A 57,671-nucleotide genomic window follows, 5' to 3' on the forward strand; every position below is an offset into this window, starting at 1 on the left:
GGTCCAGGTCCTCTTTTGAAGCTTGTTTTTACTTCAAAACCACCGTTTTCCCTTTTGTTGTAACTGTAACCTGTTTTATCAGATACTGCGCCACCCTTCTTAGAGCTGCCGCAAGAACTCAAGGCTCCAACACCAAATAATGAGACTAATGCGTATAGGTATATTCTATTCATATATTGCGAATTGCACTTTCGTCGTTAAAAATACACAAAAAAAGGAATGAGAAATAAAAATCTTTTTATTTGGTCATTTTTTGACGAAATTTATTTTAATTAAATATTAGCTTGTTGAAATGGAACTTTCTAGTTTTAAGGTACTAAACGAATAAATTTTCATAATATTGTTAATATCTTTTTTATTAGTTGTGGTGGGGATTTTTTTTCCTTTTATGTGGAATGTTTTGCTGTGTACTCCTTGTTTTTTGCTGGTTTTTGATCATTTTTAGCCTTTATTGCTAAGGCTTTATTTACTGAGAGATATATGGACTACCAGAGATAGAGCATTGGCAATAATATTGCGTGTTGTTTAACGTTATGCAGTCATATTACAAATTACTGCAAGTATACTTTTTGAAATTAACGAACTCTATACTAAATTGCGCAGATTAACTATTTTATGATGAAATTAAACTACCTAGGAAGAGCCTTCTTGCTTTTGTTTTTGTTTTTAGGAAAAAATGCTCTCGCTCAGACTACTTCCGGAAGTAGCACCACGCAAACAAATGGAGTATATCCAGACGTTCCGTTCTTATTAATTACCCCCGATGCTAGGGCTGGTGCAATGGGAGAGGCTGGTGTTGCTGTAATGCCTGATGGAAATGCAATGAGCATCAATCCCGCAAAATTAGCTTTTTTAGAGAAGCCATATGGCGTTAGCTTGTCTTATAGCCCTTGGCTTAAAAACTTGGTTCCAGACATTAACTTAGCTTATTTAAGTGGCTTTTATCAGTTAGATGATAGAACTGTGTTGGGAGCTTCATTAAGATATTTCTCACTTGGAGATATTTCTTTAACGGATGAAGCTGGAGGTGCACTAGGTACTTTCAATCCTAATGAACTCGCATTCGATGCTACCTATTCTCGTAAATTTGGTGAAAATTTTTCTTTAGGTACTACAGCCCGTTTCATCCGCTCAAATCTTACATCTGCCCAAATTGGTGGTAGTCAACAGAAAGCAGGAATGGCGGTTGCAGTAGATGTATCAGCATTTTTCAAGAAGCCAACAGTGTTGTTCGGTAAGGATGCAATTTTATCGGCAGGCTTAAATTTATCCAACATTGGAACTAAAATGAGTTACGCTGAAACTCAGAATAAGAGATTTTTGCCTGCAAATATGAAACTTGGTGGCGCTTCTACCTTCATCATCGATGATTATAACCAATTTACCTTTGCACTTGATTTTAACAAATTGATGGTTCCAACAGATCCAATCAGAGATTTAAATACAGGTGAAATTATTTCTGGTAAAGATCCTTATCGTTCTGTACCTTCTGGAATTATCGGTTCTTTTGCAGATGCACCAGGTGGATTTAAAGAGGAGCTGAAAGAGATTGGGATTTCAACGGGTATGGAGTATACATACAACCAACAGTTTGCAGTTAGAGCTGGTTATTTCTACGAAAATCCTCAAAAAGGAGACCGAAGATACTTTACTCTTGGTGGTGGATTAAAATACAACGTATTTAACCTTGATTTTTCGTACTTGATTGCTAATGCGCAAAACAGTCCGTTAGCAAATACATTGAGATTTACGTTAGCTTGGAGTATTGATAGTGTAGCGAAATAAAAGGTTTTATATGCGTATTAAGGTAGGGTTCGGGTTTGATGTTCATCAGTTAAAAGACAATCATCCTTTTGTGGTTGGTGGTGTAAATCTGGAACATCACAAAGGGGCATTTGGTCATTCAGATGCAGATGTATTGTTACATGCAATTTGCGATGCTTTATTGGGTGCTGCAAATTTAAGAGATATCGGTTTCCATTTCAAAAATACCGATCCACAATGGAAAGGAATTAGCAGTTTGGTTTTGCTAAAAGAAACGGTTAAGCTGCTAAAAGAAAAAAAATTCGAGATAGGGAATATTGATGCAATGCTTTGCTTAGAAGCTCCGAAAATCAATCCCCATATTCCGCAAATGCAAGAAAATATCGCAGCTGCAATAGGCATTTCAGTGGATGATATTTCTATTAAAGCAACAACAAACGAAACAATGGGCTTTATAGGAAGAGAGGAAGGTGTGGTGGCTTATGCAGTTTGTTTGATTGAGAAGATATAAAGGTTACAAGTTGTGAGTTGCAGGTTATGCGACTCACAACTTGCAACCCATAACTCGCAACAACTCATTCTTCCAAGTAGCCAAATTTTCCAGTGTTATAATCTTCAATTGCTTGCTGCAATTCTTCAGGCTTATTCATTAAAAAGGGGCCATATTGAGCAATCGGCTCATTAATAGGTTCTCCAGATAAAAATAAAACCACTGAATCTTCTTTGGCCTCAATTGCTATTTCTGAACCATCATTAGTAAAATGTACCATCTGATTGGTTGCCGCCTGCTCTGTATCATTTACTGAGATGGAACCTTCTATTACCACCAAGGCTGTGTTATAATTCGCTGGGCTTGTTAAAATAACCTTTGTGCCAGTTTTTAATTTGAGGGTATATAGCTCAATCGGAGTAAAGGTAGATGCGCTGCCTTTAGTGCCTAGATATTCTCCGGCAATTACTTCTATTAAGCCACCATTGTTGGGCAGTTTATGCTTGGCAATATTGTTGTTTGCTAACGCTTGATACTTAGGTGTGCTCATTTTATACTTTGCCGGCAAGTTTACCCACAGTTGCACCATTTGAAATGTTCCACCTTTTTTACTAAAGTTTTCTTCGTGGTATTCTTTGTGAAGGATACCGCTTGCTGCAGTCATCCATTGTACATCGCCCGGATAAATTACACCACTGTTGCCTGCGCTATCATGATGGGCTACAGCGCCTTGATAAGCAATGGTTACGGTTTCAAACCCACGATGTGGGTGTACACCAACGCCTCTCAACTTATTAGTTGGTGAAAACTCGATTTTTGCATTGTAATCGAGTAGGTAAAACGGATCCATTTTAATCTTGTATCCGCTTGGGAAGAAATTGTGTACCCTAAACCCATCGCCGACCATATGTGGGGCAGCAGGGTTTAGAATAGCAGCAATTTTTTTAAATGTAGGCATAGCAGCCTCCTTTCTAGTTAAGCTTGTTTAACGAATTGTAGCTCGCCCAAGATTTTTACATCTTCGCTCACCATTACACCGCCAGTTTCTAAGGCTGCATTCCAAGTTAAGCCAAATTCTGTACGATTGATTTTACCACTTAAAGTAAAACCTGCTTTGTTATTTCCCCAAGGATCGGTTGCGATACCACCAAATTCTGCGTTTAATTTCACCGCTTTAGTCACATCTTTAATAGTCAAATCACCATTAACGATATAGTCACTTCCATCTTTTTCTACGCTGGTAGATTTGAAAGTGATGGCTGGATATTGCTCCGCATCAAAAAAGTCAGCACTTTTTAAGTGACCATCTCTATCGCCGTTGCCTGTGTCGATAGAACTGATATCGCCAGAGAAAGAAATGTTTGCGTTAGTAAAATCGTCACCTTCAGATACTAATTCTGCTTGGAAAGACTTGATACTTCCCGTTACCGTAGTAATCATTAAGTGTTTTACTTTGAACTGTAGTTCGCTGTGGGTTGGGTCTAAAGCCCATTTAGTTGTTGCCATAATATTTTAAGTTTTGTGTTTCTAAATTTGATAACACAAAGTTATGGCGAGCTGTTTAACTAAACGTTGATGTATGTTAAGTAATCAAATTGTTTCCTTGGCTCACTCGTTCATTAGTTTGGTGACCAATAGATTAACGAAATAAGCAATTCGAACAGTTGACCTATCTACTTAAAATGTTTTTTAGCTAAGTCTTTACGTACCCTGCTTAAAGATTCGGGGGTAATGCCCAGATAGGATGCGATCATCCATTGTGGTACGCGTAGAGTTAAGTTGGGATATAGTTTGATGAAATCTAGATATCGTTCTTCGGCAGTGGCACTTAATAACATGTTGATACGTTTCTGCATAAACCTAATAGAGTTATGCAGCATCATGATATTAAGCTCTAAGATATGTGGTAATAATTTCTGTATATCTACAAAGAAATGGCTGGGAACAATTAAAACTTCGGTGTTTTCAATGGCATCAATAAAGAAGATAGAGGGTTCGTTGAAAACCGAACTATTACGATCTGAAATCATCCAGTTTTCTGGCGCAAATTGAAGAATATGTTCTTTGCCTTTTTCATCTATAGAAAAATAACGTAAAAGGCCTTCGTTAATGAAATAGTTTTCTGAACGTAGATCTCCAGGGTTGAGTAAAACAGTACCTTTTTTAAAGGTTTTGCTTTTTAAGCAACTTGTAGCTTCTTTGGCTTGCTCATCAGTAATGGAAAGGCGCTCTTTTAAATACGATTGGAATTTCTCTAACATCGATTAAGATTTGGTGTCAGGGATTTTGCTGAAATCTGCGCTGCATTTACCACAGCCTGTAGCGCATGAACCTTTTTTCGGAGCGATACTACGATAGATAATTCGCCCTACATAAAATAATGCGGCGGCAAAAATCGTAATCATTAATATGAACTGAATATCCATGTTACAAAGATAGGTTAATTGTAATATAGCTAAATTGTTTAATTGTTGAGGGATTGTAAAAGAAATGTGGATTAAACATTAAGGAGTTAAGAAATAAAGTCTTAATGCACTTAATTTCTTGATGTTTAAAAGGAGAAATTAAATAGCGAAATGCATTTTGTAAAACTGATGCTGAAACGAGTTCAGCATGACGATAAATTAAGATTTAATGCTGCATCAATCCAACCGTGCCGCCGACCCAATCAAAATCTGCATTATAGCGTACACCAATCATTTTACCACGACTTAAACGGGCTAAGTTGATGCAAAGTTGCGGTTCCTCGCCATCTGGCCAAAGATACATCAAACGTATTTCTGCTTTTACACCACCATCAGGTGCTTGTATAATAGGCTCGTAAGTTACTTTGCGCTGCAAAATCCAATTCTCGGGGTCTGTTATGTCAGTGATGTCACTTTGCTTTACATCGATAATAACACCCATTCCTGCGAAAGAAAATAAAGGCTTAAGCACATAATTTTCTAAGTCTGATGGAATAGCATCAACTTCACTCAAAAATCTGGTTTCAGTCACAAATTTACCGCTTAAAAAAGGCATAGTATATTTGCTGATTCGATAAAACCAATTTGGATGTGTAATCCATTCTATGTCCAATTCCTCACGAGGGTCAAAACTGTTTTCAAAAATGGAAGTGTTGTTGGCTATTTCGTCAAAAATCAAGCGGTTGTAAATTCTCTTGATTTGGATTTTTTCATCGTCTTGCCTATAAAAAAGCTTTTTACCTTCTTTTTTAATCTCTTCTAAAGGTAGGATTTTGATGCCAATTTTGCTGGCTGTGACAAAGAAATCGATAGCTGTTTTTTGGTTAAGTGCATCTATATCCATCAACACTACTTCATGAGGTTGATAATTGCCAACAATCACTTTTTTTAGTAGTTGGAAATAGCTTTCTTCTGTCAATCCGCCAAAGAAGGGCGTGAGCTTTGTATCCAGTTCATATGCTGATTTATACTGGTTAGCCAAGTGGGATTGAAATCCATAAAGCGATGGAAAACCTTGCATTTCGATTAGCATTGGAGAGATTTCGCCACTTTCATCTTTGCAAAGTCCAAAATCGAAAGTTAAGAAATGCGGTTGCTCATTCTCGTTAGGTACCAACCATTCTTTCGGAATTGCATTTTTTGTTAATTCTTTAAAGTTATCCTGCTTGATCAATGCAATAATTTCATCTCCAGCAGCAATTAACTTTTGTTTTAAAGCTTCTGGAATTAAAATAGGTGATTCAGCTACCCGAAAAGTAATTTCTGGATAGCCTTCTTCCAATTGCTTTAAAAAAGCTTGGTATTTTTCTTGGCTAAAATTGGTATTGAATCTTGTTCTAAGTTCTTTTATCATGGCTGAATTTCATTCATAGTTCGTCATTGCGAGGCACGAAGCAATCCTAAAGCGATAATTTACTCAACGATATTTATAGGATTGCTTCGTGCCTCGCAATGACGATTTTGTAAAATAACTAAACTTCTTGCAACGCATTAATCGCCTCATCCAAGAAATTAGGCAAAATCACACTTTGCGTTAACATAATTCTATCAGGGTTTTCTAAGCTGTCAATCATATCTTCGTATTTTTCTTTACCATGATTTTTAATAATTAATTCCTTTTTCTCTTCTAGCGAAAGATACATTTTCATGCCAATTGGGTCGGCCTCTGGATGAAACTGCGTACCAATCATGTAGGGCGAAAAGCGAATGGCCATCATACATCTTTCTAAATCTACATGCGGGCGTTCTTTCTCAATAGCCAATAGCTGTGCTCCCATTTTTTCAAAAACACCATCATTGGGTTGTATTACTTGCCAATCTCGGCTATCTACAGAATAGAATGGATTGTAAAGCCCATTGAAGATGCGTTCGTGTTGCCCAGCTTCGGTTAATGTAATTGGAAAAATGCCAAAAGCGTTAGATTTGCGCTGGGTAACTTCGCCCAATCCGTATTTCCTACATCCCAACTGGAAGGAATGGCAAATGAGGAAAACATACTTTTTTTCTTCGTTGATCAGGTTAAAATCATCAACTCTGTCTAGCAAATCGAAAAAATCTGCCTCCCATTTTTGTCCTTCTCCATCATACGGATTACCTGGGCCGCCACTAGAAATGTAAATGTTGTAACTTAAATCTGGAACTTCTCCCTTTTGCCTAATGTCAAAAATATCTACCGTTAGATTAAGCTGGTTGTAAATTTTGTATTGGTGTAAAATTTCTTGTATACCCCTCATTCCCTGATTAGGGAACCCGTTATTCATATCTATAACGGCTACCTTTATGTTAATATCGTTCATTTTTTTATTTAGCACCGATTAATGTTTGCGTAGTGATGTAATCTACTACAGATTCGTAGCTTTTAGTTTGTTCAAAGACCGCTAACTGTCTATCGGCTCCTGTACCGTTGGCTAAAATAGTGTGTACATATTCGATTTCCTTTCTACTGCCCAACTCATCCACTACATCATCTACGAAGTCTAACAATTCAAGCACCAAATTTCTACAATTTACTTCCATTTCCTTACCAAAGTCTATCAAATTTCCGTCAATTCCGTAGCGGGCAGCTCTCCATTTGTTCTCGTTAATAAGCGCTCTACTGTAAGAAATGAAGTTTAGATTCTGTAAACGCAACTTGTACAATTTGGCACATAAAGCTTGAAATAATGCTGTAAAGGCCATCGTTTCATCAATCAGCATCGGACAATCACATACTCTAAATTCAATGGTTTCGAAGAATGGATGTACCCTGATATCCCACCAGATTTTTTTCGCATTATCGATGCTGTTCGTCTTAATCAACAGTTTTACATAGTTATCGTAGTCTTCGATACTATTGAAAATGTCTGGAATACCTGTACGTGGAAACTTATCAAAAACCTTGGTACGGAAAGATTTGTAGCCCGTATTTCTGCCTTCCCAAAATGGAGAGTTGGTAGAAAGCGCAAAAACGTGAGGTAAAAAATAGCGCACTTGGTTCGCAATATGTATCGCCAATTCCCTAGATTGAAAACCTACGTGAACATGTAGGCCAAAAATTAGGTTAGACCTAGCTGCTTCCTGTAATTCGTTCACAATTTCATTGTATCGAGGATGCTCGGTAATCAATTGCTTTTCCCAATGCGAGAAAGGGTGAGTGCCAGCAGCACCAATGCGCAGACCTTGCTCGCCTGCTAACTCAGCTACGGTTCTGCGCAATTGAGAGATTTCCTCTCTGGCTTGGTCGGTATTTCGGCAAATTCCAGTGCCCACTTCAACCACAGCTTGGTGCATCTCTGCCTTTACTTGATCTTTGTGGATTTTCTGTGCAGCTTCTACTATTTTTTGGTCATGAGAGGTTAATTCCCTTGTTACAGGGTCAACAATCATATATTCCTCTTCAATCCCTAAGGTAAATTCGTTCATAGATAGTTCTTATTGAAGGTTATTTGGTTGATTTTTTAGTGCTTGTTTTCGCTGCTGCTTTCGCTTTTACTACAGGCTTTTCTTTAGTATTGGCAGGTTTTGCAACTGATTTAGCTGTTTTAGAAACAAGTGGTGTTCCAGCTGCGCCAGATTTTACATAGCTACCCCAAGTAAGGTTATCTTTGCCGAATTCTTGTGCTAAAGCTTTCTCAATAGCATAATTGGCCGCAGTTTCTACTACCCATTCAAAGTTTTCTTCGCCAACACTTTCTAAGGCGGCATCTGGAGCTGGATTACAGAAGTCGATAGCGATAGGCACGCCGTTGCGTACTGCAAATTCAACCGTGTTAAAGTCGTATCCTAGGTATTGGTTCAGTTTTAATGTGTATTCTTCTATGGTTTTTAAAAGCTCAGCACTAGGTTTTGGTCCATCAACTACATAACGTAAGTGATGCGGATTACGTGGTTCGTATTGCATGATGCGCACATGTTTTCCGCCAATGCAGTAACATCTAAAGTATTCATCAAAGATGATTTCCTCCTGCAACATCATTACTGTTTGTTTGGTTTCGCTATGTTTTTCGAAAAATTCTTCCTTGCTACTCAGCTTGTAAACTTCTTTCCAGCCTCCACCATCAAAAGGTTTCATGTAGGCAGGGAAGCCTGTGTATTCGAAGATGGCATCCCAATCAAATGGCATTACCAAGTTGCTAAAAGATTTATCGGTAGTATCATCCGGATGTTCCCTTGAAGGAATTAAAGCTGTTTTTGGTACTGGCACACCAATGTTTTCTGCCAATGCATTGTTAAAGAATTTTTCATCGGCACTCCACCAAAAAGGGTTGTTGATTACGGCCGTACCGCCCATTGCAGCATTTTTTAAATAGGCACGATAAAAAGGTACATCTTGTGAAATACGGTCGATAATTACCGCATATTCTGGTTGCTCTGCTTGAAAAACCTTATCGATTTTTACAAATTCTGCAGTAATACCTTTTACTGCTTTTTGGTTTACTCTATCTATAAATGCTTGAGGAAATGAACGCTCTTGGCCAAATAAAATTCCTATTTTCTTCATTGGGGTTATATGTTTGTAAGTATTTGAAATATGGGTTAACCGTTTAATTGTGTATTTGGTTAATTGTTAACTGATTCCTAACCACTGGTTCCTGACCACTTTTAAAGTTGGTAAACATATTCAGGAAACATGTCTCTCCAAATTGGCCAGTCGTGGTCTGCATTCGGTCTAATATCTAGCCAATGGTCAATTCCTTTTTGTTGCAAAATGCCCGAGAGCCTTTCGTTGTCTGGTTTGCATATGTCTCTGTCTGATGTTCCTAAAACAATTTTTAGTTGCCAAAGTTCTGGGTTAATGTTATTAGGGAGATAATCTACGGGATTGTTAAAGTAAACATCATCGTTGTAAAATCCATCCAACTGACCAGTAATATCAAAGGCGCCACTCATACTAAATACATGGCTAACGGCCCAAGGATGGCGAAAAGCGAAGTTAGCAGCATGATAGCCGCCAAAGCTACAGCCAGCAGTAATCACTTTGTCTCTGCCAGTGTCACTTTTAGCTAAAGGCAATAATTCTTCCAGTAAAAACTTATCATACCAAATATGGTTTTTTACTCGTTCCGCGGGGTGGATATTCTTATTGTACCAGCTTAAAGCATCGATGCTGTCAGGGCAATAAATCTTGATTTTACCTTCGTTAATGAAATTCTGTACTGATTCAATCAGCTTAAAATCTTTGTTCTCGTAATAACGACCCATGCTTGTGGGAAAGAGAATGATTGGATAACCACTGTGACCAAAAACCAGCGTCTCTATGTCTTTATTTAGGCTCGGACTGTACCATTTTTTTAGTTCTTCTCTCATGGGCATAATAATTAGATGCTTTAAGGTAAGTAAATCATTTTCAAGGACAAAAATATCGCGGAAATATTTTAACAAGTAATTAGACCTATAAGTTGTCTATTTTTTTAGATAGTAATACCTTTGCAAACAAATAAAAAATGTCGAAAGACGTTTCTTCATATATACCTTATATTAATTCGTTATCAAAACTACCTATCATATCAAATCGAAATCGCTTCAACGCATTGTTGAGGTGGATGTATATGCTCCAGAGAATTTACTGGGCAACGAAACCGTAAATTTACTTCTGGTAAACGACGGACAAGATTTATCGCAAATGGAACTAGAGGATCATATCTCTACACTTTATAGTAAATGGAAAATCGAACCCGTAGTTGTTGTAGGAATTAAGGCGGGAGAGGAGCGACTATTAGAATATGGAGTTGCCAATCGCCCTGATTTTAAAAACAGAGGTAGCAAAGCGGATTTGTATACGCATTTTGTGCTGGCAGAGCTATTGCCGTTTATCGAGAAGCAGGTAGGTGTGGTTATTAACGGTAAAAAAGCTTTTGCAGGTTTCTCTTTGGGAGGATTAACAGCTTTCGATATTGCTTGGAACCATGGCGATGTTTTTGATATTGCTGGTGTTTTTTCTGGCTCTTTTTGGTGGCGAAAAAAGGATTTGAGTGATGGTTACACAGAAGATGACCGTATTCTTCATGAAATGATTGCAGAAAGTTCATCCAAACAAGACCTTAAATTTTGGTTGATGACCGGAACTGATGATGAGAAGGCAGACCGTAATCAGAACTTTATTATCGATTCTATTGACGATACCATCGATGTAATCAAAGAATTGATGAAAAAAGGATATAAACGTCCAGAAGATATCTTCTATTATGAAATGGTTGGAGGAAAGCACGACGTACCTACTTGGGGCAAGGCATTTCCGAAGTTTTTGGAATGGGCTTTTGCTAAGTAAACTTAAACTTTACCCATCACATACATATTCTCCATCGTAGGAGAAGCTACTCCGCCACGTTTCTCTAAGGTGATGGCAAAGGCTTGTGCCGATGTAACGGCAGTCATTTTTTGTACGCTTGCTGCCGCATTTTGGTCAAATACGCCCAAACTTACTGGTTTGCCATCTACAATAGCCCATAATTGATATTGTTGGTCTTGTGGTGCAACCGGAAGGTTTTCTAAAGCCAAATAAACATCGTTAGAATTTTGCTCAAAATACACTACGGCCTTCATATCAGGATGTTTTTCTACCCCTAATAATGGAATAGTTTTAACGTTAGGCCTATTCACTAAGTCCCATTTGCTTTTCAAATCTTGATAAGCAAGTTCGTTATTTTTTTGAGCAGTTGTTAAAGTAGCTAACTGTTCTTTGATGCTGTTCTGCGTATTGTTGAAGTAAAGGTTTAGAGAAATACTGGCCACTAATAAAATAGTTGCAGCAATAGCAAACCATTTTAAAGGAGCTTTGTTGTTCTCAATACTTTGTGATGGATAAAGAGGAGTGGTAACTGGTTCTACTACACTTTCTTCAATCTCATTGTTTTCTTGGTTTTCTTCGGAAATTTTAGCCCATATTGCCGACTTAAGCGCTGGCGGTGGGGCAATAGCTTGCTGAGACGCAAAATCCTCTAGGGTATTTTGTGCGTCTAAGATAGCCTGCTTAACCTCTGGGTTGTTGCTTTGGATGCAATCCAATATGCGTGTTTCCTCCTCAGAAGCTAAGCCCATTACGTAGGCTTCTATAATGCCAGACGATATGTATTCTTTAATATCCAATTTTTACCTGTGGTCTTTTAACAATTTTTTTAGCTCAATTAATGCGTTTCTGGTTCTCGTTTTAATTGTGCCTATGGGTATATCAAGCCTTTCGGCAATTTCTTGTTGGGTATATCCTTTATAATAGGCAAGGTCAATTAATTCTCTCCATTCTTCTTTTAATTGTGATAAAACTTCTTTCACTCCAATATGGTCAACATTAGCTGCTGTTGCATATTGTTCGCTATCATTTACGAAGTCTGGGATACTTTGGTTTTTTTGTTCGTTCTGAAAACCTTTGGACCTGATGTAATCTATAGCTGTATTTCTTGCTAAATTAATCATCCAAGTGTATAAACGACCTTTTTCTGAATCAAATTGTGCGATGTTCTTCCAAATTTTTACAAAAACATCTTGAATAATTTCATCAGCATATTCTTTTTCACTTACAACTCTGGTGATTATACCGTAGATAGCTGCCGAATAATTATCATATAGATAATTGAAACCTTTCTCGTTCTGTTGCAATAACAGCGAGATGATTTCTTGTTCGGACAGTTTTAGTTGATTATTCAAAAAATTAAAATGCTTTAAACAAAAATAGAAAAATAACTGAAAGCTAAGCACTTTTTTAAAATTGTTTTTGATTAAGTATTTGCAAATGCTTGTAGAGACTACCTCTAGAATGACAAATATGGAGTTGATAGTTCTTTTTTGTTTGGTTTGGAGATTTTTAGCTTCTATTAAATGAAAATGCTTTTATGTTAATCTTACTCTTTTAAACTAACCATTGCGGCTACTTCCTAAAAAAACTTTAGAGATTAAAAACCGAATGCCAATCCGCTTCCGTAAGTGTAGGTATAGAAAGAACAAATAACCATAAAAATTAAACATCATGAAAAAGTTAACAAAAATTGTAGCCTTAGGTGCATTATCATTAAGCTTAGCATTTGTAAATGTGGCCGTGGCGCAAAAAGCTACTAAAGAAAAAACAGTAATGGTAGGCGGAGCAGCAATGTATCCAAGCAAAAACATTGTAGAAAATGCGGTAAACTCTAAAGACCATACTACATTGGTGGCTGCGGTAAAAGCTGCAGGTTTAGTAGAAACATTATCTTCTAAAGGACCATTCACTGTATTTGCGCCAACTAATGCAGCATTTAATAAATTGCCAAAAGGAACCGTAGAAACTTTAGTTAAACCAGAAAACAAAGCAACATTAACCAAGATTTTAACTTACCATGTATTGGCAGGTAATTATAGTGCAAAAGATGTTTGGGCAGCTGTTAAAAAAGGAAATGGTAAAGCAACCATGAAAACTGTTGAAGGTGGCAACCTTACTTTTTGGACTAAAGGAAAAGATTTATACGTAAGAGATACTAAAGGTAATGATGCTAAGGTAACCATTGCTGATGTAAACCAATCTAACGGTGTAATCCATGTGATTGATGCTGTTCTAATGCCATAGTTTTTCGTTTTGATTATATGCAAGGAAGCCTCGCTAGTCGAGGCTTTTTTATTTTTGAGCTAATGCTAATATTTATTTTAAAAAAAATTAACTCAGATATAATAAAGCCAATGTAAATGAGTTTATATTACTGAGAGCGTTAATTTAGATGGCGGGGACAAGGCGGTATGCTAAGTCCCCGTTTCTTTTTATATGATACTCTGTTTCTTGATAAAAAGATTGAAATTAAGTGGTTTTCTTCGGTTTCAGTTTGAGCAAACAAAGTGATTCCGTAAATCAGCTAACCTAATTAGTTCAAGATTTTTTCAAAAAGTAAATTCTTAATCTTGTCAGAATTGATTTGAAATGCTGTGATTTTTTGTTGCTTATCTCTTATAAAGTGAATACCTCCCAAATTTCTGGCGCTACTTAGAAACAAATCTAACTGAATAGGACTTAGACTGATGTTCGGTTGATTTTTATTGCTTGTAAATAAGCCTTTTTCATTTTTATCTAAAATATAACTTACGTTTAAAGCTTTGCAATAATAAGTGCCTACAAATTCATCTAAATCAGTTGGCGAGTATGTTTTAGGGGTATAGCGTTCGTACGTAAATTCATCGCTTTCGCCAGAAGTATAAATCATTTTCAAATTGTTGCCTTCTTTATGGAATTTAACCTTCATCACGTCGTCCCCGTCAATTACTACTTGAAAAACATTTTCTGCAATTGGAACTAATAGATTTTCATAGGTGTTGCCCAATACATGATAGCGTAAAGTATCATTTTTCACCAACATGCTAAGCCCAGTCATTCTTTCGTTATCCCAGTAATATCCGGAGTAGCTGTCTAGTTTTTGCGCAGATGTTTTAAAGGTTTTTATCTTACTAAAGTCGATAGTTGGTGGCTCTGGAAATATATCTCCAAGCACTTCAATGGCCATGTTCATCGCAAGCCCACCGTTGTACCTGTTGTTGCTTCCGAGTACAAACGAGGTTACTTTTTGATTTGGGAATATGAAAATATTACTGGCATAACCGCCTTCTAATCCATAGGTCCAAATTTTAGGAACACCTCTTTCTGCATGAAGGTATTGTTGTCCGTACAGTAATCTTCCTGCAGTTGGATTAAAAGTGGTTTTTCCATCATCTAAAGTTACCGGAGAAGTTAGTTTTTCTATCAGCTTCTTGCTCCCTACCTTTGGGTTTTCGAAGTTGAGATACCAACGGTTTAAATCGGAAGCCGAAGTGTAAAGATTGGTGGTGCCAACAATAGAATAATTGATGGGGTTATTTTTAGGACCATTATTGGTGACTTGATATGAAACGGCAACATTAGGTATGATCAATTCATTATCATCATGAAACAAAGTATTGTTCATTCCCAAAGGCGTAAAAATATGTTCCTGAGTAAATGCTGCTAGCGTTTGCCCTGTTACCTGTTTCACTATTTCTGCTAATAAAATAAGTCCCGATGAAGTCTGTGAGAATTTGGTTCCTGGGGTGTAATCAAGTTTCTTTTGTTGGAAAATTAAATTCAAAGCATCTTTTTGTGTAAAAACATCTTTATCTCTCCAACCTGCAATTTCTTTTAGAGCTAAAAAATCGTGTAATCCACTAGATTGGCTTAGCAAGTGCTTAATGGTGATTTTATGCCCGAAATCAGGTAATTGAGGAATATATTGGTGTACATCATCGGTTAGAGATAACTTGCCCTTTTCTTCCAAAAATAAAATAGCGAAAGCGGTAAATTGCTTAGACATAGTTCCAATTTGGAATTTAGTGTCTGCGTTTACTAGGTTTTTATGTGTTAAATCTGCACTTCCAAAACCTTTTTGATAAATGATTTGATTACCTTTTATAAGACCTGCTGCTACACCTAGTTTGGTGGGAGCGTTATCCCATTCGGCGAAAACCTTGTCTAGATTTTTAACGGTTTCTTGTTCCACTCCAATTTTTTTGTTTTCAATGAGCTTGATGATTTCTATACTCATTTTTGAAGCCGAACTTGGGTCTTGTCCAGTCACAAATCTGCCATCTACTACATAAAAACCATCTCCCAGTTTGTTGGAATGTACAAATTTGCCATTATTGTTAGTGATGGCTTGGTCTATGGCAAATGGAAATGCTTTATAGTATTCTTCATTTTTGTCTTCAAATTTATCTGCAAAGCCCGTTATTCTTTTGCCGCCATAAAGTGATTTTCCCGTCTCATCTCTTAAATAAGCTAAGCCTGCTGTGCCGTGACAAATAGCGGCAACTACTCCGTTGTTTGCGAAAATCTGTCTTGCAAGATTCTGAATATTGGTATTTTCTGCTACTCCAAACATCGCCGCACCGCCACCACCATAAAAAATTGTGGCATAGTCATCAGCAATAATCTCAGTTGGTTTCCTCGTGTGCTTTAATCTGTCCATAAACAAACCATCATACAAGTACTTTTTCTGAATGCTGTCAGAAGAGTTGATATATCCAATGGGAATTGCGCCGCCCTTTGGGCTTACGAAGTCGACAGTGTATCCCGCTTTTGTAAATACATCGTAAGGAACAACAATTTCTTGAAAGTGGTTTGACGCACTTATTTTTGTGTTTCCGTAAAAGCTCTGGCTTGAGGTGACGAATAGGATTTTTTTCTGTGCGTAGCTACTTGCCGAGTGTAAGCCAAAAAGAACTAGAAAAATTAATAATTTATTCATTTTGTTAGAAATTATAAGTTTTGATTGGAAAGAATTCACGGTTAATGTTTTTTAAGATTTCTTTTAACTTAAATGATGAAGCAAAAGTCTGAGATATTAATCTTTTAAAGTCTCTGATTTATAAAGTAGAAGTTTGATATTATAATTTCGAACTCAATTCAATCATAGATTTTCTTGATGAATAGATTGAAAGAAGTGATTTTCTTCTCGCTTACCTTAACTGTAACTTCGTTTCATGATTAAAGGATTATTTGAAACGCACATCTTTGTAGAAGATTTAGAAAGGTCTGTCGATTTTTATAAAAATGTATTGGGATTAACCGAATGTGGGTATAACGATGAACGTAAAGTGGCCTTCTTTTGGGTAGGCGAACCTAAGGGAGCGATGTTGGGATTATGGGAGAAGCCAAAAGCCGAAATAGATATTCGTCATTTTGCATTTAGATGCGATGTGGATGATGTGGTGAATAAGTCTGTGGCGTTTTTGAAAGAGAGAAACTTACAGCCCTACAATTTTTTGAAGAATGGAAATGAGAAACCGATGGTATTTGCTTGGATGCCAGCAGTAGCTATTTACTTTAAAGACCCCGATGGTCACGATCTGGAGTTTATAGCGATGCTAGAAGGAGACGGTAAGCCGGAACTCGGCGTAATTAGCTATGAAGATTGGATAAAGCTAACATAGTGAAGCCAGCTTTATCCAATTGGATGCCTGTTTTTATTTAAAAATATTAAGGTTTTCATCATAAACAGGACTTTCTATCCCTAGAAAATTCAAGGTACTATGAAAGACATGGTTTTGAGATACCGCCCTATTTGGTTTAAGTTGTTTCGAATTTTCAGATAGCCAAACAATAAACGGAATATCAAATTGTTCTTTTGGAGCAATACTTAAAGGAAGGCCATGCATGTACAGGTTTTTTTCTCCTAAAGATTCTCCGTGATCCGAAACAAACAGCATTGCACTACTGTAATCTTTTAACTGCTTTAGGTTTTCAATTACATTGTGAAGGATGTAGTCCGTGTATACAATTGTGTTGTCGTAAGCATTAATCAGCTCTTGGTGAGAACAATTTCCTAATTCAACACTGTTGCAAACAGGTTTAAAAGTTTCAAATTGTGGCGGGTATTTTTTGCTGTAAGTGGGCCCGTGACTGGTGCTTGTGTGCAAAATAATCAATATCTTATCTTTTTTGCTGGCTAATATCTGTTCCTTTAATCCCGTCAACAAAACTTCATCGTAACCACAATTATTTCCTTTACAATCTGCTGATAAAGTTTCTCCAGTTTGGTAGTTCTTGATGTGTATTGGAGGTTCTCCCGAATTCGTAGTCCTCCAAATCACTTCTACATTGTTTCTGTAGAGATAGTTTGGTAAAATTTCATATAAATCGCCAGTGTTCTGGTGCTCTAAAATGCATTTTACACCAGCTGTAGTGTAGGTTGCGCAAGAAGTTGCGTTAAAACTGAACAGGTTTTTCTCTTTAGATAGTAAAGGATTGGTGTTTTTGTTATATCCATACAAAGAAAAATTTTGGCTTCTGGCCGATTCCCCAATAATCAAAACCACCACAGATTTTTTGTTGTCTTTTATGCTGGCATCGGGCAGTAATATTTCTTTTTTATTCTTTTTGTATTCGTGAATATAGTGTAGAGAGATATTTACAGTGTACGACCAAGGCATCGCTAATCCGCCCAGCGTTTTCGAGTTTTTATCAATCCATAGCCAATTACTTGCATTGGCAAATATTAAAACCGCAACAAATAATAAGGTAAGTGAAGAGTTTATAGCAAACCTTTTTAAGCTTACATTTATAATTTTGGTTTTGATAATGTAAATGCTGGGAAGTACACCGAACAACACCAAATAAATAATCAACTTCACAGAAAAAAAGCTACTCGATTCTTGAAAGTTGGTGTTAAGTATATTGCCAATCATGCTTTTGTCTATAATCACACCATAAGTGTTAACGAAATAAACGGCAAGCGCATTTAAAATAAAAAATAGCACCAATAACCACTTCCCTACAATGCGAGACAGGAAAAATATAAGGTAAAAGACAAGTGCATTTAAAACAAGCATTAAAATCACCAGACTAACAATGACTAAAATACCGTTGATACTTTTATAATTTAGATTATTAAAAACGAAGGAAAAAAATGGATAGTGGAATAATAAAAAATTAAGAAAGCTTATTATTAGTACGTAATGGTTTAAGCTTAAATTGATTTTTAACTTGAGCATTTGTAATGATATATAGTGTTGTAAGTAAACTAGCTAACGAAAAATAATAAATTATCAAATTATTATGAATTAGCCTGTTTACAAGTAGAAAGCAGCAAGCAGAAAACAATGCAATAAAAATTGGACAGTACTTTTTGTTGCTTACCCAGGTCAATAAGCTGTACTTTCGACTCACGAAAATACCAATAAGTCCTAAGATATAGCCAATAATACTTCCAACAATTACATCGATAGGGTAGTGTGCGCCTACGCCTACCCTCGTAGCTACAAGAATTAGCCCTAGTGTAATTATCGAAAGACACCAAAAAAACTTGTATTTAAATTTTTTTGGCATAAATGCATACATCAACACGGTTAGTGAAGTAAAGATCGTAATAGAATGGCCAGAAGGCAGGCTATTGTTGCTAGCAAGTGTTTCTCCAATAATTACAAAGCTATCGTTATCTAAAGTTGCCGCAGGTCTTGGTACGTGAAATATGTTTTTTAATAGACAGCATAATAGCAGAGATATAAGAGATGAAGCTATTAAAGCTTCCCAGATTTTAGGAGCATATATAATAAAAATACTTAAAAAGGAGAAGAAAACAAGTGCATCTCCAAATTGAGTTAAGTTATACTGTATGCTCGGAAATTGAGATAGTTTTGAATTAAGTGATATAAAAAGTTCTTTTTGAACTGTCGAATAAGCATTAACGTTCAGCGCATTTTTAATATATAAAAAAGCGACGACTGAAATTAATAAAAATATAGGCAGAAAAACTGCGGATAACTTCAGTTTAGCGTAGTTTTGAGAAACGCCTTCATTCATAAGTATCTGGTAATATGTTGTTTGTTTAGTGGTGCTAATATAATTTAATATTGTTTTAAATAAAATATTTTTTGACATTTATTTGACTTTATGGCTTTTGCTGCGTTTTAAAGCATGTAGTCTATTTTCCACTAATCTCATCTATTGGTTTTTTCCTCTTGAACTCATTTAAGTCTAAAATGCTTTTTGCTGTGGAGTCACGAACACAGAGATAAGCATATTGTATGGGTGCATTTAACTTTAGAGATTTGTATTGGCTTTCTTTCAGCTCTCGCCGCATTTGAAAATGACGGATTAAGAAAACAAAAGATAGAAGTGTAAAGTGTGGCTGTTATAGACGATTAGTAATACAATTGATTTACAAAAACTTAACACATTTTGCTAGTCGTTTTTCTTTCGGTTTTAAGGTTTTTTTACTACCTTTGCGCCCTAAAATACAATCGCATACAATGCAAAAGATAAGAAACATAGCTATTATAGCCCACGTAGATCACGGTAAAACTACTACGGTAGACAAAATTTTACATGCCTGTTCTATTTTTCGTGATAACGAGCAAACTGGAGATTTAATTCTAGATAACAACGACTTAGAGCGTGAACGTGGTATTACCATCGTTTCTAAAAACGTTTCGGTAAAATATAAAGATGTTAAAATCAACATTATTGATACTCCTGGTCACGCCGATTTTGGTGGTGAGGTAGAGCGTGTATTGAAAATGGCTGATGGTGTACTTTTGCTATGCGATGCTTTTGAAGGTGCAATGCCTCAAACTCGTTTCGTAACACAAAAAGCTTTGGCTTTAGGCTTAAAACCAATTGTTGTTGTAAACAAAGTTGATAAAGAAAACTGTCGCCCAGAAGAGGTTTATGAGCAAATTTTTGAGTTGTTCTTTAACTTAGAAGCTACAGAAGAGCAGTTAGATTTCCCTGTAATTTACGGTTCGTCTAAAAATGGTTGGATGAGCACTGATTACAAACAACCTACAGATAACTTCTTCCCATTATTGGATGCTATTGTAGAACACATTCCTGCAGCACCAATTAATGATGGTAACTTACAAATGCAAATTACTTCGTTAGATTATTCTTCTTTCGTAGGTCGTATTGCAATTGGACGTGTACATAGAGGTACAATTAAAGAAAACCAACCTGTTACGTTAATTAAACGTGATGGTAAGTTGGTGAAATCTAGAGTAAAGGAATTATATACTTTTGAAGGTTTAGGTAAAGTTAGAACTACAGAAGTAAGTTCTGGCGATATTTGTGCTGTTGTAGGTATTGATGGTTTTGATATTGGTGATACTATTGCTGATTTCGAAAATCCGGAGCAATTACCAGTAATTAGCATTGATGAGCCTACAATGAACATGTTGTTCACCATCAATAACTCACCTTTCTTTGGTAAAGAAGGTAAATTGGTTACTTCACAACGTATCAAAGATCGTTTGATGAAGGAAATGGAGAAAAACTTGGCATTAAAAGTTGTTGAAACTCAAGGTGCAGATTCATGGTTAGTTTACGGTCGTGGTATTCTCCATTTATCGGTATTGATCGAAACGATGCGTCGTGAAGGTTACGAGTTGCAAGTAGGTCAGCCACAGGTTATTGTTAAAGAAATTGACGGTAAGAAACATGAGCCAGTTGAGACATTAATTGTTGATGTACCTGGTGATGTTGCTGGTAAAGTAATTGAATTGGTAACTCAACGTAAAGGTGAGTTGTTAATTATGGAGCCAAAAGGCGATTTACAACACTTAGAATTCGAAATCCCTTCTCGTGGTATTATCGGTTTACGTAACAACGTATTAACTGCAACTGCTGGTGAGGCAATTATGGCACACCGTTTCAAAGCTTACGAGCCTTGGAAAGGTACAATTCCTGGTCGTTTAAATGGTGTATTAATCTCTATGGATAAAGGTACAACTACCGCTTATTCTATTGATAAATTACAAGATAGAGGTCGTTTCTTTGTAGATCCAGGCGTGGATATTTACGAAGGACAGATCTTAGGCGAGCACATTCGTGATAACGATTTAGTAATTAACATTGTTAAAGGAAAAGCGTTAACTAACATGCGTGCTTCTGGTACTGATGATAACACTCGTATTGCACCAGCAATTAAATTCTCGTTAGAAGAATGTATGGAGTATATCCAAGCTGACGAGTATATTGAGGTTACTCCTCAAAGCATGCGTTTGCGCAAAATCTTCTTAACAGAGCAATTACGTAAAGCAAACGGTAGTAAAAACTAAACCCCTAAATCTCCGCCTCGGCGGAGACTTTTAAATATTTAAGAGCCTGTAAGCGAAAGTTTGCAGGCTTTTTTTTTGTTTAAACATTAAGGCATTAAGAAGAGTTAAGCGTAATTTTCCTTAATTTCTTAATGTTTTTGTTTTTTTGAAAAGCAATAATAGCGCTACAATTTATGCTAGCCCTTCTTTCCGCTATATCTTTTTGTCTGTCCTTCGACAAGCTCAGGATGACAGCCAAAAAGTATACCGCTGCAATAAGGTTTATGATTGAAGGAGTCGTGTTCTATAAGTGTTCCAATCCTAATTTAAGCTATGCTGCAAAACTTTAGCGTTCCTCTTGGCAATTCACTTATCGATTTGCGAAAGCTTATAGTTGAAAAATCGGTAATTACTTGTATGCTAGCATAGTAAATTCGTAAAATTGAAATTAATTATTTAACTTTAATTGTCCGAGACAGAGGAGATATAACAAAGCCCTTCCGATATTTTTTCGGGAGGGCTTTTGTTAAGTACTTGTTTGCTATTGGTATTTATCCCTTGTTGTTTACAAAACCGATTGGGAGATTGTATTTTACCCTAACAGGCTTGCCATCTTGTGTGCCGGCTATCCACTTAGGGCTAAGTTTTAATACCCTTATAGCTTCTTCATCTGTGCCATAGCCTAACTTCCTATCTATTTTGATATCACCTAGTGAACCGTCTTTTTCTATAGTGAAAGATGCAAATACTTTGCCTTGGATAGCTGATTTTTTGGCTTCTTCTGGGTATTTGATATTGTCGCCCAAAAACTTGTAAAACTGCGTCATGCCGCCAGGAAACTGAGGTGGGTTTTCCATCGAGACAAAAGAATAAACCGTGTTGTCTTGAACTGCTTCTTGGTTTACACTTTTTTGATTAAGTGTAAACGCTATAGGAAGGTTGTATTTTACCCTAACAGCCGTTCCATTTTTTAAACCGGCATTCCATTTCGGGCTTAACTTTAAAACTCGGACAGCTTCCTCGTCGGTGCCATAACCCACCTTTCTGTCGATCTTGATATCACTCAATGAACCGTCCTTTTCTACAACAAATGATACAAATACTTTACCTTGGATACTCAGTTTTTTGGCTTCTTCGGGATATTTGATGTTGTTGCTTAAAAATTTGTAAAACTTATCCATTCCGCCTGGGTAAGTCGGAGGGTTTTCGATACTTATGAAGCTATAAATCTGATTTTCGGGATCTGGTTTTGCATAACCAATTATAGTGACTGTGTTTAGGGCAGTGTAGCCCGTTTTCGCAACAATGCTTTCGTTTAATATTTTAGTTGGAGATCCCGAGAGCCTATATTCAACTTTCATGCTGTAATTTCCATTAGCTAGGGCATTACCTTGATATTTAGCTAAATTTACTGAAACCTCTTCATCTGCTCCGTAACCAAGTTTTGGATCTACTATAATGTTTTCTAGCTTCTTGTTGGTTACCGTAAAACTTACTATTAAATTTCCTTGTACATTGTTTTCTGCTGCGGTAGATGGATATTTAATGTTGCTTCCTAAGAATTTGTAAAAACCTTCAGTTCCATCGTTCGTATTGGCTTTGTTTATTGGGGGTTTAACTTTTGTTTCGGGAGAAATAGAAATATTTACGGTTTTTTCGCTGGGAAGTTCTAATACTTCTGCCACTACTTCCTTAACATCTTCTAGTTTTATGTTCTCGGCTGTAGCCAAAATTTGTTCATTTTTGCTAATAGTTGCAGATGACAGCAACAATGCGGCAGCGAACAGCGGTACAAATATCCCATATTTTAGTATTGCTGTTTTTTTTGATCTTTCTTTGTAAAGCATAAAAATTCTTTTTTTAACCATCGATTTCTTAAAAAATCCGTTGGTAAGCTTGTTCGTATTTACTCCGAAAGCTTGATTAAGCAATAATATGGCATATGTTTCTTTGTCGCCTTGAAATTTAGCGGCGGCTTCATCTGCCAGATATTCATGTATGCTTTTAACGGTTTCTTTATACAAATAGATGATTGGGTTAAACCATGTGATAATGCCTAAAATCTCGAAGAAGATAACATCGAAAGTATGTAACTGTTTAATATGGATATCTTCATGATGATTTACTGTAGCAACCTCTGGTAGGTTTTGGGCAACTACTTTTTGCTTCCAAAAGGAGAACGCCAAACCACTTTTAACACCCTCCAGCATTTTTTTTACAGCGTAAAGCTGTAAAATGAAACGTACGGTGAAAAAGAATGTGCCAATTAAGTAAATACCTGCTATCAATAAGCCCCAATTAAAACCATGCTGCACAGGGGCGGCAGTAATAGGTTGGGTAATGATGTCGTTAATTTGACTTACTTGCACATAAATTTGCTGACTAATTGCTTGCTTGCCGAACCACTCAATTTGCATAAACGGAATAGTCAAAGAGAAAATTCCAGCACCTATTAAATAGATGCGATTGAACACAAAATAGGTTTCTTTAGCCAGTAGCAGCCTGTAGAATGCATAAAATACCACCAAATAGATATTTACTTGCAGCAAATAATGTGACCAGCTCATTTTGGTTTGTTTTTGAATTTGTTAATCATTTTTAAAATCTCGTCAACATCGCTTAGGTCGAGTTTTTCTTCTTTCACGAAAAATGAGAACATGCTTTCTACCGAATTTTCGAAATAATTGCCTAGCAACTTTTCTGTAGCATGTTTTTTGTACTCTTCCTTAGAAATCAATGGATGGTATTTGTGTGATTTTCCAAAAGCTTCGTGACCAATAAAGCCCTTAACCTCTAATATCCTGATAATGGTAGAAACGGTATTGTAGGCTGGTTTTGGCTCAGGCAGTTGATCAATTACTTCCTTTACAAAAGCGCTTTCTAATTGCCATAACACTTGCATTATCTGTTCTTCTGCTTTAGTTAAATCTTTAATTTCCATTTTTTTGATGTTGTTTATTCAGGTCTTGCAATACACTGAATTAAGTTAGATATCTAATACTAAGCTATAACTAAATTTTTAGTTTTAAAAATATTTAATGATTTTATTTTTTGTTAAGCCACAGATAAACAAATGATTTTTAGTAGTTCAATTGGTGTGAAATTGTTAAATCTGTGTATTTGTGGCTTATTTGAATGTTTGAAACAAATACTTATCATTGGTAAAAAAAGCTAATTATGAAAATATCTTTCCACGGTGCAGCAAGAAACGTAACAGGCAGTAAGCATTTGCTAACGCTTGATAATGGAACTAAAATACTATTGGATTGCGGAATGTTTCAGGGGATGGGACAGGAAACAGAGGAACTAAATGAACGATTCGGTTTTAACGCTTCGGAAGTGGATGTATTGGTGCTATCTCATGCGCATATCGACCACAGTGGCTTAATTCCTAGATTGGTAGCACAAGGTTTTAAAGGAAAAATCTATGGTACTTCGGCTACCAAAGAATTAGCTAAAATTTTATTGTTAGATTCTGCCAAAATTCAAGCTGGAGATTTAAAATACAAAAACAAGAAACTGGCGAAAAGAGGTTTGCCTTTAGAGGAAGCATTGTACGAAGAAGAAGATGTGTTAAAGGCGGTATCTTTCTTTGAAGTGGTAGACTATGAGCAAGATGTCACTATCGCAGATGGCGTTACTTTACGTTTTGTAGATGCCGGACATATTATTGGCAGTGCTTCGGTGCATTTAACTATTACAGAACAAGGTAAGGTTGGTCGCTTAAGTTTTAGTGGCGATGTTGGGCAATATGGTGATTTGTTGCTACGTCCACCTCAACCATTTCCACAGGCAGATTACATTTTGTTGGAATCTACTTACGGAGATAAACTTCACAAAGATGCGCAACCTACTGCACAGGCTTTATTGGATGTAGTGGTTAAAACCTGTGTAGAAAAGAAAGGAAAAGTAATCATCCCAGCTTTTAGCGTTGGGCGAACGCAAGAGATCTTGTATGTACTTAATAATTTAGATTTGGAAGGCCGTTTGCCAAAAGTGAATGTTTATGTTGATAGTCCGCTTTCTGCTAAGGCAACCGCCATTGTAGAAAATCATGCAGAAGGCTTTAATGATGCTGTGCTGGATATCATGAAAATAGACGATAATCCATTTGATTTTGAACGATTGCATTACATTGAAAGTGCAGAAGATTCGATAGCACTAAATGCAAATCCAGAACCATGTATTATTATTTCTGCATCTGGCATGGCCGAAGCTGGAAGAGTAAAACATCACATCAAAAATTGTATCAGCGATGCTAAACATACCATTTTGCTAGTAGGCTATTGTGAGCCAAATTCGTTGGGAGGAAGACTTAAAGCAGGAGCGCAAGAAGTAGGAATATTTGGTGATAGATTTACCGTACATGCGGAGGTACGTAGTATTCAATCGATGAGTGCGCATGGCGATTATAATGATTTGCTACAGTTTCTATCTACTCAGGATGCTAGCAAAGTGAAACAGTTATTTTTAGTGCATGGCGAGTACGAAGTGCAGCAGGTTTTTAAGGATAAACTTCAGGCTGTAGGCTTTAAAAATGTAGAGATTCCAGACAGGCATCAGTCTTTCGATTTAAAATTGAGCTAGTATAATGCTAGCTTTGGATGTGTTTTAACTGCGATTATCAGAATAAATTATAGTTTTTTTATCTCTTATAGGTATTGTCTATATTAAAAAACCACATAGAAACATAGTAGTCAACCTATGTTTCTATGTGGTTGAATATTAAAAATCCTAGTTTCTAGGAGCTACCGGTTTTGGTAATTCTTTACGAGGGATTTTCTCGCTACGCTCCGAAGTGTGATACACAAATGAAGCGATAATCGTTGCTGATTTTTTCAAATCGTCTTCCACTAATCTGTCGTAAGTATCTTGGTTGGTATGGTGTGTACGAGTGTTGTAATCCATAGGATCTTGGATGAACTGGAACCCTGGCAAACCAACAGCATCATACGCTTGGTGATCGGTACCACCAGTGTTATTAATCGTTACCGTTTTAGCACCTAAATCTGCGAATGGGTTTAGCCAAGCTTGGAAAATATCTCTTGCACCAGCATTACCTTGTAAATAAATACCACGAACAGCACCCGTACCATTATCTAAGTTATAGTAAGCACTTAACTTGTTGTGTTCTGGTAATAATTCCATTTTGGTAGGGTCTGCAAAATGTTTTTTCACATAACCTCTAGAACCATGTAAACCTTGCTCTTCCGCATCCCAAAGTGCAATTCTAATCGTTCTTTTTGGTTTAAAGTCAATAGCTTTTAGGATACGCATTACTTCAATCATTACAATAGAACCAGCAGCATTATCTGTTGCGCCAGTTCCCGAGTGCCAAGAGTCAAAGTGTGCACCAAGCATTACAATTTCATCTTTTAATTTTTTGTCCGTACCTGGAATTTCAGCAATGACATTATAGCCTTTTGCATCATCAGCGTAGAAAGTTGTTTTTACTTCTGCTTCAACCTCTACTTTTTGACCAGCACGTAACAAACGTAAGATGTGTAAGAAATCTTCTGCTGAAACTTCTAATTCTGGAGCAACAGGTTTAGCGTCTACCGCATAAGAAGCACCATTGCTAGTAAAGAAAGTTCCGTAGTTACCACGAGCATAAGTTAAGATTAAGCCAACTTTCTCTTGTTGTAGGGCTTCGTTAATAGCAGCTCTGTTTTGACGCATACGCATCATCATTGCCATTTGATTATTGCCGCCACGACCACCTGGACGAGCTTGACCTGGAGCAGCTGGTTCTGCAGCAGCCATCTCGGCTAATTTTTCGTCCGTATGGCGAACTACGTCTGGTGTGTAAGAATTTTTTAGTGGTTGTACCATTACTGATTCGATCACCACAATCTTACCAGCTAATTTCCCTTTATATTGCGCTAAATCGGTTACGGTATCAGCTTTGATTAAAATTACTTCAGATTTTACTGGTCCATTAGTACCAGGTGTCCAAGCTTTAGGGTAGCCAATAATTGGTCTGTAAAATGGAGCGGTTGTAGCTGCGTAGTATCTCTCTACCGACCAACCTTTACCAAAATCACCCCAAGTTTCTTGTTTTGCGTTTTTAAGGCCTAGGTCTGAGAAGTATTTAACTGCCCAATCTCTGCCTTTTTTAATACCTGGAGAGTTGGCTAAACGAGGACCAATTACATCAGTAATCTGGAAAGCAATATCCATTACCTTCGAGTTTTCTAATCCTTCTTTTCTGATCTTTTGTACAGCTTCGTTATTTACCGCTTCTTGTGCCATAGCATCAAAAGCGTTAAACGAAACTGCAAAGGCTAATGCGCCAATGGTAAATTTCTTTATCATAAATTGTTTATTAGGTTAAGTAACAATAAAGCGTGAATTTACAGCTAAAGAAAAATACTTGTAACTTTCTATTAAGAATTTTACAACGCAAACTAAACACATGAAATACCTAAAACTCACCTTCGTTATCTATCTATCTTTTTTTACTGCTAAAACTTGCTTCTCTCAACGAACTGAGGTTAAAGACCCCACAATTGTCTCTATGTTGAATGAGGTCTCGGCAACTAATTTGGAGACTTTAGTAAGGAAAATGGTTTCTTTTCATACCAGACATACGCTGAGCGATACCCTTAGTAAAACCAAAGGAATTGGAGCTGCGAGAGCTTGGATTAAAAGTGAGTTTGAGAAATACGCTGCCGAAAGCGGTGGAAGGTTACAGGTTTCTTATGATACCTTTTTGCAGCCGGCAGATGGAAGGAGAATCAAAGAATCGGTAACACTAAAAAATGTAATGGCTGTTTTGCCTGGGACTGATCCAAACGATAAGAGAATGCTGATGGTTTCTGGTCATTATGACTCTAGAGTTACGGACGTAATGAATATTAGAGATTTTGCACCTGGTGCTAACGATGATGCTTCTGGGGTAGCTGCGGTAATGGAAATGGCTCGTGTAATGAGCAAGCAAAAATTTAGCAATACTTTGGTTTTTGTAGCTTTTGTGGGAGAAGAACAAGGCTTGTATGGTGCCGCAAACTTAGCTAAAAGAGCAAAAGAAGAAGGCTGGAATGTTCATTTACTAATGAACAATGATATTGTTGGTAATTCTTACGGAATGGAAACAGATATTAAAGATAACAAAAGTGTAAGGGTCTTTAGTGAAGGTGTGTCAGCTTCAGAAACCAAGGAACAAGCTGCGGCTAGATTGGCGGCAGGAACAGAAAATGATGGCAAAGCTAGACAGGCGGCGAGGTATATCAAAGAAGTAGCTGAACGTTATGTAGACCAGCTGGATGTTAAACTAATCTACCGTAGAGATAGGTACTTACGTGGTGGCGACCATACACCATTTTCGCAACAAGGTTTTGCTGCGGTTAGGGTAACCGAGATGAACGAAGATTTCAATCGGCAACATCAAGATGTGAGAACAGAAAATGGCTTTAAATTTGGCGATTTGCCAGAATACGTAGATTATAACTATCTGCAAAAAGTAACTCGTATGAATATGTCGGTAATGGCGAATTTAGGTTTGTCTACACAAGAACCCGAAAATGTAGGGATTGTTACTTCTGGCTTAACTAACAAAACGCAATTAAAATGGGAAGCACCAAAGGGAAAATCGCCTTATGGCTACTATGTGTTAATGAGGGAAACTACCAGTCCATTTTGGGAGCGTAAGTTCTTCGTGAAAGAAAACCAAGCAACTTTGGCTTATTCGAAAGATAACTATTATTTCGGTGTACAATCTGTAGATGAAAATGGCCACGAAAGCTTAGTCGTAATTCCAAAGCCGGTGAGATAAAGCAAAAAGGCGGTAACCAGCCGCCTTTTCATAATTAACTAAAACTAAACTAAAAAATCTTTATTTAATATTCCTCTTTAAGAGGATGAAATAACCCAATATAAATACAACTACGCCACAAATCAAGCTATTGGCAATAGCTTGGTCAAAAACACCAAATTCTATGCCCTTTTTAGAACTCATGATGTTCATCACTGTTAAGCTTGGAAATGCATGAGGCAGATAAATGGCATATTTCCAACCTACATTTGCGCAGATAGAGCCAACTATCGTTAATAAAAATCCCAATCCAAAAGGTTTAAGGAAATCATTCCACATCAAATTCATTAAAAACTGAAGGGAGATAATGCCTATTGAGGAGAGGAACATTTTGGTAAATGACCTGAAGATGATTTCGCTAGGGTTAAAATCTCCAAATTTTAATTGTGGTCTAAAAAGCTCTATTGCATGTCCTGATACGATAATCAGCACTGCAAATAGCAACATGGTTAAAAAAGTAAGGAAGATAACGTATAGAAACTTGCTCGAATAAATGGATAATTTAGGCAGGGGCAAAGAAAATAAACTTTTCCAAGTATCGCCTTTATACTCCATATTGGTAACGGCGTAAGTATTATAAATCACCAATACTGGCAACAACAGTGAACCCATAATGCCTACAATAGGCGATAGGAAATAGAACCAAAGTATTTGTGGTGGGTGTTTTACAAGGTTTTCGTATTTAAAGATGAAGCCCAGAGCGATGGCAAAACATATAATTAGAGGCAATAAAATAGAACTCCAAAAAGCTAAAGTTTTACGCGATTTATAAAATTCGGATTGAAGTGAGATAAAAAATGAACGCATAAGTTTAGTTGTTTGGTTGGTTAGTTTTTTGGATGTTTGGTTTACTATCGGTTGGTATTGAGAATTTGATTATTGGTAATTTAATTCCTTGAAGTAATATCTAAAAACAAATGTTCGAGGTCTTTTTTCTCGGTACCGATGGTGTAAACCGTAACACCATTTTTAACCAATAGACTGTTGTAATTCCCCATATCGGCTTTGCCTGTGTAACCAATATGAATAGTTCCTTCTTTTTCGTTGATGATTTCTGCTCCGGCACCACTTAAAATGTTGGTAGCGGCAGCATGGTCGTCTACTTCTATTTTGATAGACGGTTTGCTTAAATCGTGCAACTCATTGATCGTGCCTTGAAAAAGCAATGCGCCTTTGTTGATGATGCCTACATGAGTGGCAGTTCTTTCTATTTCTGCTAATAGATGGCTAGAAACCAATATCGTTTTACCGTGTTTGCTGGTCAGTTCAATCATCAAGTTCCTGATTTCGATAATCCCATTTGGATCTAAACCGTTAGTCGGTTCATCTAAAAGCAGTAGCTCTGGATCGGCAATTAAAGCTAGGGCAATGCCTAGTCGCTGTTTCATGCCTAGAGAATATTTGCCTGCCTTTTTATTGGCAGCTTCGGTTAGCCCTACCAAAGCCAACATTTCTGTTGCTTTATTTTTGTTGATGCCTAGAAGGATGCAACGGTTAATCAGATTTTCTTTGCCTGTTAAGTGTGCGTAAATAGCTGGCTGCTCTACCAAAGCGCCCATTTCCTTCAAGCAAGCAATGCGGTTATTGGTCAGTTCCTTGCCAAAAATAAAAACGGTATCAGCTGGCGACTGTAGCAGATTCAATAAAATCTTAATGGTAGTGGTTTTGCCAGCTCCATTTGGACCTAAGAAACCATAAATACTTCCTTTAGGTACTTTTAAAGATAGATCCTTAACTACTACTTGTGAGCCAAAATGATGATTAAGCCCAACCGTTTCTATGGCAAATCTGCTCATCCTTATTTTAAGATTACAGTAGCCGCTTTAACAATGCTAGTGTTGGTGGTAGTTTTTGCTACTTCCTGTTCGTTAGTGCTATTGTTGTTTGTAGCAAAAGCAAATAACATTACCATAAATACAGGAACTAATAAAAGTAAGAATGGTGATACGTTGGTTAACTTTTTCATGGTTCTAAGGTTTTAAGTTTTATATGCTTGTTTTTACTCTCGTTGTTTTCGTTGAACAAATAGAATCATTCTTTAAAACCTGTGAAAATGTTTTAGACCAAGTGCAAAATATCCTAGATAAACGGTTAAAATGCCCGTTTGTCGAATAAAACGGCTAAATTGCCTATTCGTAGAAAAAAAATGCCCGTTCGTCGAAAGTGCTTGGTGGCAATTAGGCTTATCGGTAGTTTAGAAGATTAAGTTTCTACAAGTTTATGAAGAATAACAGCAAGGCATCGTTAATATTAAATTGCATATTCTGGGGAGTAATTGCTGCTTTCCTTATTATAGCGCTGGTTTTATTCAACTCTAAGCATACGTTACGAGAATATATCGTTACTTGGCTTGGCTTTGGCTTAATCAACATTGCCATCTTCTATATTAATTATTTGGTGCTTATCCCCGAGCTCATTAAAAAGAAAAAACTTTATTGGTGGTATGTTGTCTGTTTTATCCTTTTGCTTTTAGCAAGTTGTACGATAAAAACATTTATTGCGGCGCTAAATCCTGAAGAGACCTTACGTTATACAGAAGAAGGTAAGGTTAAATACATGGAATTGACTTGGTTTTTTGTGAATCGAGTTTTTATAGGTGGTTTTTTCTTGGTTTCTAGTTGTATTATCAAATTTGCGGTTGATTGGTTTTCTAATGAACGTGTGCAACGTAGCTTGGAAAGTGAGAAGAAAGATATGGAATTGCAGTTCCTTAAATCACAACTGAATCCACATTTCTTATTCAATTCCCTAAATAATATCTATTCTTTAGCCTACCAAAAATCAGATAAAACTGCCGACGCCATTTTAAAACTTTCGGAAATTATGCGTTACATGATTTACGAAAGCAACGACAGTTGGGTGAGTTTAGATAAGGAAGTGGAATATGTAGAAAGTTACGTAGAGTTACAGAAACTTAGGTTTAAAGATGGTGCTGCGGTAGAAATTAGTATCAATGGCGTGATTGATGGACAAAAAATTGTTCCCCTGATTTTGATTTCGTTTGTAGAAAACGCCTTTAAACATGGTGTAGCAAATGATGCTGAGGACCCCATCAAAATCAATATTATTGCCAACCAAAAGATATTGCACTTTAGTGTAACCAATAAAAAGAATACCACCAACAAAGACGCCATTGGAGGCGTTGGATTAAATAACGTAGAACGTAGATTACAGTTGCTTTATCCCGATAGATATAAGCTAAATATTGTAAATTCGGCTACGCATTACACTACAGAACTAATGCTTGATTTATGATTTTAAAATGTATTGCCGTTGATGATGAGCCGTTAGCGCTTGATATTATTGCTGATTATGTAGCGAAAGTGCCATTTCTTGAATTGGTAAAACGTACAGAAAATGCTATTGAAGCAATGCAGTTAGTGCAAGAAGGTAATATTGATTTGGTGTTTTTGGATATTCAAATGCCTGAGTTAACGGGTATTCAATTCCTGAAGATTGCGGGAAACAAAGCTAATTATATCTTAACTACAGCTTATTCGCAGTATGCTCTAGAAAGCTATGACTTAAATGTTTCGGATTATTTGTTAAAGCCAATTGCTTTCGATAGGTTCTATAAAGCGGTAGAGAAAGTGCGTAATCAGCTTCAAAAGCAAGAAACAACAGTAGCAGCGCTAGTACCAGAGCCCGTTGCTGCGCCAATAGCTACACCGATACAAGATTTCATCTTCGTTAAAACGGAACATAAAATCCAAAAAATAGAGCTAGATGATATTCTTTACATCGAAGGGTTGAAAGATTATATTTCCATTTTTACCAAAACAGAACGTGTAATTACACTTCAAAACATGAAGAAAATGGAAGAGACCTTGCCAAAGGGCGAGTTTATTCGGGTGCACAAATCTTACATCATCTCGGTAGATAAAATTGAAAGTATTGAGCGTAGCCGTATTTCTATCGGTGGAAAAACTATTCCGGTTGGAGATACCTACAGAGATGCTTTCTTTAAGCTGATTGACAGTAGAAACGTTTAAAAAATATAATTAAAAATATTCTGGCACACGCCTGTGGCGTGTGCCTAATTAAACTACTGCCCAATCTGCTGTTTAATCGCATTTTCAGCTTGCAGCACTAATTCTTCCGGATTTTTATCTCCACGTTCTATCGGAGCTAAAACCGTCCATTTAAGTGGTAACAAAGTATTTAAAGGATAGGAGCCATTGCGAACAATCTTCCAAGAGTTTTCTATGGCCACAGGAACAATAATTGCCGTAGGTACAATCTTCAATAAAGTAGCAATACCACCTACCTGAAAAGGTTTCATTTTGCCATCTTTAGCTCTGGTGCCTTCCGCAAAAATCACAGTACTCCAGTTTTTCTCATTCATTCGTCGACCTAGCTTAATGATCTCACCGATAGATTGCTTGCTATCTTTACGGTCTATGTTTGCTCCACCGCCATATTTTAAGTTAAAAGAAATAGAAGGTATCCCTTTGGTTAATTCAATTTTAGAAATAAACTTAGGATGGTGCTTGCGCAAGAACCAGATTAAGCTCGGGATGTCGTACATGCTTTGATGGTTGGCTACGAAAATGATAGGTCTATCAGTAGGTAATTGCTGGTTATTTTTAAAGCTGATGCCGTTTAGCAAAGTAAACTGCGAATAGGTAAGGAAGAAATTAAGGATATCTACCGACCACTTGTGTGCAGAATAGCCAAAGAATTTGTAGCATATCCATTGTATGGGCTGGAAAATAACCAGAGATAAACCGAAGGTGAAATAAAATACAACGGTAAAAATATAGCCTAAAAGCTTGCTCATTAATTATCTTTTATAAGGTGTGTATTTAAATGAATTTACGTACGCAAAGGTAGGAAGTTTTGCGTTTTTTATACTACCTGCCCACTTCTCAGATTTTGTGGCCCATAAATTAAAAATGACTTGCATCGGTTTGTCTGGAACGGCAGTTGCAGTACGATGAATAACCTTTCCGTCTACTTCCCACACAATACTGTTGGGTTTCCAGTCAATCACATATGTATGGAAATCTTTAGTCGCATCAAAATTCAGTGAAATTTCTTTATCATGCGAACGTTTGTCTACCCAATGGTTGAGTGTAACTACTTTTGGAAATTTGCCACTAATCTCGAAATCTATCTCCGTATGATGAGCCGAATTTGGTCTATATAAAAAGAATGCCGTGATACAGCCTAAAGCATCAGAAGCTTTTAACTTAGCTTCAAAGCGACCATATAAAAACATCCTTTTAGTGCGGAGTTCGGCTGCGGTATAGTTTTTCTCATGAAGTTTGTTTTGGTGTAGCGAGAGCACAATATTTCCATTTGCTACATTCACATTGTTTTCGGAGAAATGGGCAAGGTTATTTTCAAAAGTATGATTCTCCGCATACCAATTTCTGTGGTAACCATTCAAGAAATTCTCCTCAAATGAACCTTTTTGCCTTAGCTCATTTTGAGTTTTGCAGGAGAGGGAAAAGAAGATTAAGGGCAAAGCGCAACGAAAACGCATCTTTAGATCACTCCTTTCTCTATCAAGATATGTACTTTTAATATCGCTGCTACGCTTATGCTGTCGGTAATTTCGCCTTCCATTACCATTTGGTAAGCTTTGGCAAACGGTACTTTCATCAATTGTAAATCTTCCGTTTCTTCTGGTTCAGCTTCGCCCTGCGTTAATTCTTGTGCTAAATAAATAATAGCCAATTCATCACTTACCGAATTAGAAAGATGCATTCTTTGGATTTCGGTTAACTTGCCACAAATTAATCCAGTCTCCTCTATTAATTCTCTTTTAGCGCTCAATTCTGGCTCGGTACCCATGGGGCCGCCGCCCTCTGGAATTTCCCAACTATAAGCTTTTAAAGGATAACGGTACTGACCAACTAACCAAGTGTTCTGCTCTTGGTCCAATGGTAATATACCAATGGCTACGTTCTTAAAATGTACTTCGCCGTAAATTCCTTTGCCGCCCGCAGGGTTAATCACTTGATGTTCGGTAACGCTAATCCAATTGTTATCGTATTTTTCTTCGCTACTTAAGGTTTGCCAAGGGTTTTCTTCTTTCATTGCAGAGGTTAGGAATAGGTATTTTGGTTTGGGAACTTACATACAAAAGTAAACAATTAAGTTTTGGTTCCCGAAGTTTCGGGATTTCGTTACCCTCAACCTTGTTCCTTACTCTTTATTCTAATTATTTGGCGGTGGAGGTACTTTTACATTATTGGTTTTCACTTTTGTGAAACGATAGTTTAAGTTGAAGACGAAGTTGTTGGTGTTGCTAACCCCGTAAGTATTAGAAAAGAAATTTAAACCTTCATTAAATGTGGCATTTCTCCTTCCTCTAAAAGGGTCGTTAGCACTTACACGAGCTGTTAGGGTGTTTTTAAAGAATGTTTTTCTAGCTCCAAAACTGGTATTAATGGAAGACCTGTTTCTGCCAATGGCACTTACATTATTGTTATAATTTAAATTGGCTTCAAACGCTGTTTTGTAGGGTAGTTGCATTGAAAATCCAGCTCTAGACCTGATACTGATGCCACCTCTGTTTAACGCATTATTTAGTGCCGAGGTGTAGTTACTCTGGATAATGCTTAGATTTCCGTTGGCAGATATTTTTTTGGTTGGACGGTAGTTGCCAATTAACATCAATGCCACAGAATAATTGGTGCCCACATTGTTGAATGTACTTTCGGAAATACCATTAGGATTGACAAATCGATAGCGCTCGATGACTCCGCTGGCCCTAGAGTAGGAAATACGAGGTGTAAACGACCACTGCTTGCCGAAAGCACCAAAGCTTACATCAAACTGATGCGTAAAAGAAGGGTCTAATTCCGGATTTCCGTAAGAGATATTTAAGGTGTCGGAGTTATTAATTTGTGGGTTTAGGGTGTTTTCTCTAGGTCGATTAATTCTTACGCTATAAGTGGCGCCAATGTTATACCGTTTCCTGAAAAAACGGTTTAAAGAGAAGGAAGGGAAGAAACTTAAATATGGACTAACGTTATAGATTTCTCCAGTAGATAAATCGAATTGAACATTGGTATATTCGCTGCGAAGGGCTGTTTTTGCCGACCAGCCATTCTTGCGGTAATTGTAAGAAACGTATCCCGCTAGGATATTTTCATTGTAGAAAAACTCATTAGTTAACTTATTATCAGTGTTGTATTGCTGCGTTTTGTAGTTGAAGTTTTCAACCAATAAATCATTCTCATTTTTTCGGTAGTTATAGGCAATACCAAATTCTAACCTATCCCTTTTATTGAAAACAGGCTTGTCGTAATCTAAATTGAAATTGATGCCTTGATTCCCGATTTCATTGTCGTTCTGTTGTAAGCTTGGGTTTAGATTAGTAGGGAATGCAAAGCTACGCTCGAAGCTGCGGAGCGAATTGTTGCTGTTGGCATTCACGGTAAAGCCAACTGTCAGTTTTCCTCCCGAAGTATCGGTAGTTAGGCTGTAATCAGTATTAAAAACGAAGTTCCTACTGTTATTGTCTCCAAGGTTAATTTGATTCCTCAGTCGTTTTGTAATTTCTTCTTGATTGATGTAGTAAAAATCATTGCCCGACCAGCTATCGCTTTGGTTTAAGTTGTAACTGGTGTTTACACGAAGATTTTGCTTTTTGTTGATGTCCCAATCTAAAGCCAGTCTGAAGTTCCCTCCATCACTTTCGCTGCGGGCGTTGTTAAACTGGTTATAGTAGAAAGTAGTGTCTGGATTTTGGTAAATGTTCGGGTCTCTATCTTTAAAGAAATTGGTGCGGTAACTCTCACTACTGCTTTTGTTAATACCAGTTCTAAAAGCACCACCACCAGTAATGCTGTATTTTTGTCCGCGGTAAGAAGCGTTAGCATTGGTGTTGGTATTGCCCTGTGTGCCTGCAGAAATACCTAAATTTCCGTTAAAGCCAACCTTGAAGCCTTTTTTCATCACGATGTTGATGATACCTTCACCGTCTGCCGAATATTTAGCAGGTGGATTGGTCATTACCTCAATCTTGTCAATGGCATCTGAAGGAAGTACGTTTAACAAATCGGCAATGTTTGAGGTCATGTAGTCCGAAGGCTTGCCATCAATGAAAACCCTAGTGCTTCTTTTGCCCGAAATGGTAGTGTTTCCGTCAATATCTACTTCAACCATAGGTACGTTTCTCAGCACATCGGTAGCGGTACTACCTTCTGCCAAAATACTAGAACCCACATTGTAAGTAATTACATCGGCACCAACTTCGATTACAGGTTTTTCTGCGGTAATTACTACTTCGTTGAGGTTATTTTGTTCGGTAGCTAGCTTAAGTGTACCTACGTTTTTATCGAAATCAGCTTTGCTTACTATAATTTCGTCAACAAACACTGAACCAAAGCCAACATAGCTAACTTTAAGTTTGTAGATGCCAAATTTGATATTGCTAAACCTAAATACACCATTCTCATCTGTTTGAAAGGTGAGCATAGGTTGTTCTGCACCGCTTTCAAAGACAGAAACAACTGCAAAGGGAATGGGCATTGCGCCAACTTCTTCAATAACTTTACCCCTAATTGTACCTTTATCTGCAGTTTGAGATTTTGATGATAATGGAAAGATAAAAAAAGAAAAAAGGAGGAGGCAAAGTAAATTCTTCAACGTTTGGTTAGGTCTAAATCCATACTAATATATTAAGAAACTCTTTAAAAACTGAATTTTATGGACACTATATCTCTAGAAAATAATTCCTTAAGTCGGTTGGATAATAAAAAACCCTCAAGGTTTAATTTTCTTGAGGGTTTGATTGAATTATATTAAATATTCTTTTAGAAGCTTTCTTCGTCAGAGCGTGGCGCTTCTTGTACTTTTCTCTTCTTTTGTGAGAAATCTGTCTTTCCGAAACGATAAGAGAAAGTTAATGAACCCATATTACCAGCTCTCATTCTGCTGAACTCAATGAATGAACCAGTATTGGCTTGTGCGTTTCTAGTATCGTATTCCATTTGGAACTTACGTGTATTGAACAAGTTTCTGATGTTAAAGCTCAAACTCGCTTTTTTGTTCATCAAATCCATTTTTGCACCAGCATCAAATCCATACATTGCTTTGAAGGTACCTTGAGCAGTTACTTCATTTGAGCGGTAATCTGCTCTTAATTGCAAGGTAATATTGTAAGGAAGCGTAAAGTTGTTGGTGATGTTTGCGTTATAAGTTAAACCATCCACATCTGTGGTGCCAAATGCCGCCACGCCTTCAATTTTTCTGTGGTATAAGTTAAAGTTTGAAGTCAAGTTCCATTTTTTAGAAACATCAAATTTTCCAATTAACTCAACTCCGCTATTTGTGGCGCTGGTTAAGTTTTGAGGAATGGTTAAGTTAACGCCTCCTTCAAGTTCATATCTGATACGTTGAATCACATCATTCGTTTGACGATAATAAACAGAAGATACCAACGAGAACTTTTTAAAGAACCTGCTGTAGCTAAATTCAAAAGCATGCACATCTTCAGGCATTAAGTTAACGTTACCTTGACGTTGGTTAATAGGATCCGAAACATCTAGGAAAGGATTGGTATCCCAACCACGTGGACGGTTAACACGACGGCTGTAGCTTAACTGAAGTTGTTGTTCGTTCTTCAATTTTTGTGTTAAGAAGATACTCGGATATAAACGTCTGTAAGCAACTCTGCCAGGGGTGTAATTTAGATTTCTGTTCGCATCGTAAGCACCCATCTCTGTTTCTAGTGCTGCATCTTCACCTCTTAAACCTAATTGGTAGCCAAAGTTTTTAATTTGATTTTGATAGTTTAAATAAACTGCATGAACATAATCTTCACTATTAAAATCATTACTCAAATAACGGCTAAATTCATAAACATTATTGATTAGTGAATCAGCGATAGTTCTGCTGTCAGATGTACGGAATTGAGTCCTATAACCAGCTTCAATACGTGAAGTTTCTGTTAAAGGTAGCATATAGTCTAACTGGATATTATAGTTTTTGTTATCACTTGGCCTAACCGTACGTTGTTGGAAAAATAATGGAGTAATAGCAGCGCCATTTTCAAAATATCTGTCGGTATCAAAAAGTTGGTAAGTATCATTGCTACCTGTTGCATAACTTGCATTAAAGGTAAGCTCTTCACCTTTTTTCTTCAATTTTTGCACAAAATCTAGACTTAAATCGTAGTTGTTACCGTCACGGTCTCTTGTGTTGGTTCTGCTAGAAAGATTTATGGGAGCACTAGCAGGAGTGTATTCGTCAAAGTTTAATAGTTCAACTTCATCACTATTTCTCACGTTAAAACCTCCAGAAATACTTACAGTGCTTTTTTCTGTCAGGTTATAATCCATACCCAATTTAATGTTGTGACCTTTCTCTAATTCGTTAGAGGTATTGCTTTGATTTACAAATCCGATGCCTCTTGGTGCAGCTTGGTAAATGGTATTGTTAAATCCGCTACCTGGCCTGTTACCATAACGGTAGCTGTAGTTGGCATAAAGGTTAACGTTTTTGTTCTGGAAAGCTAAATTGGTAGCAGCATTATAGTTGTCTCTGTTTCCAGCGGTTAAGGCTACAGTACCATTTAACCCTAACTTTTTGTTTTTCTTTAAAACGATATTGATGATGCCCGTTTGTCCTTCTGCATCGTATTTTGATGAAGGATTGGTAATAACCTCTATCGATTCGATAGAACTGGCTGGGATAGAAGCTAAAATCTGAGCCACATCGCCACCACCAATTAACGATTGCTTACCGTCAATTAATACCCTAGCATTCGAACCTCTTAAAGAAATTCCACCATTCATATCGGTTTGTACTGAAGGTACGTTTTGTAAAACGTCGGTAGCAGAACCACCTTCACTTACCACGCTTTGGTCTACAGAAAATACTTTCTTATCAATACCCAATTGCATTGTAGGTTTTTGACTGGTAACTACCACCTCGTTAAGGATGTTACCTTTTCCCGTTTTCATTTTGATAGTTCCCAAATTGATGCTTTTTAGCGCACCTGTTATCGAGATAGAATCTCTAACCATGGTTTGATAACCAATGTAGCTAGCTTTAAAAGTGTATACGCCATTAGGGAGACTAGGTATAGTGAAATTGCCATCTAAGTCTGATTGAACTGTTCTAACGGCAGCTTTAGTTTTTCTATCGGTAAGTATTGCAGATGCGTATGGGATGGTCTCATTAGTTTGGGCATCTACAATTTTGCCACTAATTTTACCAGTATTGCCCGATTGAGCATAAATTTTTACAGTTGTAATACAAAAAACAGCGGCTAATAAAAGAAATTTGCGCTTAATCCTATCCATTTAAATTTAGTTGAGTTGTGTGTGTTAATGAGGGCACAAATCTCGCTCAATAAAAGATTTAAAAAAAGGGCGTAACCATTTTATTACAGCTATTTTATGCTTAATTACAGTAATATTTTTGATAAAGAAGCACTAGACTACACTAGTTATAGAAATTTGGTAGACGAGCTTCTGGCAAAAGGCGAAACCACTGGTACAGATAATTCTGAAGCCATGTTGCACTATTCTAAAATGAATGTACAACGAATGAACAGAGTTGACAAAACTACCGTGTTAGGTGAAGAACTGCTTTCTACGCTTGAAAAGATTGAAGGTAAGTATCGCTTTTTGGTAATCACCGAAGGTTGGTGCGGTGATGCAGCTCAAATTGTACCTGTCATCAATAAAGTAGTTTCGGCTGCTCCGGATAAATTTAATTTGAAATTAACTTTAAGAGATAAAAACCTCCCATTAATTGATGCACATTTAACCAATGGCGGTAGAGCTATTCCTGTTTTGCTGATTTTGGATGAAGAAGGAAATTTAGTGTTGCCTAAATGGGGACCAAGGCCAACCGTATTGCAAAGCTTAATTGCTGACTGGAAAAAAGATGGTGTAGATATGCCTGAATTAGCAGAGAAACTGCACGGTTGGTACGCAAAAGATAAGACTGTAACTACGCAATACGAATTGAACGAGTTGTTAAAGCAGTTGCGTTAATCGTTTCGTCATTCCCGTGTAGGCTGAAATCTTAAAGCGATAGAAAGCATTTGAGAGCATTACGATTTCCAGTCGAGCTGGTAATGATATTAATATTTCGTCATTTCGACCGTAGTGGAGAAATCTTTGAACTGTGTATAAGCAAATTCAAAGATTTTGCTTTGCAGAGCTTCGGTTCTCCATTTCGCTACACTTCAGTCGAAATGACTAGAAAAGTGCTTACTTCAACTTTTCTACAATCTCACTTGCGGTTAACTTCTCTTGCGCTCCACTTACCATATCTTTTAACGTAAGTGCTCCGCTTTGCATCTCTTCTTCGCCAATTAAAACTACGTAAGGAATGCTTTTCGCATCTGCGTAGCTCATTTGTTTTTTCAGTTTTACCGATGCTGGATATAGCTCTGCAGCAATATTTGCGTCTCTTAGTTGTTGCAACAAAGGAAGGGCATACAATTCAGCGGCTTCATCAAAATTGCTAATCAATACTTTAGTTCCCTGTTGTGCCGATGTAGGGAACAAGTTCAACTCTTCCAATACATCGTAAATACGGTCTGCACCGAAAGAGATGCCCACGCCTGTTAGGTCTTTCAAACCGAACATTCCTGTCAAGTCATCATAACGACCGCCGCCGCCAATGCTACCCATGGCAACTTCATTGGTTTTAACCTCAAAAATACAGCCTGTGTAGTAGTTTAAACCACGAGCCAAGGTAATATCTAATTCTATATGGGTTGCGAGTTGCGAGTTATTGGTTGCGAGTTTAGCAACATAGTTGAAAACCGTTTCAATTTCTTCGATACCTTTTAGGCCTGTTTCAGAATTTGCTAAAACCGATTTTAAACTCGCTAGTTTTTCAGTGTTAGTGCCTTCCAGCAAAATAACAGGTTTCAATTTTTCGATATCCGCTTCGGTAAAACCACGCTCTAATAATTCTTTACTAACCCCATCTAAACCAATTTTATCTAGTTTGTCGATGGCCACGGTCATATCTACAATTAATTCTGGCTTGCCAATAATTTCTGCAATGCCGCTCAATATTTTGCGGTTGTTGATTTTGATGTCGAAGTCTTTCAGGCCTAACTTAGTCAACGCTTCGTGGTAAATCAGTACAAATTCAGCTTCGTTTAATAGGGAAGGAGAGCCCACCACATCGGCATCACATTGGTAAAACTCACGGTAACGACCTTTTTGTGGTCTATCTGCACGCCAAACGGGCTGCACTTGGAAGCGCTTAAAAGGAAAAGCAATCTCACTTTGGTGCATCACCACGTAACGGGCAAAGGGTACGGTTAAATCGTAACGGAGGGCTTTTTCTGATAATTTAGAAGTTGCGAGTTGCGAGTTACGGGTTGCGAGTAAGGTTTCGTCAACTTTTGCAAGATAGTCTCCAGAATTCAAAATTTTGAAAATTAACTTATCGCCCTCATCGCCATATTTACCAGTTAAGGTTTGCAGATTTTCCATACTTGGCGTTTGAATTTCTGCATAGCCATATTTCTTGAAAACCGTTTTAATGGTATCGTAAATATAGTTGCGTTTCACCATTTCTATTGGCGAAAAATCTCTTGTTCCTTTTGGTAAGCTCGGCTTAGTTACTGACATAGCCGCAAAAGTAAATAATTATGATGAAAGTTGTGTTGAGCTGCTGATAGACTTACGAAGTTTCTAAACGGCGAAGCCCTCAACGTTACCATTTATCAAAAATAATGTCAATATAAGTTAAACTTCGTAAGTCTGGAGCTTTCGTACACATTCAGCGAGCAATAAAAAAACCGTTGAATTAACTCCAACGGCTCTGTATTTTAGCAGACCTATGAGGTTTTTAAAACCTCATAGGTCTTAATTTTTAAAGAATTACTTTTTAGTCTCTTCAATCAACTGTGAATTCAAACGAACATATTCTTCGTTTTTAATTTTGGTAGCAATATCCAATCCTTCTTTAGCAGTTTTTGCTGCACCAGCTTTGTCGCCCATTTTCAATTGAACTTTAGCTTTCCAAAGTTTTACCCAAGGTGCATCAACCATTTGTTTTTCAGCTTCGTTCATCCATTCTAAAGCAGTTTTTAGGTCTTTGCCATTGCTGTAGTAATAAATTGCCGATTGGAAATAAGGTTTTTTCTCTCCTTTCATCGCCTCAGCAATGCTAGCCATTACTTGCTCGTCAATTGAAGTAGTAAGATTAACGCTTACCAAAGTGTTTTCCCAAGCCAATTGCAATTGAGCCGAAGTATCATAAACACTAGCAAATTGGATAGTGAAAGTTTCTACTTTATCCTTTAAAGCCACTGGTTTTACTTTTACACGTAATACGTCGTTAGCTTCGCTATAGGTATAAGAACCCCATTCTTTAGTGCCTTTGTTGAAAATGATGGTCCACTCTGTTTTGCCAGGAATGGTGAACAAAGCATATTCGCCAGCAGCTAAATCTTTGCCTTCTACTTTAATAGCTTCACTGAATTTTACTACAGTAGCTGAGTTAGCACCTGTACGCCAAACTTTATCAAACGGCTCTAATGCGCCAAATATTTTACGGCCTTTTACATTCGGACGAGAATAGTTTACAGAAATTTTACCTAAACCAAAATCTTGTGTAACGGTTTGCGAGGTGCTAGGTTGAGGCATTTTTAAGCCTTGTGCCTGTAGGTTTTCGCCTAAAGTAACCAGTACGAAAAGCGCTAAAATAAATTTGATTGATGATTTCATTTTTTTTGTATTATTAAAGTGTTGTGTATTTTTTTCAAAGGTAATAATGAGCTCGCAAGCTCGGTTTAGTTGTGCATCAAAATTAATGAATAATTCGGTCATGGTTTATCATCGTTTTGTTATTTACAAATAATGCTGGATGCATGAATAATTATAACCAAATAGAGACATAGACTTTAAATTGAAGCTTAGTGTTAATAATATAATTTCTGTAGAAAAAGTATTTACGAAACGTTAAACCTATGTTTCTATGTGGTTAGATTTTTAAATCGTTATTTTGCAAACACATGGATATAAAAACAATTAGTATTTTAGGTTGCGGTTGGTTCGGTTTGCCGTTTGCAAAAACGTTGATGGAAAAAGGGTTTAAAGTTAAAGGTTCAACCACTAGCGCAGATAAATTAGAGCAATTAAGGCAAGAAGGAATAAAGCCTTTTCCAATTAACCTTAACGAAACCACTGATTTACCGGCTGATTTCTTCGATGCTGACCTGTTATTCGTAAACGTTCCTCCAAGAGCTAAAACAGAGAGTGCTGTTTCATATCCTGACAAGTTGAAAAGTATTGCAGATGCTGCGAAAGGACAAGTGAAGCAAGTCATCTTCATCAGTTCTACTGGAGTTTTCGAAGACGGAAATTTTGAGGTAGATGAAAATTCGCAGCCAAATCCAGAAAGTGCTTCAGGCAAAGCTCTGCTCGATGCCGAAAACCTGTGGAAAGCTTATCCTCAGTTTACTACCACTATTATCCGTTTTGCTGGATTAATTGGACCCAATAGAAATTTATCGAAGTTTTTTGCAGGTAAAGTCGATATCCCTAATGGTGAAGCACCAATCAATTTAATTACACTGCAAGATGGTATCGAGCTTTGTTTGCGTTTGCTAGAAACCCAACAATTCGGAGTTGTTTATCACGGTGTATCGCCACATCATCCTACTAGGGAAGCATTTTACACCGAACTATGCAGGGTTTCTGGTATGGCAAAGCCAGTGTTTAAGGACGAACTGCTCGATTGGAAGCAAATCAACTCCGTAAACGTTTCTGAAAAGTTAAACTATAAATTTGAGGTACAGAACTGGTTTGATTGGATGAAAAACTCGCCCATTCTTTAAATGACTTTATCAGGCTGAGCTTGTCGAAGCCCAGCTTGTCTAGCTCTATATACTTGGGTTTTTTACAACTCCTTAATCCAGTTCGATAAGTCTTCGATTACGCGTTGTTCTACGTTGCCAGGCTTTTGGTACTGCATCATATTGCCCTTCGCTTCCTGCTGACTGAATAAATGGTTGTATTCTGGATAGAGCTTCAGTGTAACGTTACTATTGCCGCTTAGTGCATCGTTCCATAAGTTAAAATCGGTTTCCGGAACTTGGAAATCATAACCACCTTGAATTACAAAAATGCGTTGTTTCAACTTTTTGGCAATATCCACTTGATTAGAGCTATTTAAATCTACCCAATAACTAGCAGGTAGCCCAAGTAAAATCGAATCTGGCTTCATCTTACCTAACTTGGTAATTTTTGTTTTTTCGATTTCCGCAATGGCATCAGCCAAGTTTTTTTGCATCGCTGCGGTAGTATCTTTGCTCTGAGCAACCATGTATTTGTTTTGCTCAATAATAATATCACTTAACGTACGAGCCGGAGCTGCGGCTAAAATGATGCCTTTCAAATCAGGAGCCATCGTAGCAATACGAGGCGCTAACATACCGCCTAAGCTGTGTCCCAATACATAAATCTGTTTGGTGTCTACGCCTTCTACTTTTTTAGCTAAGGCAATGGCTTGTAGGGCATCATCTAAAACCTCTTCTTTAACCGTATAAGCTTTGCCAAACTCTTGCGGATAAATTACCGTACGCTTTACGTATCTAACGGAAGCAATACCATTTACTGCTAAACCAGCGGCAATATCTTTAAAAGGCTTATTCGGGCCTATGGTTTCATCCATGTCATTAGGGCCAGAACCATGTACCAATACTACAATCGGAAAGCTGTTGCCATCTTTTGGCGTGGTAACAATAGCCGCCAATTGGTGGCCAGGCCATTCGATATAAGTAGATTTTTCTTTGTAAAGCGTGCTATCTGCATATCCGGGAGCCCTGTAGCTAATGGCTTTTGGCGGCAAGTGCATGCCAACTAGTTTCTCTGTTTTATCGAATAATAAAATGAAGTCTTGTTTATCGTATTGAAACTCGCCGCTTACAGTTACCGCATAAAATTCACCTTGGTTTTTACTTCCGGTAGCATCTATGGCTTTTACTTTACCCATTCTACCTTCCATATTAGCCCAAAATTGTTTCAGGTTTTCGGCAGTAACTTTAGTTTTCCCTTCTTCTGAAAAATAAGCATGTGCTTCTACAGATTTGTCAGCCGCTAACAAGTCGAAAAAGGTATTTGCCTTGCCAAAAAGGCTAAAAACATTTTGAGAAAAGCTGGTTAAGGTAAGTAATAGAAAGGCTGGTAATAAAAAAAACTTCTTCATGTGTACTGTTGGTAATCAATAATATGCTAGAAAACCAAATGTACTATTTTTTGCAAATAATGAATGTTTCTTTTTAGTTAAAAGAGGTGAACTCAAAAAAGTTCTGAATGACTGTTGTCAGTCTGAGCTTGTCGAAGACCACTCGTAAAAGATGTTTCGACAGGCTCAACATGACACCGCATTAGATAAATTACAACAATTTCCGCTGGTCCGGATTTGTAATCACGCACCTAAATAATAATGGATTTAAATCCATGCCATTAATATCGTGTTTCAGCTATTTGTACCTCCAAAATAAACTTACGAAGTTTAATAACTTGGTTGGCTAGAAACTTCGTAAGTCTTGCTTTAATATTAATTGGTGCGGACGCCAACGCAATTTTGAAGCTAATAATAGATTACAACAATTCCGATTCTAAGGTAATCTCAGTATCCAATAATTTTGAAATTGGGCAATTTGCTTTCGCATCAGCAACCAACTCATCAAATTTCTCTTGCGATAAGCCTTCTGCTTTTACTTTCACAACCAAGTGAATGTTGTCAATAGCACCTTTTTCTGGATTTAAATTAACAGTTGCTTTGGTTTCGATACTTTCTGGAGTAATGTTTTCAGCAGAAATATTGAAACTCAATTTCATGCTAAAACATCCAGCATGTGCTGCAGCTACCAGCTCTTCCGGATTGGTTCCAGTTCCTTCTTCAAATCTGCTTTTGAACGAATATTGAGTATCTTGTAAAGTAGTGCTTTGCGTGGTTAAAGTACCTTTACCATCTTTGCCTGTGCCGTTCCACAAGGCGGTTGCGTGTCTTTTCATTTTTTATGATTTAATTTTATGATATGATTCTGATTTATTCCTAAGATAGTCATCCCTTATCAAATTAATGTTTTTGTAAGGTTAATTGTTTCAGCTTTATTAAATTTTTAAACGAGTGGAGCTATTTAGCTATGAAATCAAAACGGTTTCCTAAATTTAAAAAATCAAATTCAACATCATGACAGCTAACGAACAATTGATTCATCAGTTTTATACCGCTTTTCAGCAAAAGGATTACAAAACCATGCAAAATAGCTATGCCGATAATGCTGTTTTTAATGACTCGGTATTTAGAAACCTAGATGCTAAACAGGCAAGGGGGATGTGGCAAATGCTAATTTCAGGAAGTCGTGACATGACTTTGACCTTCGGCAACATTAAAGATGAAGGAAATAAAGTGAACGCTTATTGGGAAGCTCATTATACTTTTACCGCCACAGGCAGAAAGGTAATCAATAAAATTGATGCAGAGTTTGAAATTGAAGATGGCAAAATCGTGAAACACACTGATGCATTTGATTTTTATAAATGGGCGAAACAAGCCTTCGGTGCTGGTGGCTTTTTACTAGGTTGGACTAACTCTTTCAAAGAAAAAGTACGTCAAACTGCGAAGAAAAAATTAGATAATTATTTGCAGAAGCCTAGTCAACAGTAACCGTTAAACCCTCTTGTTGTAAGATCTTACGATACACTTCCATTTCTGTAAATGAGCCTTCTAAAACCGCACATTTACCTTTGTTGTGTACTTCCCAAGCAATTTTCTCAGCTTGCGCTTCGCTATAATCCAAATAATGCATCATGCACCAAATCACATGGTCAAAGGTATTTACATCGTCATTCCAAAGAATTAAACGATGAATGGTTTTTAACGAAGTTAAAATCTCGTCCAGGGTAAAGGTTTCTTCCTTGGTTTGTGTCGACATGCTGCAAAAATACAAATTGATTTACGAATTACGATTGTAGATTTACGATTTGCTTAGAAAACATTTCACAGTATCAATTTCTTATCTTTTTAGAAAAGCAAAAACAGGAGTTCTTCGGTACCGAAAGTCCCGCTTTTCGCTGTAATCTTTTTAAACTCCTTGTCATGCTGAGCTTGTCGAAGCATATTTCATCGCACACAATGCTTTGAAAAGCTCAGCATGACACCATAATTATCGGCTAGAAAAAAAGTATTTCCGCTTTAATCGGGTTTTGGTTAGCCGCTACCTGAACTTCCAGAACTTTGCGAAGTCTTCCTTTCATTGCGTTAAAATTAACCTTAAGTATTCGCAAATTGATTCAAAAGCCGTACAGATCCTTATTCTGTGTTCCTTGACCTTTATTCCAACAAAACCGTAAATTAGACTATCTTTGTTTATCAAACCACCCGATATGTATAGTTCAAAAATTGCTGGAATAGGTCATTACGTGCCAAAAAACGTATATACCAATAACGATTTGTCACGGTTTATGGAAACCAGCGACGAATGGATACAAGAACGTACAGGTATTAAAGAACGCCGCTTTGCGGATCGATACGAAGAAACAACTACCACCATGGGTATTGAGGCTGCTAAAGTGGCCATGGAAAGGACGGGAGTGACCAAAGACGATATCGATTTTATTATTTTCGCTACGCTAAGTCCCGATTATTATTTTCCGGGTTGTGGTGTACTGTTGCAACGAGAAATGGGGATGAAAGAGGTAGGTGCTTTAGATATCCGTAACCAATGCTCTGGCTTTGTGTATGCACTTTCGGTTGCCGATCAGTTCATCAAAACTGGCATGTACAAAAACATATTAGTGGTAGGTAGCGAGAAACATTCTTTTGCGATGGATTTTGATACCCGTAGCCGTAATGTATCCGTAATTTTTGGCGATGGTGCTGGAGCCGCGGTTTTGCAACGAGCAGAAAAAGAAGGTCAGGGGATTTTAAGTACACACTTACATAGTGATGGTGCAGATGCCGAAATTTTAGCCATGCACTATCCTGGCGCTCATGCCAATAAATGGCTAAAAGACAAACCAGGCTTTCCCGATCAAGAATTGGGAGGACTTTTCATCACTACCGAACAAATAGAAAGTGGCGCAGCCTTGCCTTATATGGATGGTCCAGCGGTTTTCAAAAAGGCTGTAGTTAAATTTCCAGAGGTGATTAACGAAGCCTTGGCAGCAAACAATTACACGGCAAAGGATATTGATTTATTGGTGCCGCATCAAGCTAATTTGCGCATCAGCCAGTATGTACAACAATTGCTTGGCTTAAGTGACGATAAGGTATTCAACAACATCCAGAAATATGGTAACACCACAGCTGCCTCAGTACCAATAGCCTTAAGTGAGGCTTGGGAAGCTGGAAAAGTAAAAGAAGGAGATTTGATTTGCCTAGCGGCTTTCGGCTCTGGCTTTACTTGGGCAAGTGCATTAATTAAATGGTAATTTGATTTACGAGTTTAGATTTACGAATTACGATTGTAAGTTTGCGTTATTAGCAATTTGTGCCTAACAATCTAAGTACTAATGTCTAACTACTAAATACTAAATATGTTCAAAATAGGAGATTACGTTCGTTTCATCGACGAGAAAAGGGAAGGTTACATTACAAAAGAAATAGACGAAGCAACAGTTGGTGTTACCGATTCGGATGGTTTCGAAATTCCAGTGTCTATAGGTAATTTAACTTATGTGCATGGTCATCATAGTAATGTAGATACAGCCAATAATGCCATGCCTAGTACACAGGTAGACGAGAAGTTTGTTGAAGATGGTGTTTATTTGGCTGTAGCCGAAGACAATAAAGCGTCTGTAGTAGCGCATTTTACTTTGGTGAATAGAACCTCTTATCAACTATTGTTATCCTTAAAAACGGAAAAAGCTGGGATTTATAAAGGCGAATTTGCTGGTGTGATACAACCTAAAGGCAGTGTTCAAGTATATACTGCCAATCTAGGCGATTTAGATAACTGGCCTAGTTTTACTTTCCAGACTTTGTTTTTTTCTTCTGGTAACGTCAAACCAAAAGCTTCCTTACAATTAGAAAAACGATTTAAATCTAAAGACTTTAGCGGTGCTAAAAATCAAATTACAGAGGTAAATAAATACGGTTGGCTGATTCGTTTGGATGAACCCGCTTTGGTCATTGATGCACAGAAATTGAAAGAAAGCTTTTTTAACGTAAAGGAAGACAAGCCAAAAGTCGTTAAGCCACAGCAAGAAGTAGATTTGCACATCGAAAGGTTAAGAGACGACCACCACTTTTTATCTCAGGCAGAAATTTTAAATGCACAGGTAGCGCAATTTCAAAAAAAATTGGATGCTGCAATCGTACATCAAATGCCATCTATTGTGTTTATTCATGGCGTAGGTAATGGAACACTGAGAGACCAGATCCACAAGACCATCAGTAAACATCCGCAGGTGCGTACTTTCATGGATGCTCGTAAAGAAAAATTTGGCTATGGTGCTACAGAGGTAGTTTTTAAGGTTTAAAATTCTTAATTAACAACCACTACTTGAAGGTTTAAGATTGCAGGTTTTAGGTTTTTTAAAACTTAATTATGCCGCTTCTGTTAAATAGAAGGCATAATTAAATCATTCAGTTCACTATTTGGAAATTGAATGAGGTTAGAACTTAAACGAATCTTATGAAAAAAGCCTTATTTTTTGCGCTAGCCTTTACGTTTTTATTTTCTTCGTGTTCTAAGGATGATGGAGGGAATAATTCGAATGGGTTTCCATCAGACTTAACGGGAACAATTTATTACAAATGGGCCACTGAAGGCATTATCAAAGTATCGCTGCCATCAGCTACGGGAGGTTCGTTTATTTCAGACGATACTAAAGTAAACAGCTATGATGTTTCTAGAGATGGTCAACTACGTTTAATAGCAGTTAACGCCAGTACGGTTGGCAACGATAATGTTCAATTTACATTAAGTAACAATGCGACGGGAAGTGTCGTCAACCAATTTATTTATCAAAGCCCAGCTCGTAACCGTTTTTGCAAAGGGCAGTTGTCTCCGGATAAAACTTTGATACTGGTAGAGTCGAACGATAAAGATGACGGTATTACAATATTAAAAGCCAATGGAGAATTTGTGTTGAGGATTGATGGTTTAGGTGGTGTGCCATTTGATATTCATGATATGAAAATGTGGCTGCCTAATAACGAATTGTTGCTAACCCACGGTAACAATATTTTACGTATACCTCCGCCTTATACTTCTGCATCATTGATAAAACAAATGGACTATGCAGATTGGGGGCATCTAACTGTTAATCATCAAGGAACAAAATTGGCAATGTATATTGCAAATCACATCCATACGATGGATATTGATGGAAATAACTTAAAGCAAGTCACTACGAGCAACTCGAAGGAGGCTCGTCCTGTTTTTTCTCCAGATTCAAAATACCTGATGATTGGTAGTAACTATAGGCAAAGTTCAGTAATGGGGCATTCTTGGGATATGAAAATTATTCCCAATGATGGTGAGCAATATAATGTAGATCCGTTCGCAGCCAATTCTCCTAGGGTAATTTCAGTAGTGTTGAGTGGGCAAGAGAAAATAGTAAGCGGCAGCGGACAGGTAATCTGGAAGTAATTTAAGGTCAGCGAACTAAAGTTTTAAGGTTTAAACTGGTGAGGAATAGCTAAAGTATTTCCATAAAAAGAGTTGAGATTTTCGATATATTGATGATCAATAGCGCCGTTTTTAACAGAAAGCTGATACCCCATTTCGCTTAATATTTCAAAACCTTCTCTAAGTAAATCAATATTGTGAAATTCGATTATCAAGATTGGTTTGTGAGTTTCGAGGGTGGTCGCTGCACCTTTTAGGAATTGTATTTCAGCTCTTTCTATATCTACTTTTATCAATTTAGGTAGATCTAGCGATTGATTTGATAGATATTGGTCCAAGCTTTCCGTGATACATTTTTCAGCGTGTTGGGTCTCGTAGCCCTCGCGGTCTAAAGTACCCATCATGGTTTCTCCCACATAAATAACTATTTCTTCTTTTTGATCAGATAAACCTATTGGATGGGCTTTAATAACATTTTCTAGTTGATTAGCTTTTACAGTTTTTTCTAAGAAATTTTTAGACACGCTTGGAAGCAGTTCGAAAGCATGAACTTTACCATTGTTGCCTACTAATTTTGCAAACAGCAAACTTGTGTAACCAATATGTGCACCTACATCGTAAACCGTATCGCCTTGTTGGATGTATTTACTTGCAAGTTCGGCTACCCAAGTTTCATCAAAACCAAATAACATCCTTGGCGAAATTTGGAAGGAAGTAAATAATTTCTTTCCTTTAATTGGGCCAAAGGGTATAGTGTAAAACTTGGGTTGGCGACTAAAAAATGAAGAAATAAATTTTTTGAGAAGTTGAACCATTTTTAACTGCCCTTAGCACCTCTAGTCATTTGCTCTAGCATATCCCACATTTCCGATGGTATGGCTTCTAATCCGTTCATTTGACCAGCTCCTTGCAACCATTCGCCACCATCTATGGTAATTACTTCGCCGTTGATGTAATTAGAAAAATCACTTACTAAGAAAGCAGATAGGTTAGCCAATTCTTGGTGATCTCCAACACGTTTCAATGGCACACGGTTTTTAAAGTCGAACTTCTCTGCCAAGTCTCCAGGCAATAATCTATCCCAAGCGCCTTTAGTAGGGAATGGCCCTGGTGCAATGGCATTAGTTCTAATTCCATATTTGCCCCATTCAACAGCTAAAGAACGTGTTAAAGCCAATACACCACCTTTGGCACAAGCCGATGGTACCACATAAGCAGAGCCCGTAAAAGCATAAGTAGTTACAATATTCAGTACACTTGCAGCTTGCTTTTCCTTGATCCAATGTTTGCCAAAAGCTAAGGTACAATTTACTGTGCCCTTTAATACGATGTCGATAATGCTAGAGAAGGCATTAGCTGATAAGCGTTCTGTAGGAGAGATGAAGTTGCCCGCGGCATTATTCACCAACACGTCAACACTGCCAAATTTCGTTAATGTTTCTGCAAGCACATTTTCCACTTGGGCATTGTCTCTTACATCGCATTGTACAGCTAGCACCTTGCCACCAGTATCGGCTTCCATTTCCTGAGCCGTTTTTTGCAGCACTTCTAACTTTCTGCTGGTAATGACCAAATTGGCACCTAGTTTAAGGAAGTAAGTGCCCATTGCCTTGCCCAAACCTGTGCCACCACCAGTAATTACAATGGTTTTACCTTTCAAGGCGTCGTCTTTTAACATGGGTTGATTGTACATTCGCAAGTATTTAGATATTAGTATTTAGATTTTAGTCCGAAAGTCGTGAAAGTCCGAAATTCGATACTGTGCACTTTTAGCTTTATGCTTTAGTCTTTAAGCTTTCGTTTTCAGCCCTTCAATCAATGATTTCAAGATGGCACGAGTACTTGGCGACCACCACTGTTTTAACATGATTTCTAAATCTTCGTTTTGATCGGCGCTGGTTGCAGCGATAATACCCTTACGTAAATTTAATTTGCTTTGCTGCCAAGTGTTGGCTTCGAAAGCCATGTATTTTCTTGCTTTTCTTTCGGCGGCAGTCATAATGCTTCCTGGTTTCACCACCTCATCTACCAAGCCTACGGCTAGTGCCTCTTCTGGCGAAAACAATTTCCCCTCTAGTAAATGACGGTAAGCATTAGCTTGGCCTAACCAAAAAGAATACAATGAGAATATACTGTTGGGGACGATAATCCCTACAGGAACTTCGTTTAAGCCAATAATGTATTTGCCTTCAGCCATTACCCTCGCATCGCAGGCTAGCGCAATAACACAACCACCCGCTGGACTATGGCCATTAATGGCGGCCACTAGGGGCTTTTTAAAGCTCGTAATTTTTGCGCTGAAATTTAGGAACAGATGCCAAAAGTTTTTGGCTTCCTCTTCGTTGTAATGGTAAAGCTCGATGAGGTCTAAACCTGCAGAAAAGAAGTTCTCTCGTCCGGTAATGATTAGCCCGCCAATGTTATCATCGTTTTCAATGTTGTGAAGCATATCGCTCAATTCTGTAACCATTTCTCGGTTTAACGAATTGGATTTACCTCTATTTAGGGTGATAATGGCAAGTCTGTCTTTTACAGATGTGGAGATTGTATTCATACCTCTTAGCTTTACGATTTAGTTTCATAAAGCTAAGAGGTTTGGATTTATTATGCAAGCATAAAATTAATGTGCTTTGCTGATGCGGTGGATAAGGCTGTCATAGCCCCCTCTAAAGCTGTCTTATTTTACTTCGTAAGTCAGTACTTTTCTGGCCAAGCTTCCGTTCACATCTATTCCTTCTATCACGATGCGGTAGGTGCCTGGTACATCAGTATTAAAATAGCTGATTTTTGCTTTTCCGCTAGCATCGCTAACCATTTGTGGTTCCCAGAATACAGTAGTTCTTAAATCTGGTCTGTTATCTGGTTTTACATCATATTTAGGAGAATAAAATGCTCTAACTACTGCATAGCCTTTTGGAAGATAATTGATTACACCAGGTGTGTAGGTATTCACCGAACTAAGTCCACCACCGCGTTTTGTAGTAATAACAATCACACCTGAACCTCCTTGCATACCATAAATGGCAGTGTTGCCAATGCTTTTTAAAATTTCTACGGTTTCGATATCCTGTACCACAATGTTGTCTAAGTCAAAATCTTCACCGCCCACATTCATACCATCAAGCATAATAGACATTGGAGATTGACTGCCCCTTGCAAAAGCTTGACCGTTTCTAATCTGTACGCCAGCAATTCGCCCTTGAAGGTACTGAGAAAGTGAAAATGCAGTTTCTAGATCTTTGGCTGTAAAAACCGCATCAGCGTTGCCCGCACCTCCAAGATTTGAGGAAGCGTAGGCTGGTTTACGTTTCTCTACAATATTTACTTGGTCAAGTAAAATGGTTCTGTTAAGTAGCCCTTTTTTCGTTTGATCGTCAAAATATTTGTTGCTTTCTTCTAAATAAGCTGCCAAAGATTGGTTAACATTCACCTCAATATCTCCTGTGTTTGGATTTTTGCTTACCATTTGCCCCGGCACAACGTCCATTACAATGTCTACAAACTTCCTATCCTTATCGGTACGGGCTTGCACTACAAATTTGGTGCTATCCAAAAATTCAATCTGGTCAAAATTGAAGCGACCTTTAGCATCGGTCAGAGTATCAATCATAAAGAAACCACCAGAGAAAGATACCAACGAAACCTTCCCTTTTACAACAGGTTTACCTCCCTTGGTCACTAATCCACTAATTTGTATCTTTTTTTCTACTGGAAATTTAATTACAGGTTCTGTTCCATCAACAACTTGCTTCCAGTCTATCTTTCTCCAACCCTGTGTCAATAAAAGGTTGTCTAAATCAAATCTAGTTTCTCTATCTTGATTAAGGAAATAGCGGTTTGGCTTTTCTACATAACCCACTAAATCAGAAGTTAATAATAGTTTAGTAAGGATATTGGTTTCGTTTTCTGGATCAGGCTTTACGGCTGTACTATTGGTAATTGCAACAGAAAAGCTACCTTGTACTGGTTTGCCTGCGTGGCTTGCCGCTAAAGAAAGGTCTACTTTTGCTCGTTTGCCGTAGCTGGGTTTCAGATTCTCTGGTTTGATGTCAATTTTGTCTGCTGTTAAGTTATTTACAAAAACAATACGTTCGTTTAGAGGCGCAAAGGTTGAAGATAACAGAGATACTTGAATAATTCCAGACGGAAGGCTATCTTTAGGCACCGTAAGTGAAACCACCTGTCTAGATGAACTCACTTTGGTAGAAAAATATACGATTCCGTTATGTTGTGCAATTAAATTGTACTCTTCCTTGTTTAATAAATCTTCAGACAGATAAACTTTGATAGACATTTTGGTGCTGTCTAAATTTGAAATCGAAAGCACACGTCCACTCTTATCTGCTGCAGGTAAGTTTAAAGTTTTGGTTGTTCCATCTGCAAAGGTAAGGTTCGCTTTATATGCCTGTCCAGCAATTGGATTGATAAAGAAGGAGCCCATACCCAGCTTATTTGTCTCTAGTTTCGAGATTTCTGTACCATCACTATTAACGATTATACCAGTGGTATACTCTCCTAATCCACTACTATTTATCGCCTTAATGGCAATTTTGTTGGGTAGGTTTTCTACCAACTTACCACCCTCAGGAAAAAACTGCACATCAATGTCTTTTGAAGTAGTTTTTAGAGGGATCTCTTTACTCACCACCGTTTTATTTGGAAGAGCGATGTTCGCAATGATATAGCCACTTTTTAGAGCTTCGGGCTGTTTATTGGTCGTTACTATCGTGATTTCGCCTTGCGCATTGGTAACTCCCTTTCCTCTTTCAACTGTTTTGTTGTTTAGCTTTACTTCGTAATTAACTTGTGCATTGGCGTAGGCAATATTCTGCTTATCTGCAAATTGTATGGTCGTAGTTACCTTTTGCTGATTATTTTCTGTACTTATCGCATTACTAGATTTGGTAAATACTTTGTTTGCCCAAGAATTTCCAATCTTAATGGTTTTGTCGAAATAAAACTCTGGACCTGCATTTCGCATCCACTGTGTGTAGGCTCTAATTCTGTAATTGCCCTCGCTTAGCGAATCTGTAAGCTTAAAATCTCCCCAGGTGATCCCACTTTTCATTGGTAATTTTAATTGTTTGGCTATCGAATCTTTTTCGGTAACTAGCTCTATGTAAAGTAAACCACTAATGGTAGATGGCAAGCCTGTTTTGGCATTAATGGTATAGGCTTTAAACCAGATGTCATCGCCTATGGCATAGTAAGGTTTGTCTAAATGGAGATAAACTTTTTCTTGGGCATTTTTGCTGCTAGTTTCTTCAAGTTTTTTGGTGAAATTGGTCAAGTTGGCCTCTTGCGCCTTAACTGGCGAAGAACTCATGATACTTAAAAAGGCAATGCCTAGCGTTGAAAGCGTTAAGAATTTAGATTTTAGTAAATGTTTTGAGAGCGTTTTGAACGCTTTGATTTTAGTTTTCATTGAGCTGGTTCATGTTTACAGGCCTATTTTGGGCTTAGCACTATAAAATCTTCTTGGTGTTTTAACCTGTTGGGATTTATAACGTTAAGTTACAAAAAAGCTTACTTGTATAAGTAGACTGTAGACTATTATTTTAGTTACAAGGTTCAAAGCAATTAGAATTTATTTTTCCACATCATGCTTTCTACCGGTCTGGTGGTCTTGTTGTTGTATTTGGCGTTGTCTTTGGTGTTATACATTTTCTCGATATTGCCTTCAACCACAAAGTAGATCAATTGTCCAATAGGCATCCCTGCGTAAATTTTAACGGGTTGTACACAAGAAATTTCTAGCGTCCAAGTGTTGCAAAAACCCACATCGCCTTTGCCGGCAGTGGCGTGAATGTCGATTCCTAAACGGCCAGTACTACTTTTCCCTTCTAAAAATGGAACGTGACCATGGGTTTCGGTATATTCTACGGTAACTCCTAAATATAAAGTGCCAGGTTGTAATACAAAACCATCCTTCGGAATTTCAAAATGTTCTATCGTATTGTGTGCCTTTGCGTCCAAAACACGGTCTTTATAAGTGGCCAAATACTTTCCTAGGTGCACATCATAAGAGTTGGTGCCCAAACATTCTGGCTTAAAAGGTTCAATAATGATGGTGCCTTTGTCTATCTCTTCAAGTATCCGTTTATCCGATAATATCATTTTTACAGTTTTTTGGACTAAATT

Annotated in this window: 52 protein-coding genes (1 of these 52 cut by a window edge); 16 read left to right on the plus strand and 36 right to left on the minus strand. The window is 37.4% G+C overall.

Going from position 1 to position 57,671, the window contains the following annotated elements; all coding sequences use genetic code 11:
* A protein-coding gene (locus tag CRO54_RS18865; protein ID WP_097133628.1) for an SUMF1/EgtB/PvdO family nonheme iron enzyme crosses the window boundary here: on the minus strand, nt 1-173 show its 5' portion. 1,402 nt of this gene lie to the left of the window's left edge; the window shows 173 of its 1,575 coding nt (coding positions 1-173); it begins with the start codon at nt 171-173; its stop codon lies beyond the left edge, outside the window.
* Between the two features lie 445 nt (nt 174-618).
* Here CRO54_RS18865 and porV point away from each other — a divergent pair, with 445 nt between their 5' ends.
* Nucleotides 619-1,785 (plus strand): type IX secretion system outer membrane channel protein PorV, encoded by a 1,167-nt coding sequence (gene porV / locus CRO54_RS18870; RefSeq protein ID WP_097133629.1) that lies wholly within the window; start codon nt 619-621, stop codon nt 1,783-1,785.
* Between the two features lie 10 nt (nt 1,786-1,795).
* On the plus strand, nt 1,796-2,275 hold the full coding sequence (gene ispF / locus CRO54_RS18875; RefSeq protein WP_097133630.1) for a 2-C-methyl-D-erythritol 2,4-cyclodiphosphate synthase: 480 nt from the start codon (nt 1,796-1,798) through the stop codon (nt 2,273-2,275).
* Nucleotides 2,276-2,339: 64 nt separating this feature from the next.
* Here the strand turns inward: ispF and CRO54_RS18880 are convergent, their stop codons facing one another.
* From CRO54_RS18880 to CRO54_RS18920, 9 genes are all read right to left on the minus strand, one after another.
* Nucleotides 2,340-3,212: a pirin family protein gene (locus CRO54_RS18880; protein WP_097133631.1), complete on the minus strand. Its 873-nt coding sequence runs from the start codon at nt 3,210-3,212 to the stop codon at nt 2,340-2,342.
* Between the two features lie 17 nt (nt 3,213-3,229).
* Nucleotides 3,230-3,760 carry a YceI family protein gene (locus CRO54_RS18885; RefSeq protein ID WP_097133632.1) on the minus strand — a complete coding sequence of 177 codons (531 nt, stop codon included), beginning with the start codon at nt 3,758-3,760 and terminating at the stop codon, nt 3,230-3,232.
* 167 nt (nt 3,761-3,927) lie between these two features.
* Complete coding sequence (locus CRO54_RS18890; protein WP_097133633.1) at nt 3,928-4,515, minus strand: Crp/Fnr family transcriptional regulator; 588 nt, start codon at nt 4,513-4,515, stop codon at nt 3,928-3,930.
* A gap of 3 nt (nt 4,516-4,518) precedes the next feature.
* Nucleotides 4,519-4,680 carry a FeoB-associated Cys-rich membrane protein gene (locus tag CRO54_RS18895; protein WP_097133634.1) on the minus strand — a complete coding sequence of 54 codons (162 nt, stop codon included), beginning with the start codon at nt 4,678-4,680 and terminating at the stop codon, nt 4,519-4,521.
* 205 nt (nt 4,681-4,885) lie between these two features.
* The gene (locus tag CRO54_RS18900; protein WP_097133635.1) at nt 4,886-6,073 is read right to left on the minus strand and encodes a hypothetical protein; all 1,188 of its coding nucleotides are present in this window, start codon (nt 6,071-6,073) and stop codon (nt 4,886-4,888) included.
* Nucleotides 6,074-6,191: 118 nt separating this feature from the next.
* The gene (locus CRO54_RS18905; protein ID WP_097133636.1) at nt 6,192-7,016 is read right to left on the minus strand and encodes a type 1 glutamine amidotransferase; all 825 of its coding nucleotides are present in this window, start codon (nt 7,014-7,016) and stop codon (nt 6,192-6,194) included.
* 4 nt (nt 7,017-7,020) lie between these two features.
* On the minus strand, nt 7,021-8,121 hold the full coding sequence (locus tag CRO54_RS18910) for a carboxylate-amine ligase (protein ID WP_097133637.1): 1,101 nt from the start codon (nt 8,119-8,121) through the stop codon (nt 7,021-7,023).
* Between the two features lie 19 nt (nt 8,122-8,140).
* The gene (locus CRO54_RS18915) at nt 8,141-9,199 is read right to left on the minus strand and encodes an ATP-grasp domain-containing protein (protein ID WP_097133638.1); all 1,059 of its coding nucleotides are present in this window, start codon (nt 9,197-9,199) and stop codon (nt 8,141-8,143) included.
* 101 nt (nt 9,200-9,300) lie between these two features.
* A complete protein-coding gene (locus CRO54_RS18920) occupies nt 9,301-10,005 on the minus strand; it encodes an esterase family protein (RefSeq protein WP_097133639.1) in 705 nt (234 codons plus the stop codon).
* 199 nt (nt 10,006-10,204) lie between these two features.
* Between CRO54_RS18920 and CRO54_RS18925 the strand changes: the two genes are divergently transcribed.
* Nucleotides 10,205-10,966 (plus strand): alpha/beta hydrolase, encoded by a 762-nt coding sequence (locus tag CRO54_RS18925; RefSeq protein ID WP_276329158.1) that lies wholly within the window; start codon nt 10,205-10,207, stop codon nt 10,964-10,966.
* Between the two features lie 2 nt (nt 10,967-10,968).
* Here the strand turns inward: CRO54_RS18925 and CRO54_RS18930 are convergent, their stop codons facing one another.
* Complete coding sequence (locus tag CRO54_RS18930; protein WP_097133641.1) at nt 10,969-11,784, minus strand: anti-sigma factor; 816 nt, start codon at nt 11,782-11,784, stop codon at nt 10,969-10,971.
* A 3-nt stretch (nt 11,785-11,787) separates the two neighbouring features.
* Complete coding sequence (locus tag CRO54_RS18935) at nt 11,788-12,339, minus strand: RNA polymerase sigma factor (RefSeq protein WP_097133804.1); 552 nt, start codon at nt 12,337-12,339, stop codon at nt 11,788-11,790.
* Nucleotides 12,340-12,658: 319 nt separating this feature from the next.
* On the opposite strand from CRO54_RS18935, the gene CRO54_RS18940 reads away from it, so the two are divergent.
* On the plus strand, nt 12,659-13,231 hold the full coding sequence (locus CRO54_RS18940) for a fasciclin domain-containing protein (protein WP_097133642.1): 573 nt from the start codon (nt 12,659-12,661) through the stop codon (nt 13,229-13,231).
* Between the two features lie 289 nt (nt 13,232-13,520).
* Here the strand turns inward: CRO54_RS18940 and CRO54_RS18945 are convergent, their stop codons facing one another.
* Nucleotides 13,521-15,905, minus strand: coding sequence for a serine hydrolase (locus CRO54_RS18945; protein WP_097133643.1), 2,385 nt, complete (start codon nt 15,903-15,905; stop codon nt 13,521-13,523).
* Between the two features lie 235 nt (nt 15,906-16,140).
* On the opposite strand from CRO54_RS18945, the gene CRO54_RS18950 reads away from it, so the two are divergent.
* The gene (locus CRO54_RS18950; RefSeq protein WP_097133644.1) at nt 16,141-16,590 is read left to right on the plus strand and encodes a VOC family protein; all 450 of its coding nucleotides are present in this window, start codon (nt 16,141-16,143) and stop codon (nt 16,588-16,590) included.
* Nucleotides 16,591-16,623: 33 nt separating this feature from the next.
* On the opposite strand, the gene eptA is transcribed toward CRO54_RS18950, so the two are convergent.
* Together eptA and CRO54_RS18960 are read right to left on the minus strand one after the other, a co-directional pair.
* Nucleotides 16,624-18,150: a phosphoethanolamine--lipid A transferase EptA gene (gene eptA, locus CRO54_RS18955; protein WP_097133645.1), complete on the minus strand. Its 1,527-nt coding sequence runs from the start codon at nt 18,148-18,150 to the stop codon at nt 16,624-16,626.
* Complete coding sequence (locus CRO54_RS18960) at nt 18,089-19,036, minus strand: phosphatase PAP2 family protein (RefSeq protein ID WP_240775153.1); 948 nt, start codon at nt 19,034-19,036, stop codon at nt 18,089-18,091. The genes eptA and CRO54_RS18960 overlap by 62 nt, the downstream gene beginning before the upstream one ends.
* 371 nt (nt 19,037-19,407) lie before the next feature.
* Here CRO54_RS18960 and typA point away from each other — a divergent pair, with 371 nt between their 5' ends.
* On the plus strand, nt 19,408-21,210 hold the full coding sequence (gene typA / locus CRO54_RS18965; protein WP_097133646.1) for a translational GTPase TypA: 1,803 nt from the start codon (nt 19,408-19,410) through the stop codon (nt 21,208-21,210).
* A 530-nt stretch (nt 21,211-21,740) separates the two neighbouring features.
* Here the strand turns inward: typA and CRO54_RS18970 are convergent.
* Nucleotides 21,741-23,756, minus strand: coding sequence for a M56 family metallopeptidase (locus CRO54_RS18970; RefSeq protein ID WP_097133647.1), 2,016 nt, complete (start codon nt 23,754-23,756; stop codon nt 21,741-21,743).
* Nucleotides 23,753-24,130: a BlaI/MecI/CopY family transcriptional regulator gene (locus CRO54_RS18975; RefSeq protein WP_097133648.1), complete on the minus strand. Its 378-nt coding sequence runs from the start codon at nt 24,128-24,130 to the stop codon at nt 23,753-23,755. The genes CRO54_RS18970 and CRO54_RS18975 overlap by 4 nt, the downstream gene beginning before the upstream one ends.
* A 236-nt stretch (nt 24,131-24,366) precedes the next feature.
* Here CRO54_RS18975 and CRO54_RS18980 point away from each other — a divergent pair, with 236 nt between their 5' ends.
* The gene (locus tag CRO54_RS18980; protein ID WP_097133649.1) at nt 24,367-25,776 is read left to right on the plus strand and encodes an MBL fold metallo-hydrolase RNA specificity domain-containing protein; all 1,410 of its coding nucleotides are present in this window, start codon (nt 24,367-24,369) and stop codon (nt 25,774-25,776) included.
* A 147-nt stretch (nt 25,777-25,923) separates the two neighbouring features.
* Here CRO54_RS18980 and CRO54_RS18985 read toward each other — a convergent pair whose 3' ends face one another.
* On the minus strand, nt 25,924-27,504 hold the full coding sequence (locus CRO54_RS18985; protein WP_097133650.1) for a M28 family metallopeptidase: 1,581 nt from the start codon (nt 27,502-27,504) through the stop codon (nt 25,924-25,926).
* A 100-nt stretch (nt 27,505-27,604) separates the two neighbouring features.
* On the opposite strand from CRO54_RS18985, the gene CRO54_RS18990 reads away from it, so the two are divergent.
* Nucleotides 27,605-28,963 carry a M20/M25/M40 family metallo-hydrolase gene (locus CRO54_RS18990; RefSeq protein ID WP_097133651.1) on the plus strand — a complete coding sequence of 453 codons (1,359 nt, stop codon included), beginning with the start codon at nt 27,605-27,607 and terminating at the stop codon, nt 28,961-28,963.
* Between the two features lie 60 nt (nt 28,964-29,023).
* On the opposite strand, the gene CRO54_RS18995 is transcribed toward CRO54_RS18990, so the two are convergent.
* From CRO54_RS18995 to CRO54_RS21285, 3 genes are all read right to left on the minus strand, one after another.
* Nucleotides 29,024-29,809, minus strand: a complete 786-nt coding sequence (locus CRO54_RS18995) for an ABC transporter permease (RefSeq protein ID WP_097133652.1) — start codon at nt 29,807-29,809, stop codon at nt 29,024-29,026.
* An 80-nt stretch (nt 29,810-29,889) separates the two neighbouring features.
* A complete protein-coding gene (locus CRO54_RS19000; protein ID WP_097133653.1) occupies nt 29,890-30,798 on the minus strand; it encodes an ABC transporter ATP-binding protein in 909 nt (302 codons plus the stop codon).
* Between the two features lie 2 nt (nt 30,799-30,800).
* The gene (locus CRO54_RS21285; RefSeq protein ID WP_171047937.1) at nt 30,801-30,968 is read right to left on the minus strand and encodes a hypothetical protein; all 168 of its coding nucleotides are present in this window, start codon (nt 30,966-30,968) and stop codon (nt 30,801-30,803) included.
* Between the two features lie 254 nt (nt 30,969-31,222).
* Here CRO54_RS21285 and CRO54_RS19005 point away from each other — a divergent pair, with 254 nt between their 5' ends.
* Nucleotides 31,223-32,257 carry a sensor histidine kinase gene (locus tag CRO54_RS19005; protein WP_097133654.1) on the plus strand — a complete coding sequence of 345 codons (1,035 nt, stop codon included), beginning with the start codon at nt 31,223-31,225 and terminating at the stop codon, nt 32,255-32,257.
* Nucleotides 32,254-32,994: a LytR/AlgR family response regulator transcription factor gene (locus tag CRO54_RS19010; protein WP_097133655.1), complete on the plus strand. Its 741-nt coding sequence runs from the start codon at nt 32,254-32,256 to the stop codon at nt 32,992-32,994. The genes CRO54_RS19005 and CRO54_RS19010 overlap by 4 nt, the downstream gene beginning before the upstream one ends.
* 53 nt (nt 32,995-33,047) lie before the next feature.
* Here the strand turns inward: CRO54_RS19010 and CRO54_RS19015 are convergent, their stop codons facing one another.
* The 5 genes from CRO54_RS19015 to CRO54_RS19035 form a co-directional block, all read right to left on the minus strand.
* Nucleotides 33,048-33,782 carry a lysophospholipid acyltransferase family protein gene (locus CRO54_RS19015; protein ID WP_097133656.1) on the minus strand — a complete coding sequence of 245 codons (735 nt, stop codon included), beginning with the start codon at nt 33,780-33,782 and terminating at the stop codon, nt 33,048-33,050.
* Between the two features lie 3 nt (nt 33,783-33,785).
* The gene (locus CRO54_RS19020; RefSeq protein WP_097133657.1) at nt 33,786-34,490 is read right to left on the minus strand and encodes a family 16 glycosylhydrolase; all 705 of its coding nucleotides are present in this window, start codon (nt 34,488-34,490) and stop codon (nt 33,786-33,788) included.
* A 2-nt stretch (nt 34,491-34,492) separates the two neighbouring features.
* A complete protein-coding gene (locus CRO54_RS19025) occupies nt 34,493-35,047 on the minus strand; it encodes an NUDIX domain-containing protein (RefSeq protein WP_097133658.1) in 555 nt (184 codons plus the stop codon).
* 120 nt (nt 35,048-35,167) lie between these two features.
* Entirely contained in the window at nt 35,168-37,606 is a 2,439-nt protein-coding gene (locus CRO54_RS19030) for a TonB-dependent receptor (protein ID WP_240775152.1), read from the minus strand.
* 167 nt (nt 37,607-37,773) lie between these two features.
* Nucleotides 37,774-40,266 carry a TonB-dependent receptor gene (locus CRO54_RS19035; RefSeq protein ID WP_097133659.1) on the minus strand — a complete coding sequence of 831 codons (2,493 nt, stop codon included), beginning with the start codon at nt 40,264-40,266 and terminating at the stop codon, nt 37,774-37,776.
* Between the two features lie 96 nt (nt 40,267-40,362).
* Between CRO54_RS19035 and CRO54_RS19040 the strand changes: the two genes are divergently transcribed.
* Nucleotides 40,363-40,965 (plus strand): thioredoxin family protein, encoded by a 603-nt coding sequence (locus CRO54_RS19040; protein ID WP_097133660.1) that lies wholly within the window; start codon nt 40,363-40,365, stop codon nt 40,963-40,965.
* A 219-nt stretch (nt 40,966-41,184) separates the two neighbouring features.
* Here the strand turns inward: CRO54_RS19040 and hisS are convergent, their stop codons facing one another.
* Both hisS and CRO54_RS19050 read right to left on the minus strand, forming a co-directional pair.
* Nucleotides 41,185-42,567 carry a histidine--tRNA ligase gene (gene hisS / locus CRO54_RS19045; RefSeq protein ID WP_097133661.1) on the minus strand — a complete coding sequence of 461 codons (1,383 nt, stop codon included), beginning with the start codon at nt 42,565-42,567 and terminating at the stop codon, nt 41,185-41,187.
* A gap of 252 nt (nt 42,568-42,819) precedes the next feature.
* Nucleotides 42,820-43,668 carry a DUF2911 domain-containing protein gene (locus tag CRO54_RS19050; protein WP_240775151.1) on the minus strand — a complete coding sequence of 283 codons (849 nt, stop codon included), beginning with the start codon at nt 43,666-43,668 and terminating at the stop codon, nt 42,820-42,822.
* Between the two features lie 287 nt (nt 43,669-43,955).
* Between CRO54_RS19050 and CRO54_RS19055 the strand changes: the two genes are divergently transcribed.
* Complete coding sequence (locus CRO54_RS19055; RefSeq protein ID WP_097133662.1) at nt 43,956-44,780, plus strand: NAD(P)H-binding protein; 825 nt, start codon at nt 43,956-43,958, stop codon at nt 44,778-44,780.
* A 62-nt stretch (nt 44,781-44,842) separates the two neighbouring features.
* On the opposite strand, the gene CRO54_RS19060 is transcribed toward CRO54_RS19055, so the two are convergent.
* Both CRO54_RS19060 and CRO54_RS19065 read right to left on the minus strand, forming a co-directional pair.
* Nucleotides 44,843-46,150: a DUF3887 domain-containing protein gene (locus CRO54_RS19060; protein WP_097133663.1), complete on the minus strand. Its 1,308-nt coding sequence runs from the start codon at nt 46,148-46,150 to the stop codon at nt 44,843-44,845.
* Between the two features lie 398 nt (nt 46,151-46,548).
* Nucleotides 46,549-46,965, minus strand: coding sequence for an OsmC family peroxiredoxin (locus CRO54_RS19065; protein ID WP_097133664.1), 417 nt, complete (start codon nt 46,963-46,965; stop codon nt 46,549-46,551).
* Nucleotides 46,966-47,143: 178 nt separating this feature from the next.
* On the opposite strand from CRO54_RS19065, the gene CRO54_RS19070 reads away from it, so the two are divergent.
* Nucleotides 47,144-47,620: a nuclear transport factor 2 family protein gene (locus CRO54_RS19070; RefSeq protein ID WP_097133665.1), complete on the plus strand. Its 477-nt coding sequence runs from the start codon at nt 47,144-47,146 to the stop codon at nt 47,618-47,620.
* Here the strand turns inward: CRO54_RS19070 and CRO54_RS19075 are convergent.
* Entirely contained in the window at nt 47,607-47,888 is a 282-nt protein-coding gene (locus CRO54_RS19075) for an ATP-dependent Clp protease adaptor ClpS (protein WP_097133666.1), read from the minus strand. The genes CRO54_RS19070 and CRO54_RS19075 overlap by 14 nt on opposite strands.
* A gap of 451 nt (nt 47,889-48,339) precedes the next feature.
* Here CRO54_RS19075 and CRO54_RS19080 point away from each other — a divergent pair, with 451 nt between their 5' ends.
* From CRO54_RS19080 to CRO54_RS19090, 3 genes are all read left to right on the plus strand, one after another.
* Entirely contained in the window at nt 48,340-49,386 is a 1,047-nt protein-coding gene (locus tag CRO54_RS19080; protein ID WP_097133667.1) for a 3-oxoacyl-ACP synthase III family protein, read from the plus strand.
* Between the two features lie 105 nt (nt 49,387-49,491).
* Complete coding sequence (locus CRO54_RS19085) at nt 49,492-50,436, plus strand: Smr/MutS family protein (protein ID WP_097133668.1); 945 nt, start codon at nt 49,492-49,494, stop codon at nt 50,434-50,436.
* Between the two features lie 155 nt (nt 50,437-50,591).
* Nucleotides 50,592-51,551, plus strand: a complete 960-nt coding sequence (locus CRO54_RS19090; RefSeq protein ID WP_097133669.1) for a TolB-like translocation protein — start codon at nt 50,592-50,594, stop codon at nt 51,549-51,551.
* A 23-nt stretch (nt 51,552-51,574) separates the two neighbouring features.
* On the opposite strand, the gene CRO54_RS19095 is transcribed toward CRO54_RS19090, so the two are convergent.
* From CRO54_RS19095 to dcd, 5 genes are all read right to left on the minus strand, one after another.
* Nucleotides 51,575-52,345 carry an FkbM family methyltransferase gene (locus tag CRO54_RS19095; RefSeq protein WP_097133670.1) on the minus strand — a complete coding sequence of 257 codons (771 nt, stop codon included), beginning with the start codon at nt 52,343-52,345 and terminating at the stop codon, nt 51,575-51,577.
* Nucleotides 52,346-52,347: 2 nt separating this feature from the next.
* Complete coding sequence (locus CRO54_RS19100; protein ID WP_097133671.1) at nt 52,348-53,223, minus strand: SDR family oxidoreductase; 876 nt, start codon at nt 53,221-53,223, stop codon at nt 52,348-52,350.
* A gap of 96 nt (nt 53,224-53,319) precedes the next feature.
* Nucleotides 53,320-54,084, minus strand: a complete 765-nt coding sequence (locus CRO54_RS19105) for an enoyl-CoA hydratase/isomerase family protein (RefSeq protein ID WP_097133672.1) — start codon at nt 54,082-54,084, stop codon at nt 53,320-53,322.
* A 123-nt stretch (nt 54,085-54,207) separates the two neighbouring features.
* The gene (locus tag CRO54_RS19110) at nt 54,208-56,955 is read right to left on the minus strand and encodes a TonB-dependent receptor (protein ID WP_240775150.1); all 2,748 of its coding nucleotides are present in this window, start codon (nt 56,953-56,955) and stop codon (nt 54,208-54,210) included.
* A 155-nt stretch (nt 56,956-57,110) separates the two neighbouring features.
* The gene (gene dcd / locus CRO54_RS19115; RefSeq protein WP_097133673.1) at nt 57,111-57,647 is read right to left on the minus strand and encodes a dCTP deaminase; all 537 of its coding nucleotides are present in this window, start codon (nt 57,645-57,647) and stop codon (nt 57,111-57,113) included.
* Nucleotides 57,648-57,671 lie beyond the last annotated feature (24 nt).

It is taken from the genome of Pedobacter xixiisoli (assembly GCF_900215335.1).
Taxonomy (GTDB): domain Bacteria; phylum Bacteroidota; class Bacteroidia; order Sphingobacteriales; family Sphingobacteriaceae; genus Pedobacter; species Pedobacter xixiisoli.

Excerpts from the sequence above, each read along its gene's own strand:
- CRO54_RS18960 (WP_240775153.1), bottom strand. The coding sequence starts at position 19,036 with ATGTCAAAAAATATTTTATTTAAAACAATATTAAATTATATTAGCACC.
- CRO54_RS19070 (WP_097133665.1), top strand. The coding sequence starts at position 47,144 with ATGACAGCTAACGAACAATTGATTCATCAGTTTTATACCGCTTTTCAG.
- CRO54_RS18915 (WP_097133638.1), bottom strand. The coding sequence starts at position 9,199 with ATGAAGAAAATAGGAATTTTATTTGGCCAAGAGCGTTCATTTCCTCAA.
- hisS (WP_097133661.1), bottom strand. The coding sequence starts at position 42,567 with ATGTCAGTAACTAAGCCGAGCTTACCAAAAGGAACAAGAGATTTTTCG.
- eptA (WP_097133645.1), bottom strand. The coding sequence starts at position 18,150 with ATGCTCAAGTTAAAAATCAATTTAAGCTTAAACCATTACGTACTAATA.
- CRO54_RS18910 (WP_097133637.1), bottom strand. The coding sequence starts at position 8,121 with ATGAACGAATTTACCTTAGGGATTGAAGAGGAATATATGATTGTTGAC.
- CRO54_RS19005 (WP_097133654.1), top strand. The coding sequence starts at position 31,223 with ATGAAGAATAACAGCAAGGCATCGTTAATATTAAATTGCATATTCTGG.
- CRO54_RS19040 (WP_097133660.1), top strand. The coding sequence starts at position 40,363 with ATGCTTAATTACAGTAATATTTTTGATAAAGAAGCACTAGACTACACT.
- CRO54_RS18950 (WP_097133644.1), top strand. The coding sequence starts at position 16,141 with ATGATTAAAGGATTATTTGAAACGCACATCTTTGTAGAAGATTTAGAA.
- CRO54_RS19015 (WP_097133656.1), bottom strand. The coding sequence starts at position 33,782 with ATGAGCAAGCTTTTAGGCTATATTTTTACCGTTGTATTTTATTTCACC.
- CRO54_RS18980 (WP_097133649.1), top strand. The coding sequence starts at position 24,367 with ATGAAAATATCTTTCCACGGTGCAGCAAGAAACGTAACAGGCAGTAAG.
- CRO54_RS19105 (WP_097133672.1), bottom strand. The coding sequence starts at position 54,084 with ATGAATACAATCTCCACATCTGTAAAAGACAGACTTGCCATTATCACC.
- typA (WP_097133646.1), top strand. The coding sequence starts at position 19,408 with ATGCAAAAGATAAGAAACATAGCTATTATAGCCCACGTAGATCACGGT.
- CRO54_RS18885 (WP_097133632.1), bottom strand. The coding sequence starts at position 3,760 with ATGGCAACAACTAAATGGGCTTTAGACCCAACCCACAGCGAACTACAG.
- dcd (WP_097133673.1), bottom strand. The coding sequence starts at position 57,647 with ATGATATTATCGGATAAACGGATACTTGAAGAGATAGACAAAGGCACC.
- CRO54_RS18880 (WP_097133631.1), bottom strand. The coding sequence starts at position 3,212 with ATGCCTACATTTAAAAAAATTGCTGCTATTCTAAACCCTGCTGCCCCA.
- CRO54_RS18890 (WP_097133633.1), bottom strand. The coding sequence starts at position 4,515 with ATGTTAGAGAAATTCCAATCGTATTTAAAAGAGCGCCTTTCCATTACT.
- CRO54_RS18940 (WP_097133642.1), top strand. The coding sequence starts at position 12,659 with ATGAAAAAGTTAACAAAAATTGTAGCCTTAGGTGCATTATCATTAAGC.
- CRO54_RS19055 (WP_097133662.1), top strand. The coding sequence starts at position 43,956 with ATGGATATAAAAACAATTAGTATTTTAGGTTGCGGTTGGTTCGGTTTG.
- CRO54_RS19100 (WP_097133671.1), bottom strand. The coding sequence starts at position 53,223 with ATGTACAATCAACCCATGTTAAAAGACGACGCCTTGAAAGGTAAAACC.
- CRO54_RS18970 (WP_097133647.1), bottom strand. The coding sequence starts at position 23,756 with ATGAGCTGGTCACATTATTTGCTGCAAGTAAATATCTATTTGGTGGTA.
- CRO54_RS18895 (WP_097133634.1), bottom strand. The coding sequence starts at position 4,680 with ATGGATATTCAGTTCATATTAATGATTACGATTTTTGCCGCCGCATTA.
- CRO54_RS19060 (WP_097133663.1), bottom strand. The coding sequence starts at position 46,150 with ATGAAGAAGTTTTTTTTATTACCAGCCTTTCTATTACTTACCTTAACC.
- CRO54_RS19075 (WP_097133666.1), bottom strand. The coding sequence starts at position 47,888 with ATGTCGACACAAACCAAGGAAGAAACCTTTACCCTGGACGAGATTTTA.
- CRO54_RS19010 (WP_097133655.1), top strand. The coding sequence starts at position 32,254 with ATGATTTTAAAATGTATTGCCGTTGATGATGAGCCGTTAGCGCTTGAT.
- CRO54_RS18975 (WP_097133648.1), bottom strand. The coding sequence starts at position 24,130 with ATGGAAATTAAAGATTTAACTAAAGCAGAAGAACAGATAATGCAAGTG.
- CRO54_RS18945 (WP_097133643.1), bottom strand. The coding sequence starts at position 15,905 with ATGAATAAATTATTAATTTTTCTAGTTCTTTTTGGCTTACACTCGGCA.
- CRO54_RS18995 (WP_097133652.1), bottom strand. The coding sequence starts at position 29,809 with ATGCGTTCATTTTTTATCTCACTTCAATCCGAATTTTATAAATCGCGT.
- CRO54_RS19020 (WP_097133657.1), bottom strand. The coding sequence starts at position 34,490 with ATGCGTTTTCGTTGCGCTTTGCCCTTAATCTTCTTTTCCCTCTCCTGC.
- CRO54_RS19080 (WP_097133667.1), top strand. The coding sequence starts at position 48,340 with ATGTATAGTTCAAAAATTGCTGGAATAGGTCATTACGTGCCAAAAAAC.
- CRO54_RS18920 (WP_097133639.1), bottom strand. The coding sequence starts at position 10,005 with ATGAGAGAAGAACTAAAAAAATGGTACAGTCCGAGCCTAAATAAAGAC.
- CRO54_RS21285 (WP_171047937.1), bottom strand. The coding sequence starts at position 30,968 with ATGAAAAAGTTAACCAACGTATCACCATTCTTACTTTTATTAGTTCCT.
- CRO54_RS19110 (WP_240775150.1), bottom strand. The coding sequence starts at position 56,955 with ATGAAAACTAAAATCAAAGCGTTCAAAACGCTCTCAAAACATTTACTA.
- CRO54_RS18900 (WP_097133635.1), bottom strand. The coding sequence starts at position 6,073 with ATGATAAAAGAACTTAGAACAAGATTCAATACCAATTTTAGCCAAGAA.
- CRO54_RS19050 (WP_240775151.1), bottom strand. The coding sequence starts at position 43,668 with ATGAAATCATCAATCAAATTTATTTTAGCGCTTTTCGTACTGGTTACT.
- CRO54_RS19035 (WP_097133659.1), bottom strand. The coding sequence starts at position 40,266 with ATGGATAGGATTAAGCGCAAATTTCTTTTATTAGCCGCTGTTTTTTGT.
- CRO54_RS19085 (WP_097133668.1), top strand. The coding sequence starts at position 49,492 with ATGTTCAAAATAGGAGATTACGTTCGTTTCATCGACGAGAAAAGGGAA.
- CRO54_RS19000 (WP_097133653.1), bottom strand. The coding sequence starts at position 30,798 with ATGAGCAGATTTGCCATAGAAACGGTTGGGCTTAATCATCATTTTGGC.
- CRO54_RS18985 (WP_097133650.1), bottom strand. The coding sequence starts at position 27,504 with ATGATAAAGAAATTTACCATTGGCGCATTAGCCTTTGCAGTTTCGTTT.
- ispF (WP_097133630.1), top strand. The coding sequence starts at position 1,796 with ATGCGTATTAAGGTAGGGTTCGGGTTTGATGTTCATCAGTTAAAAGAC.
- CRO54_RS19065 (WP_097133664.1), bottom strand. The coding sequence starts at position 46,965 with ATGAAAAGACACGCAACCGCCTTGTGGAACGGCACAGGCAAAGATGGT.
- porV (WP_097133629.1), top strand. The coding sequence starts at position 619 with ATGAAATTAAACTACCTAGGAAGAGCCTTCTTGCTTTTGTTTTTGTTT.
- CRO54_RS18905 (WP_097133636.1), bottom strand. The coding sequence starts at position 7,016 with ATGAACGATATTAACATAAAGGTAGCCGTTATAGATATGAATAACGGG.
- CRO54_RS19025 (WP_097133658.1), bottom strand. The coding sequence starts at position 35,047 with ATGAAAGAAGAAAACCCTTGGCAAACCTTAAGTAGCGAAGAAAAATAC.
- CRO54_RS18990 (WP_097133651.1), top strand. The coding sequence starts at position 27,605 with ATGAAATACCTAAAACTCACCTTCGTTATCTATCTATCTTTTTTTACT.
- CRO54_RS19090 (WP_097133669.1), top strand. The coding sequence starts at position 50,592 with ATGAAAAAAGCCTTATTTTTTGCGCTAGCCTTTACGTTTTTATTTTCT.
- CRO54_RS19095 (WP_097133670.1), bottom strand. The coding sequence starts at position 52,345 with ATGGTTCAACTTCTCAAAAAATTTATTTCTTCATTTTTTAGTCGCCAA.